The sequence below is a fragment of the Streptomyces sp. NPDC033165 genome (genome assembly GCF_055577965.1).
Genome location: NZ_JBVIPK010000001.1, coordinates 490,738 through 545,712, shown reverse-complemented (window position 1 = coordinate 545,712; position 54,975 = coordinate 490,738). Strand labels below are relative to the sequence as shown.

Here is a 54,975-nt window from a genome sequence, read left to right as displayed (position 1 = left end):
GGTGCGCTTCGGCGGGTGGGTGCTCGACGAGCACGTAGCGGCGGGGTGCGATGACGCCCGTCCCGCCGTGGGCGGGGAGCTTGTTCATCAGTGCCTCGTGGGCGCCGACCGGTGTCAGGGCCGTGTCGCCGCCGCGCGCTATGTACGCCGTGAGGCCCGGGGGCGAACCCGCGCGGGGGCGGTCCGCCTCGATGTGTACGGGCAGGCCCCCCACCGCCCCGCTCAGCGCGTCCCGTACGGCGGTCGGCGAGGCCCAACAGCCGTCCACCCGCGTCCATTCGGGTCCGCGCTCGGCAGGCCCGACGCTCGTCACCCTGGTGAGCGAGCCGAGGGGTACGTCACCCTCGGCGGCCGCCTCCAGCAGCCGCACCAAGCCGGTCAGGAAGCCCTCCGCCTCCTGCGGGGTGAACAGTGCGGGGTCGGCCCACAGGGAGATGTGGAGCTGGGGCGTCGTCTCGTACGTGAATGCCAGCATGCGCGTCGGCAGCACCTGCAACGGGCCCCAGGTCAGCTCCAGTTCGGCCGCGCCGCTGTTCTGCGGCGCGGCGGAGAGAAGCGTGGCGGGAAGCGCGCTGACGTCGTTGAAGACCACGTCCCGCGCGAAGTGGCTGCCGCGCTCACCGGCGACTCGGCCGATCATCTCCCACAGGCGTACGGAGTCGAACTGGCTGTGCCGGTAGGCGTTGAGCGCCGCGCCCCAGGTCTTGCGGACCAGCGTGTCGAAGGACGGGACCCGGACGTCCAGGCAGAGCAGCGCGTCCTGGGACAGGGTGTTCACCGAGCGGGCGATCGTGGGGTGGAACCGGTTGGAGGTCGGGACGGCGGTGACGCAGGAGTCCTGGCCCGCCCGGTGGGCCACCAGCGCGCACCAGGCCGCCAGCAGCACCGTGGCCTCCGGGTTCCTGATGCGCCCCGCTGCTGCGGCGAGGGCCCGGGCGCCGCGCCGGGACCGGAGGGTGAGCTGCCGGGCCCGGCCGTCCGCGCCCGCCGCACGCGGCTCGGCGAACATCTCCTGCGGCTCGGTGCGGATGATCCGCTCCCAGTACCGCAGCGACGCCTGAGACTTCCGATTCCCGGCGGGGGATGCCTCCTCGGCCGCCAGGTCGAGCGGGGCGAAGGAGGCGGGCGCGGGCAGTTTCTCGCCTGCCAGCAGGGCGAGGAACTCCTCCCGCAGGACAGCCAGCGCGCTGCCGTCCGTCACCGCGTGACTGGAGGCCAGGGCAGCGTGGACGGGGACGCCGCCGAGGGTGAGCACCGTGATCCGCAGGGGAAACTCCCGGTCCAGCGCGAAGCGGCCGGCGCGGGCCGCCCGCGCCACCGTCTCGGCGTACCGGGCGGGCTCCTCGGGGAACTCCGTGTGGTCGACGACGGTCACCGTGAACGTGCCCTCGCCCGCCACCACCTGCTCCACGGGCGTGGCCCCCGGCACGTGCGGAAACGTGGTGCGCAGCCCTTCGTGGCGCAGGGCCAGCGTGCGCAGGGCGTCGATCGCGGCGTCCAGGCCGGTGCCCGGGGGGATCGCCCACACATCGTGGTTGTTGATGTGCTCGGGATCGTCCCGCAGGATGCAGCGGATCATGTTGGCCTGGCCCATAGTGAGGGGGCCGCGGCGCTCGTCACCGCCCGCATAGGCGACGGTGAAGGTACGGGGAGCATGCGGGGTGCGCGGGGTGTGCGCGGGATTCCGGTGCATGGTGTCCTTGCCGACAGCGGAGTTCATCGGGTCACGGTCGGGGGTGTCCGGCCGTGACCGGCGAGACGTCCCCCCGGCCCGCTGCGGCGCTCGCACGGGTCAGCGCCTCCCAGTGGTCCATCAGGAGCGCGAAGTCGGCCATGTCGTCCCGGGCCTCGTCCAGGAGCCGGGAGCGGCGGCCGGCGAGCGTGTCCGTGACCGTCGCGTAGCGGCCGCCGCGGTCGAGGCCGATGCTGTCCCGGACGAAACCGGCGACCACACGGGCCCGGATGCGCCTCTCGGCGTCGAGCGGCGCGTCACCGGCCGCCGCCGTCCTCGCGTACACGGCGTTGAGGTACGTCATCGACAGCAGGAACTTCGCGAAGCGCAGCTGGTACGCGAGGAACCCGGAGTCCGTACGCCGTTCCTCCGTATGGAAGTTGGCGATGTGCCGGTTGTGCTGGACGCCGGGCAGCCGGGCGTCGTGGACGAGATGGGTCAGGAAGCACTCGCTGCCGATGGTGTTGGTGGTGGGCGGCAGCGGGACCTTGCCGTAGACCTCGTGGCCGAGCCCGATGTTGCACATGCCCGCGTGCATCGGGCTGATGGTGGTGAGAGTGATGCGGTCGCCACCGAACGCCGTGTCCCCGGCGCCCCGGAAGGACGCGTCGATCAGATGTCCGCGCCAGATCTCCGGGTAGTCCTCGGGTGTCGACAGTCCGACCAGCTCGCGGTATGTGTCCTGGTCGAGGCGCTGGTAGCGGCTGTCGGAGTCCCGGCGGTGGACGGACGTACAGCCGAGGGCCTGGGCGATGAGGAACGCCCGGTTAGCGCAGGCCCCGTAGGAGACGCGGGACGGGGGCAGCGCGGCCACCGCCTTCCGGTGCTCGGCGAGCGCCGACGCGGGGGCGCGATCCAGGACCAGGAGGTGCACCTCGATGCCGAACCGCCGTGCACCGTAAGCCGCTTCCTCGCCGACCGCCGCGATGGCCCCGGCGCGCGCCCGGTTGGTGGGTAGGGCCAGACAGACGCGCCGCACTAAGGCTCCCCGCTCTGCGCGGCGGAATCCGTGCCCTGGACGCCCTGTGCGGCGGGTGCGATGTCCTCGACCGGGTCCTGCCACGAGGCGAGCCCCAGCAGCCGACTGCCCAGCGGGTTCAGTTCGGCCGTTGGGCAGCGCTGGGAATCGGGCCGCACCGGGTCGCCGATCAGGGTGCGGTTCCAGCTGGGGGTGCGCAGATGGCGCATGGACTCCACCCGGGACTCGCGCAGCCGCTCGTGCTCCTCCAGCACGGGCATCATCGACAGGTACTGCACGGCCCTTACCCCGTTCTCGGAGAGGTTGCGCGCCACTCCGTGGGCCAGCAGACCGTTCCGGATGAGTAGGTCGGCGGGGCTCAGATCCGGTCGCACGACGGGGAGTTCGTCCCGGTCGATGTCCGGTCGCAGGGGGTCCCGATCCGCCGGCCGGCTGGTCTTCCAGGTGTCGAACTGCCGGAACAGCTCCGGGCAGCACTGGAAGCCGCCCGTCTCCGGCCGGGTGTCGTTGAGCGCGATGATGCCCTGCACCCGCTGTGGGGGGGACGGCGAGGGTGGTGTCGATGTTCCAGTGGAGCTCGATGTCGAAGCCCCGGTCCCTCGGCTCGATCAGGGCGCGGTCGCGGTTGCCCCGGTTGGCCGGGTTGAGGTTGAGCCGGTCCAGGGTGACCCACAGCTCCTCGCAGTCCCATACGTCGACGAAGGCGTCGTACACCCGCTGCGGCTGCCGGTTGTCCCAGAGCAGCTGGTGGTGGTACGCCTCCACGAAGCCGTAGATGTGCAGCTGCTGGCCCAGCTCGGAGTGCAGCGGCCGGTCCTCGTACCAGGTCTCCGGCCGCTCGGGATCGAGGTCTGGGAAGTCCCAGGTGAAGTGCAGCAGTTGACGTGCCACCGAGGCCGGTACGGCTTCCCGGACGATGACGTAACCGTACGTCTGCCAGTGGGTGAAGTCCTCCTCGGACGGCACCCGCACCGGACGCGACTTGTCGAGCTCCCGCAGGGCGGTCTGCGCGAGGCGGGTCTCGCCGTCCGCGCTGAAGTACGGGATGTCCGACGCCGCGCGGTGCAGGCGGGGCCGGCGGCGAGGGGCGGGTGTCGTCATGAGGTTCATGGCAGGTCCTTGTCCTCGGCCGGCCGTGCGGCGACCCCGGGGGGCGGGGTCGCCGTGGACGGCGGGACGGTTGGCAGCGGCGTGGCGGGAGGAGCCGTGGCCACGTCGATCAGCAGGATTGGTCCAGACCGCATGGGCTGTCAAGTGCCCGGCAAATATGGCGACATGGGTAGCGGTCATGTACCTGGCGGTCACGGAGCCGATACCTGCCGTTCGGTATTTTTGGTCTAGACAACAGGTGAGCGACGGGCCTAATGTCCAAGGGTGCGGCCGGGTTCGTGACGGTCTGTCAACCGTTTCCCTTCCTGTGCTCCGGCCGGTGACGGCCCTGTTCGGGGCCACCGACGCCACGGCGATGTGGTCGGTGCGTCCGGTGGGTGTCCCGCATTGCCGACCCGCACCGAGAAGGACGCGATTTCATGAACACATCCAGCATCACGGCCCTGCCGGGTATCGAGCTGAAGAGTCCTGGTGCCGGGCTGATCACGCTGAACCCGGTCCGCACCGCACTGCTGCGGGGCGGCTCTCCGCCCCCGAGGTCGTGGGGCCGCCCCTGCTGTCCGTCGACGGACTGGCACGGCTGGACTTCTTCCGTAACTTTCCCCATCTCGGGGTCTCCGTCAGGCGGTTCGGCGCGGAAGCGCTCGACCAACTGGCCTCCGGCGGCTCACCGTAGGACCTCCCGCTGCACCCGACCGGCCATGTGCTGCCGTCCGCGACCTGCTGCGGGCTGCTGCTCTCCCTGGAGGGCTAGGACGTCGGCGAGGAAGGGCTGCGGCTCTCGGCGGTCGGCCGCTGCTTCCGCAGCGAGACCCATTACGACGGCCTGCGCCGGCTGCGGGGGTTCCATACGCGGGTGCGGTCTACCTCGGCACCAAGGGCGGTGCCGCCGAACACCAGGAGAGCGTAGGGGAGTTCGTCCAGGAAGTGGCCGGGCGACGGGGGCTGACCCTGACCCGGGCGGCGGCCGACGACCCGTTCTTGACAACGGCGGATCGCGGGCCCGTCTGATGGCGCTGGACCCGGTGAAGTAGGAATACAGCGCTCCCGACGGCACAGCCATCGCCTTCGTCAACCGGCACCGCGACTTCTTCGGCGAGCGGCTCGGCATCCGCGCCGACTCCCATGGGCCCGCGTACAGCTCCTGCTCGCCTTCGGCGTCGAGCGCTGGGTGCACGCGATGACCCTCGCCCACGGCTCCGCCGAGCAGGCCCTGGGGCGGCTCCGCGCCGCCGGTTCCTGACCTTCACCCCGGCAGACAGCCGGAACAGAACAAGAGGAGCGATCTCCCCCCCCCATGGAACGTGTCGTAGCGTGGCTCAACGAGAAGAATCCCGGCCTTGACGGCCCGATCGGCGTCGAGGAGGACCTCGTGGAGGCCCGCCTCATCGACTCGATGGACTTCCTGGAGTTCATCGATCTCCTGGAGGAGATCTCGGGCAGCGGTATCGATCTGCAGGAGGTCACCATCGACGACTTCCGCACCCTCGCCCGTGTCAGGGAACGCTTCATGGGCTCCGTCGCTCGCGGAGGTGCCGACCGGGTGAGTACGGGCCGATGACCCGTCTCCCGCCGCCGCCCCTCCCGCGGCCGCGTCTCCTCCCGTCGCGCCTGCCGCCCCCGTACCTCCCGTACCACCCGTCGCCGTACGAGAAGTGCGACGCGAAGCACGACTGCGACAAGGCCACGGCCGCCGTCGCGCTGGTGGCTGCCACCGCCGAGGTGCTGGCGCACCCGGAGCTGGACGAGGACATGCTCGCCCCGTGGGAGCGGCGTCGGCTCGCGGGGATTCGGGTGCCCGGCCGGCGCGACGATGTCGTGGCGGCCCGACTGCTGCTGCGGCTGTGCGCCTCCCGGGTCACCGGGCGGCCGCCGCGGGAGGTGGGGCCCGCTCAGCGCTGCCCCGGCTGCGGGCAGGACGGGCATGGGCGGCCGTATCTCCCGGACCGCCCCGGGCTGGGCGCCGCCTTCAGTCACGCCGACGGGCTGGCCGCGGCGGCGGTCGGACCCGGCCCGGTCGGTATCGACGTGGAGCCCCTGACGCGTCGGCCGGGGCCCGTGAGGGTACTGCGGCGGCTGCTGTCGGAGGCCGAGGTGGACGCCGCCCGCGCCGCGCCGGACCCCGGTCCGGCGCTGCTGCGGTTGTGGGTCCGCCGGGAGGCGTTGTTCAAGGCCGGGCGGGACGACGTCCGGCTGGCCGAGTGGACGGACCACCACCGCGCGGCCGTGGTGGCACTCGCGGGCGCGGGCCCCTGGCGGGATGCCGGTCCGGCGCAGCCCCTCAGCCCCGGCCCGGTTCCGCCGTCAGGTCGATCAGGCGGCAGACCGTCTCGATGTCGATCTTCACCTGAGCGATCGAGGCCCGGCCGGACAGCCAGGTGATCAGCGCCGAGTGCCAGGTGTGCTCGATCACGCGGACCGCGGAGAGCTGTTCCGGCGTCGGGCGCTCCAGGCCCATCGCGTCCAGGATGATCGCCGTGGTGAGGCGGGAGACCGTGTCCACCTCGGGGCTCACGCTGCGGTCCGCGAAGGTGAGCGCGCGGACCATCGCGTCCGCGAGGTGCGGTTCGCGCTGGAGGGCGCGGAAGGCCCGCATCAGGGTCTCCGCGACCCGCTGGGCCGCGTCGTCGCCGGCCGGGGGGCGCTTGCGGAGCGTGGTGTGCATGTGCTGGAGCTGGTCCTGCATGGTGGCGACCAGCAGATGGATCTTGGAGGGGAAGTAGCGGTAGAGCGTGCCGAGCGCCACCCCGGCCGCCTCCGCCACCTCGCGCATCTGCACTGCCTCGAACCCGCCCCGGCTGGCGAGCTGGGCGCTGGCGTGCAGGATGCGGCGGCGACGGGCCTCCTGCCGTTCGGTCAACGGAGGCGCCGTGCGGTCGGTCGACGCCGACAGGGATGCCCCGCGCTCGGCCGATGCGGGCGTCGCGCGTTCGGTCGGCGTGGGCGCTGCCGGTCTGGCGTCCGCGGTCATGCTGTCACCATCCATGATCCATGATCCATGGCCTTGTTCCTCGGCATCCGGGCGGACGGGCGGGCGCCCCGGGCGCGCACAGCATGCCAGGACGTCCGTCGTGGCGCGAATCACCTGATCCGGCCGTCACACCGACGCTACCTGCCGGTAGATTCGATGCACGTTGAACGATCAAGTCTGAAACTTGTTCTAGATTAGCGCGACCGGTTACGCTCCGGCGAACACGCAGTCAGAAGGGGGCCGAGTGTGACCGCTGAGGCCATAGAAACGGGCCCCCGCACGGGCGGAGGCGGCCCCGCCGGGGCCGGCGACCGGCCGTTGCGCATCGCACTCCTCACGTACAAGGGCAATCCGTTCTGCGGCGGCCAGGGCGTGTACGTCCGCCACCTCGGGCGGGAGCTCGCGCGGCTCGGCCACAGCGTCGAAGTGATCGGCGCGCAGCCCTACCCGGTGCTCGACGAGGGCGTCCCGCTCACCGAGCTGCCGAGCCTCGACCTCTACCGGCAGCCCGACCCCTTCCGTACGCCGAAGCGCGGCGAGTACCGGGACTGGATCGACTTCGCCGAGGTCGCCACCATGTGGACCGGCGGCTTCCCCGAACCGCTCACCTTCAGCCTGCGCGCCCGCCGCCACCTCCTCTCCCGGCGCGGCGAGTTCGACGTCGTCCACGACAACCAGACCCTCGGCTACGGGCTCCTCGGCGACCTCGGGGCCCCGCTCGTGACGACCATCCACCACCCCATCACCGTGGACCGCAGGCTCGACCTGGCCGCCGCCACCAGCCGCCGCCGACGCGCCTCCGTACGCCGCTGGTACGCCTTCACCCGGATGCAGAAGCGGGTCGCCCGCAAGCTGGACTCCGTCCTCACCGTCTCCGGCTCCTCCCGCGACGAGATCGTCGAGGACCTCGGCGTACGCGCGGACCGGATCAGCGTGGTCCACATCGGCGCCGACACCGACCTGTGGTCGCCCGACCCCTCCGTCGCCGAGGTACCGGGACGCATCGTCACCACCTCCAGCGCCGACGTCCCCCTCAAGGGCCTGGTCCACCTCGTGGACGCGCTCGCCAAGCTCCGTACGGAGAATCCCGACGCCCACCTCGTCGTCGTCGGCAAGCGCGCCGAGAACGGGCCGGTCGCACGGGCCATCGAGCGGCACGGGCTGGCGGACGCGGTCGAGTTCGTCAAGGGCATCAGCGATCCCGAGCTGGTCGACCTCGTGCGCAGCGCCCAGGTCTCCTGCGTGCCCTCGCTGTACGAGGGGTTCTCGCTGCCCGCCGCCGAGGCGATGGCCACCGGCACCCCGCTCGTCGCCACCACCGGCGGTGCGATCCCGGAGGTCTCCGGCCGCGACGGGGAGACCTGCCTCGCCGTGCCGCCCGGTGACGCGGACGCGCTGGCCGGGGCGCTGGCCCGGCTGCTGGCCGATCCGGAGCTGCGTGCCCGGCTCGGTGCGGCGGGCCGGGCGCGGGTGCTGGAGAAGTTCACCTGGGCCAGGGCCGCCGCCGGAACGGCCGAGCTGTACCGTCAGGCGATCGCCGCCCGCGGAGTCCGCAGGTGACGCACGCCCCGCAGGCGGACGCAGGCCCGCAGACCGTGGACCCGTCGACCGGAACCCGTACCCCGCTCATCTGAACCCGTACCTCCGACCTCGAAGGCAGGCCCTCGTGCTGACCGTCGACTTCACCCGCTTCCCGCTCGCCGCAGGCGACCGAGTGCTCGACCTGGGCTGCGGTGCCGGCCGGCATGCCTTCGAGTGTTACCGGCGCGGTGCGCAGGTCGTCGCCCTCGACCAGAACGGCGAGGAGATCCGCGAGGTCGCCAAGTGGTTCGCCGCGATGAAGGAGGCGGGGGAGGCCCCCGAGGGGGCCACCGCCACCGCCATGGAGGGCGACGCCCTCAACCTGCCGTTCCCCGACGACTCCTTCGACGTCGTGATCATCTCCGAGGTCATGGAGCACATCCCGGACGACAAGGGCGTCCTCGCCGAGATGGTCCGGGTCCTCAAGCCCGGCGGCCGGATCGCCGTCACCGTCCCGCGCTACGGCCCCGAGAAGGTCTGCTGGGCACTCTCCGACGCGTACCACGAGGTCGAGGGCGGCCACATCCGTATCTACAAGGCCGACCAGCTTCTCGCCCGCATCCGCGAGGCCGGACTCAAGCCGTACGGCACCCACCACGCCCATGCGCTGCACTCACCGTACTGGTGGCTGAAGTGCGCCTTCGGGGTCGACAACGACAAGGCCCTGCCGGTGCGCGCGTACCACAAGCTGTTGGTCTGGGACATCATGAAGAAGCCGCTCGCCACCCGGGTCGCCGAGCAGCTCCTCAACCCGGTCGTCGGCAAGAGCTTCGTCGCGTACGCCACCAAGCCGCACCTTCCGAAGGCCGAGGCGTGAGCACTCCCGAACAGACCGAACACCTTGTCCTCCCCGGTGTCCTGACGGCAGGTCAGGCGGCCGAGACGGTCGCCGCGCTCCTCGCCGTGCAGCGTGCGGACGGGGCGCTGCCCTGGTTCCGGGGCCACCACCTCGACCCGTGGGACCACACCGAGGCCGCGATGGCCCTGGACGCGGCCGGTGAGCACGCGGCGGCGGCGCGCGCCTACGACTGGCTCGCCCGCAACCAGAACGCCGACGGCTCCTGGTACGCCGCCTACCACGACGGCGACCCGCAGCAGCCGACCGACCGGGGCCTCGAAAGCAACTTCTGCGCGTACGTGGCCGTCGGCGTCTGGCACCACTATCTGGCCACCGGCGACGACGCGTTCGTCGACCGGATGTGGCCCACGGTCTTCTCGGCGGTCGAGTTCGTGCTCGGGCTCCAGCAGCCCGGCGGGCAGATCGGCTGGAAGCGGGAGGCCGACGGCACGCCGGTGAACGACGCGCTGCTGACCGGCTCCTCCTCGATCCACCAGGCGCTGCGCTGCGCGCTGGCCATCGCCGAGCGCCGCGAGGAGCCGCAGCCCGACTGGGAGTTGGCGACCGGCGCGCTGGCCCATGCCATCCGCAGCCACCCCGAGCGCTTCCTCGACAAGAACCGCTACTCGATGGACTGGTACTACCCGGTCCTCGGCGGCGCGGTCACCGGGGCCGAGGCCACCGCCCGTATCCAGGAGGGCTGGGACCGCTTCGTCGTGCCCGGGCTCGGGGTGCGCTGTGTGCTCCCCAATCCGTGGGTCACCGGCGGCGAGAGCTGCGAACTCGCCCTGGCCCTCTGGGTGACGGGGGAGTCGGACCGGGCGCTGGAGATCCTCCAGTCCGTCCAGCACCTGCGCGCCGAGGGCGGCTTGTACTGGACGGGTTACGTCTTCGAGGGCAACAAGGCCTTCTGGCCCGAGGAGCTCACCACCTGGACGGCTGGCTCCCTGCTGCTGGCGGTCGCCGCACTCGGGGGGGACGAGGCGACCACCGCGGTCTTCGGGGGCGAGCGGCTGCCGGTCGGCCTGGAGCCGGACTGCTGCCGCTGAACACCGCCGATGGACGGCCCGCACCGGGGGGCGACCGGTGCGGGGAGGGGGCAACCCGGTTCGTCTCGCTCAAGGGGCTGGGGGCCAGGCTCCGCGAGGACGCGGACGCCGAGGCCGCGGACAAGGGTGCCGTCCGCCTCTCAGCTGACCGGGCAGGGCCGGTGGGCAGGGGATATTCAGGTGATCCACTCGGGTGCCGCCGACTAGGGTGCCCGCCATGACGCTGCTCCCGTACGACCGTTACTGCGACGAGATCCTGGCCCAGACCGACGCCCTGCGCGCGACGCTGGCCGGTGCCGATCTCACCGTGACCGTGCCCACCTGCCCCGACTGGACGCTGCGCGAACTCGCCGTGCATGTCGGCGGGGCGCACCGCTGGGTCGGTGAGATCGTGCGCACCCGGGCCGCCGAGGACGTTCCCGAGGACAAGGTGCCGGGTATCGAAGGGCCCGGCGGTGACGACCCCGGGGCGCTGGACGCCTGGCTCGCCGAGGGGGCGGCGGACGCGGTGGCCGCCTTGCGGGAGGCGGGGCCGGACGCCGAGGTGTGGACGTGGGCGTGGGAGCGGCGGACCGACTTCTGGGCGCGGCGCATGACGCACGAGACGGTGGTGCACCGCGCGGACGCGGCGCTCGCCGCGCGGGTCCCGTACACCGTCGGCCCCGAGGTGGCCGCCGACACCATCGAGGAGTGGCTGCGCATCGTCTCCTTCGCCCAGGAGGGCGGTGACCCGGAGGCGGCCGAACTGCGGGGCGGCGGGCGCTCGTTGCACCTGCACGCCACCGACGTACCGGGTGCGGAGTGGCTGATCGGGTTCGGCGAGGACCGGTTCACCTGGCGGCGGGCCCATGATAAAGCGACGGTCGCGCTGCGGGGCCCGCTCACCGAGCTGATGCTCGTCTTCAACCGCCGCCTCGATCCGACCGACGACCGGGTGGAGGTGCTCGGCGACGGGGAGCTGCTGGACTTCTGGCTGGACCGGTCGTCGTTCGGCTGAACCGGCGCCTCTAGCTGTTGAGTTCCGCCAGGACCCGCAGTGTGTGCGGGTCCGGGGCGGTGACCAGCAGGTCCGTCACCGGGCCCCTGCGCCACAGCTCCAGCCGCTCCTTGATGCGGGCGCGCGGGCCCACCAGTGAGATCTCGTCGGCGAACGCGTCGGGCACCGCCCGCACCGCCTCCTCCTTGCGGCCCTGGAGGAACAGCTCCTGAATCCGGCGGGCCTCCTCCTCGAACCCCATCCGGGCCATCAGGTCCGCGTGGAAGTTGCGGGCCGCGTGGCCCATCCCGCCGATGTAGAAGCCGAGCATCGCCTTCACCGGCCACAGCCCCTCGGCCACGTCGTCGCAGACCTGCGCGCGGGCCATCGGCGCGATCATGAACCCGTCCCGGAGTCCGGTGAGCGAAGCCTCGTAGACGTCCGTGCGCAGCGGCGACCAGTACAGCGGCAGCCAGCCGTCCGCGATCGCCACCGTCTGCGCGATGTTCTTCGGGCCCTCCGCACCCAGCAGGACGGGGAGGGACGCCCGCAGGGGGTGGGTGATCGGCTTCAGCGGCTTGCCGAGACCCGTCGCGTCGGGGCCGGTGTACGGGTGGGAGTGGAAGCGGCCCGCCAGCTCGACCGGGGCCCGCCGTGCCAGCACCTGCCGGATCACCTCGACGTACTCGCGGGTCGCGGTCAGCGGGCTCCTCGGGAACGGCCGCCCGTACCACCCCTCCACCACCTGCGGCCCGGACAGGCCTAGGCCCAGTAGCATCCGGCCACCGGAGAGATGGTCCAGGGTCAGCGCGTGCATGGCCGTCGCGGTGGGCGTGCGGGCCGCCATCTGCGCGATCCCGGTGCCCAGCCGGAGCCGTGAGGTGCGGGCGGCGATCCAGGTCAGCGCGGTGAAGGCGTCCGACCCCCAGGCCTCCGCCGTCCACACCGAGTCATAGCCGAGCCGCTCGGCCTCCTGGGCCAGGGGGAGATGGCCGGGGTCCGGGCCGCGGCCCCAGTATCCGAGCGCGAGTCCTAGCCGCATTCCGCTCCCTCCGCCCGTTACTGACGATGCGTCAGCTGCTGTCAGGGGTGGACTGTACGACAGTGGCCCCCCGCCCGGAAGGGCGAGGGGCCACTGTGAGCCGCGAGCGGATCAGCCGCGCTGGATACCCGTGGTGTCCTGGAGGACGCCGCGACGGCCGTCCTGCGTCTGGGCGATGAGGCCCTGGCCGCGCTGCTCCACCGCGAGGTACCAGGTGCCCGGCGCCAGCTCGGCGATCGGGTTCGGCGAACCGTCCTCGCCGTACAGCGGGCGCGCCACCGGAACGGCGAACCAGAACGGGGTGAAGTCGCCCGCCGGGGCCGCGCCGCCCTGCGAGGGCTGCTGCTCCGAGGCCGGTGCCTGCTGCGCCTGCTGTGCCGGGTCGGCCGGGGCGGGCTGGCCCTGCGGGCCGCCGGGCTGCGCACCCGGGTAGCCGTAACCCTGGCTCGGCTGAGCGCCGTAAGGCTGCTGCTGGGCGCCCGGGTAGCCGTAGCCCTGGCCGGGCTGCGCGCCGTACGGCGGCTGGATGCCCTGAGCCGGCCTCGGGGCGCCGACGAGCGGGGCCTTGAGCGCGGGGATCAGCGGAGCGGCGACCGCCGCCGCGGCGAGCACGATGGAGGCCAGCAGGCCGAGGATCAGACCGGCCCCGGCGTCGTTGATGTCGAGGATCGTCCAGAACGCGGTCCACAGCGCGAAGACCGTGAGCGCCACACCGAACTGGCCGATGTCGAGCCCGGCGACCTTGCGGCCCGGCATGGTCCGGCCGACGATCACCAGCGCCGCGCCGATGACACCGGCGAGGAAGACGCTCATCAGGAGCCCGAGCGAGTCCCAGGCGTTCGGGCTGTCGAAGCGGGAGCAGTCGATGCCGGAGGGGCAGTCATAGCTGGAGTAGTCGAGGAAAGAGGCGATGAACAGCACGACCGCTGCTCCGATCACCACGCCATCGCCTCGAGTGAGGGAGCGGATATTCACGTGAAGGTCCTTAGTCGGTCGTCTCGTCGGGGCGGTCGTCGCTGCCGCCGGTGCGGCGGTACGGCACGAAGCTCGGGAGCGGCTCCCCATCGTACGGATGAATCTATCGTCTGCTCGGGCGGGTTGCGTCCCAGCCCGGATTCTGAACGGGTATCCCCCCAATATCACCGCAGAACTACCCCTCCAGGTAGCTCGCAATCCCGTCGGCCAGGCCCTGGGCCGCCTTCTGCCGCCAACTGGCGCTGGTAAGCAGGGCGGCGTCCTTCGGGTCACGCATATTGCCGCATTCGATGAACACTTTGGGCACAGTCGACAGATTCAGTCCGCCGAGATCGCTGCGCGTGTCCAGACCGGAATTCCCGCCGATGTAATTGGAGGGCGCGCTTCCGGTCGTGCGGGCGAAGTGCCCGGCGATCCTGGCCCCGAGGTCGGCCGAACTCTCCACGATCTTCGTGGTGTCGGCCCCGCCGCCCTTCACCCGGGCGGGCAGGATCACGTGGAAGCCCCGGTTGCCCACGCCCGACCCGTCGGCGTGCACCGAGACCACCGCGTCGGCCTCGGCCTCGTTGCCGATCCGCGCCCGCTCGTCGATGCACGGCCCGAACGGCCGGTCGTCGTCGTGCGTCAGCCGGACCCGTGCCCCCTGCGCCTCCAGCAGGGCGCGCAGCCGGTGTGACACGTCGAGGGTGAACCGGGCCTCCGCGTAACCGTCGTTGGTGGCTGTACCGGTCGTGTCGCACTCCTTGCGCCCGGTGCCGATGTCGACTTTCGCGTTGATCTCCCGGGTGTGCTCGCGGTTACGCGGGTTGTGTCCCGGGTCGATCACCACCGTCCGGCCGGTCAGCGGGCCGCGCGGCAGCGGCTCGGCGGGGGACGCGGAGGGTTCCGGTCGGTCCCCGGTCGGTGCGGGCGGCGGAGTCGGGGCCGTCGCGGAGGCTCCGCTCCCGCCCGGCCCGGGCGAGGCCGCACCGGCCTGGTCCGCTTCGGGTCCGCCCCCGCATCCGGCGGCGGTCAGACAGAGCGCGGCGAGCGCGGCGGCCGCGAACAGGGGCCGGGCACGGCGGGTGGGGGGAGGGCTGTCGTCGTACGGCACGCGGCGATGCTACCCACCCGGCCGCCGGACGCCGGCCCGGACGCCCGTGTCCGGCTGCCGGGGTGGCGGCCCGGATGTCAGATGCCCGTACCCGTACGCCGCAGCACGCGCAGCGAGTCCGTCGCCGACACCTCGGTGAACGCACCGGAGGCCAGCGCCCGCAGATACACCCGGTACGGGGCCTGCCCGCCGTCGGCCGGGTCGGGGAACACGTCGTGGATGACCAGCAGCCCGCCCTCCGCGACATGCGGGGCCCAGCCCTCGTAGTCCCCGTTCGCGTGCTCGTCGGTGTGTCCGCCGTCGATGAAGACGAGCCCGAGCGGACCTGCCCAGACGGCGGCGACCTGCGGGGAGCGCCCGACGAGCGCCACCACGTGGTCCTCCAGACCGGCCCGGTGCAGGGTGCGGCGGAACGTCGGCAGGGTGTCCATCAGTCCGACCTCGGGGTCCACCACGCTCGGGTCGTGGTACTCCCAGCCCGGCTGCTGCTCCTCGCTGCCCCGGTGGTGGTCGACGGTGAGCGCGCTCACCCCGGCCGCCCGCGCCGCGTCCGCCAGCAGGATCGTGGAGCGGCCGCAGTACGTTCCCACCTCCAGCAGGGGCAGCCCGAGCGCGCCGGCCCCGGTGGCGGCGGTGTACAGGGCGAGGCCCTCGTGGAGGGGCATGAAGCCCTTGGCGGCCTCGAACGCGGCGAGGATCTCCGGGCCGGGTCCGGCGGCGGGCGCGGACGCAGGAGTGGCTGCGGACTCGGCGGTCACGGGGTTCCTCCAGGTGGGGCGGGGCGGCCCGGAGCTGTTCCAGGGCGGCGACCATCGTGCCGTACCGGTCGGCCGCCCCGGTCGGCGGGGCTACCCGTCGCCCAGGAGGCGGTCGACGAGCAGGATCGCGATGCCCACCGGCACCGACAGCACGGCGATGTGCAGCAGCTCCCGGCGGACGGCCGCCATGGTCGGCTTCCTCTTCATCGGTGGTCCCCCTGGGTTTCCGTCCGCATCTGCGCAATCTCCGTACGGGCCGCCGCGAGTCCCTCGACGCTGCGGCCGTCCTCCATAGTGCCGTACGCCGAGACGGGCGGAGATCCGGGCGTACAGGGGGGGCGAGCAACATCGTCAGGACCAGCGAGGCCACGCAGAGCCCGGCGAGGACCATGATCGAGGCGAGATCGGTGAGCAGCACCTCGCGGCGGGCGGTCGTGCGCGGATTCGCCGGCGGGGCCGGGGTGCGCGGTTCTCCATCCGGGCTCCCCCAAGGGCGTGCATGCTGAACGCTTCCTCCGGGCCTCCGTATTCCGTATGTCGCCGTGGACGCTCCCCGTGGGCCGATCGCTCTCCTGACCTTCCGTCAGATTGGAACGTGTTCTACTCTTGCGCCGTTCCAGTGGCTGCGACCGGCGAGGACTCGCATGGGCATCGGCACGGGTATCGGCATCACCGAAGAACACCGCGCGCTGGCGCACTCCGTACGCGGATGGCTGGCGCGCGCCGCACCGCCCGGCGAGATGCGCGAACTCCTCGACGCGGAGGGCCTGGCCGCCCCTGGCGCGCGCCCCGCGCACTGGGAGGCGCTCGCCGCGCAGGGGCTGGCCGGGATACATCTGCCCGAGGTGTACGGCGGTGGCGGCGGGGATCTCCTCGACCTCGCCGTCGTCCTGGAGGAGGCCGCCTACGCCTCGTTGCCGGGCCCGTACCTTGCGAACACGCTGACCTCCGCCGTGCTCCACCGGGCCGCCGGGCCGGCGGCCGACGCGCTGGGCGGGGTGCTCCGCGACCTGGCGGGCGGGAGCCTCGCCGCCGCGCCCGCCCTCGCCCCCGGCAGCCTCGCCGCCACCCCCGTCGCGGGAGGCCACCGGCTCGACGGCACCGCGCCGCCCGTCCTCTCCGCCGACGCCGCAGACCTGCTGCTCCTGCCCGCCGCCACGGCCGACGGCGAGCGCTGGTTCCTCGTGGACGCCGGGGCCGACGGGCTCACCGTGCGCCCGCACCGCAGCGTCGACCCGACCCGCCCCACCGCCGAGGTGAGCGCCGACGCCGTCCACGTACCGGCGCACCGGACCCTGCCCCTGGACCCCGCGCTCGTCCGCGACCTCGCCGCCGTCCTCCTGGCCGCCGACGCCTGCGGGACCGCCGCCCGGAGTCTGGACACGGCCGTCGAACACGCCACCGTACGGCGGCAGTTCGGGCGGCCCGTCGGTGCGTTCCAGGCCGTCAAACACCTCTGCGCCGACATGCTCGTCCGCCTCGAACAGGCTCGCGCGCTGACCTGGGACGCGGCCCGGGCGGCGGACGGCGAACCTGAGGTGCGCGCGCTCACCGCCGCCCTCGCCGCCGCCACCGCACCCGAAGCCGCGTACAGCTGCGCCAAGGACGCCATCCAGATCCTCGGCGGGATCGGCTTCACCTGGGAGCACGATGCCCACCTCCATCTGCGCCGAGCCGTCCTCGCCCGGCAGCTCCTCGGCACCGCCGACGCCCACCGGCTGCGCGCCGCCCGCCTCGCCGAGGCCGGGGCCCGCCGCGAACTCGCCCTGGAACTGCCCGCCGAGGCCGCCCGCCACCGCACCGAAGCCCGCCGTCACCTCACAGCCGCCCAGGGCCTCCCGCCCCGCGAGGCCCGCCGGGCGCTGGCCGCCACCGGCTACGCCGCCCCGCACCTGCCCGCCCCGTACGGACTGGGCGCAGGCCCCGTACAGCAGCTGGCGATCGAGCAGGAATCCAGGGAGCAGGGCATCCGCCTCAGCGATCTCTCCATCGCCACCTGGGTCGTGCCGTCCCTCATCGCGTACGGGACCGAGGAGCAGCGGGAGCGCTACCTCCCGGCCACCCTGCGCGGCGACCTCCAGTGGTGCCAGCTCTTCTCCGAGCCCGACGCCGGGTCCGACCTCGCCGCGCTGCGCACCCGCGCCGTACGGACCGACGAGGGCTGGCGGATCACCGGGCAGAAGGTCTGGACGAGCGCCGCCCGCACCGCCGACCACGGCATCCTGCTGGCCCGCACCGACCCGGACGCGCCCAAGCACCGGGGCCTCACCTACTTCCTGGTCGACATGAAGAAGGCCCGGGGCATCGACATCCGCCCGCTGAAGGAGATCACCGGCGAATCCCTCTTCAACGAGGTCTACTTCGACGACGTGCTCCTCCCCTCCGACGCCGTCGTCGGCGAAGTCGGCGGCGGCTGGCGCGTCGCCCGCAACACCCTGGGCAACGAACGCGTCCACATGGCCGACCAGATGACCTTCGGCAGCGGCCTCGAAGCGCTGATCGCCCGCTCCGCCGCACTCGACGACACGACCCGGACGCGTATCGGCACGCTCGCCGCCGAGGCCCACGCCCTCGCCTGCATCGGGCTGCGCACCACGCTCCGGCAGGTCTCCGGCCTCGAACCGGGTGCCGGGGCCTCCGTACGCAAACTCGTCCAGACCGTCCACCAGCAGAAGGCCGCCGAACTCACCCTCGAACTCCTCGGCCCGGACGGCGCGGTGGACGAGCCGGGAGCGGGGGAACGGGCCCTCCGCGGCTTCCTGATGTCCCGCTGCCTGACCATCGCGGGCGGCACGACCCAGATCCAGCTGAACGTCATCGCCGAACGCATCCTCGGCCTCCCCCGGGACTGACCGCAAAGACAAGAGGAGTCGGAAGATGAAGGCCTACATCGTCGGCGTCGGTATGACGAAGTTCGAGAAGCCGGAGACCCGCGACTGGCAGTACTGGGACATGGTCCGAGAAGCGGGCACCGCCGCCCTGGCCGACGCGGGCGTCCGCTACGACCAGGTCGAACAGGTCCCCGTCGGCTACTGCTTCCAGGCCTCCACCGCCGGACAGCGTGCCGTCTACGAGCTGGGGCTGACCGGAGTCCCCGTCTACAACGTCAACAACAACTGCGCCACCGGCTCCACCGCCCTGATGCTCGCCCGGCAGTTCGTGGCGGGCGGCGGCAGCGACTGCGTGCTCGCGGTCGGCTTCGAGAAGATGGCGCGGGGGTCGCTGGGCGGCGGTTCGGGCGGTGGATCAGGCTCCGGCGGTGACTTCGCGACCTCGCCGGTCGCCCGGCACTACGGAATCATGGCCGCCGCCCACGGCTTCGAGACGTCCCCGCCCACCGCGCAGATCTTCGGCAACGCGGCCCGTGAGCACATGGAGCGGTACGGGACCACGCCCGCGCAGCTCGCGGCGGTCGGCGCCAAGAACCACCGGCACTCGGTGAACAACCCGTACGCCCAGTTCCAGGACCCGTACACGGTCGACGAGATCCTCGCCGCCCGTACCGTCCACCGCCCCCTCACCAAGCTCCAGTGCTCGCCCACCTCCGACGGGGCCGCGGCGGCCGTCGTCGTCTCCGAGCGGTTCGTCGAGCGGCACGGACTGGGGGAGCGGGCCGTGGAGATCGCCGCCCAGGCCATGACCACCGACACCGACGCCTCCTTCGCCTCCGGCAGCTGCATCGACGCGGTCGGCGCCCCGATGTCCGAGGCCGCCGCCCAGCAGGTGTACGCGGCCTCCGGCCTCGGCCCGGACGACCTCGACGTCATCGAGCTGCACGACTGCTTCTCCATCAACGAACTCCTCACCTACGAGGCGCTCGGCCTGTGCGGCGAGGGGGAATCCGGCAAACTCGTCGAGTCCGGGGCGACCACCTACGGCGGGCGCTGGGTGGTGAACCCGTCGGGCGGGCTGATCTCCAAGGGCCACCCCCTGGGCGCCACCGGCATCGCCCAGGCCGCCGAGCTGACCTGGCACCTGCGCGGCGAGGCCGGAGCCCGCCAGGTCCCCGGCGCACGGACCGCCCTCGCCCACAACATCGGGCTGGGCGGCGCGGCGGTGGTCACGCTGCTGCGGCGCGCCTGAGCCTTGCGGCCGTGCGGTGCGTACGGCCCCCGCGAATCGGCCCCTGGGCCGTGTGGCCGTGCGGTGCGTTCGGTCCTGCGAACCGGCTCCTGGGCCGGGGGCGCGTGCGGTGCGTGCGGCCCCTTGAATCCGCCTCCGGGCCCGGGGCGAACGGTGCCTGCGACCCGGGACCCGGGGCCTGCGTCCCCTGCTCGATGTACGGGCCGCTCGCCGCCTGCGACCATGACCTGCATGCCTGACGTCTCCACGCCCGTATCCGCCCCATCGGCCACCCCGCGAGTACCGCCCAGCACCTGGGCCGTCGTCCTCGCAGCCTGCACCGGCCAGTTCCTCGTCGTCCTCGATGTCGCCGTCGTCAATGTGGCGCTGCCCTCGATGCGGGCCGACCTGGGGCTGAGCGCCGCCGCGCTCCAGTGGGTCGTCAACGCCTACTCGATCGCGTTCGCCGGGTTCATGCTGCTGGGCGGGCGGGCTGCCGACATCTACGGGCGCAAGCTGATGTTCCTCGTCGGGCTCGGCCTCTTCACCGCCGCCTCCCTCGCGGGGGGACTCGCCCAGGAGGGCTGGCAGCTCCTCGCCGCGCGCGGCGTGCAGGGCCTCGGGGCGGCCGTGCTCGCCCCGGCCACGCTCACCATCCTCACGGCCGCCGTGCCCGAGGGCCCCGCCCGGACCAAGGCCATCGGGACCTGGATGGCGGTCGGCGCGGGCGGCGGCGCGGCGGGCGGGCTCGTCGGCGGGGTGCTCACCGACGCCCTGTCCTGGCGCTGGGTCCTCCTGATCAACGTGCCGATCGGGGCCCTCGTCCTGGTCGCCGCCGCCCTGCGGATCACCGAGGGCCGGGCGGGCGACCGGCGCCGGATCGACCTGCTGGGCGCGGTCCTCGTCACCGCGGGCCTCGCCGCCGTCGCGTACGGGATCGTCCAGACCGAGGCCGAGGGCTGGGCGGCCGCCGCCACGCTCGTACCGCTGCTGGCCGGGGTGGCGCTGCTCGCCGCGTTCGTGGCGGTCGAGGCGCGGGCGGCGGTGCCGCTGATCCCGTTGCGCGTGTTCTCCGTACGGGCGGTGTCGTCGGCCAACGTATCGATGCTGCTCATGGGGTCGGCGACCTTCTCCATGTGGTACTTCATGACCGTGTACGCCCAGAACGTCCTGGGCTACACGCCGTTGCAGGCCGGGCTCGCCCTGATGCCGACCTCGGCGGCCGTCGTCATCGGCGCCAAGATCGGGCCCCGGCTGATGGCGCGTACGGGGGCCAAGAGCCTCGCCGTCGCCGGGGTCCTGATCACCGCCGCGGGCTTCGGCTGGCAGTCCACCATGGGTGTGGACGGCTCCTACCTCACCGCGATCATGTTCCCCGGCATCCTGATGATGGCCGGGGCGGGCCTCGCCTCCACCCCGCTCGCCGCCCTCGCCACCTCCGGCGCGGCCCCCGGGGACGCCGGACTCGTCTCCGGGCTGGTCAACACCTCCCGCACGATGGGCGGGGCGCTCGGCCTCGCGGTGCTCTCGACCGTCGCCGCCGCCCGCACCGGGGGGTCCGGCGGCGCGGCCGAGATCACCGCCGGATACGCCCTGGCCTTCCGCACGGCGAGCGGGGTGCTGCTCGCCGGGGCGGTCGTGATGCTGCTCTGGCTGCCGAACCACCGCAGCCCCCGCCCTCCGGCCGAGGTCCCGGCCAAGGTGTGACGGGCAGGGGTCAGGTGGCCGTCGGGGCTTCGGGGGCCGCGCCCGCGAACGCCGGGTCGATCACCGTCTCCCCGGTCAGGGCCGCACGGATCGCCCGGACCAGATCCTCCACCGGGCCGTCCTTGACCAGGAACCCGACCGCCCCGGCCGCCAGCGCCTGCCGCAGCCGGTCAGGACCGCCGAACGTCGCCAGGACCAGCACCCGGCACTCCGGCACCTCCGCCAGCAGCCCGGCGGCGGCCGCCGGGCCGCCCCCGCCCGGCAGTTCGAAGTCCAGCAGCGCCACATCGGGGCGTGACGTCAGGGCCGCCGCCACGGCCTCGCCCCCGGTGCCGGCCCGGGCGACCACCGCGAAGTCCGGCACCATGCCGAGCCGTATCGCCAGAGCGCCACGGGCCGCCGCCCCGCCCTCCGCGAGCAGGACACGGACGGACCTCGTGGGCCGGTGCTCCCGGGGCATCTCGTTCACCCGCCCAGGGTAGGCAGCCGTCGGCCGGGCGCTTCGATCTGACACGACGTCAGCAGTCTTCCCAACTTCGGGGGGCTGCGTTATACATGGGCCATCGGCTAGAACGCGTTCTAGAAGAGGCGTGCCCTGCCGGTCACCGCGCGACCTCGGTGCGGGCGACGGTGCGGACGGTCGCGCCGAGGTCTTCCCATCATCAAGGAGCGGCTTCGCCATGCCCATTGATGCCCGAGCGGCCATCGCCGCCGAACCCCGCCGAGCCGAGATCGGCTGGGGCCACAAGGACGTCCAGCTCTATCACCTGGGCCTCGGCGCGGGCAGCCCCGCCACCGACCCCGACGAGCTGCGCTACACCCTGGAATCCCGGCTCCAGGTGCTGCCGAGCTTCGCCACCGTCGCGGGCGCGGGGACGGCCGCGTTCGGCGGCATGGGGGCGCCCGGGATCGACGTGGACCTGGCGGGCGTCCTGCACGGCGGGCAGTCGGTACGGGTCCACCGGCCGCTCCCGGTCACCGGCCGCGCCGTGCAGACCTCCAGAGTCGCGGCGGTGTACGACAAGGGCAAGGCCGCCGTCATCGTGCTGCGTACCGAGGCGAGCGACAGCGACGGGGCGCTGTGGACGAACGACGCCGAGCTCTTCGTACGGGGAGAGGGCGGGTTCGGCGGTGAGCGCGGTCCCTCCGACCGGCTCGCCCCGCCGGAGCGGGACCCCGACCGCACGGTCGAGCGCCCCATCCGTGACGAACAGGCGCTGCTCTACCGGCTGTCGGGGGACTGGAACCCGCTCCACGCCGACCCCGCCTTCGCCAAGCTCGCCGGGTTCGACCGGCCGATCCTGCACGGGCTGTGCACCTACGGCATGACCCTGAAGGCCGTCACCGACACCCTGCTGGACGGCGATGTGTCCCGCATCTGCGCCTACCGCACCCGCTTCGCCGGAGTGGTGTTCCCCGGCGAGACCCTCCGTATCCGGATGTGGGCCGACGCGGGCCGCGTCCAGGTCACCGTCACCGCCGTCGAGCGGGACGACGCACCGGTCCTCGCCGACACGCTCGTCGAGCACTCCTGAACACACCAGCACCAGCGCCGGTGCCAGCACCAGCAGCCTTGCCGAAGATGACGATGTGAGGGGAGCCGTACCCATGCGCGCAGCCGTACTGCACGAGACAGGCCAGGAGAAGCTGGAAGTCGTCGACGACGTCGAGGCGGTGGGATTCGGCCCCGGAAAGGTCAAGCTCCGCATCCGGGCCACCGGGCTCTGCCACTCCGACGTCTCCGCCATGAGCGGCGTCCTTCCGCAGCCCGCCCCCTTCGTCCCCGGGCACGAGGGCGCGGGCGAGGTCGTCGACGTCGGCGACGGGGTGACCGGGCTGAGCGCCGGGGACCGGGTCCTCGTCTGCTGGCTGCCCGCCTGCGGTGCCTGTCCGTCCTGCAAACGCGGCCAGACCCAGCTGTGCCTGGCGGGCTTCATGAACGCGGGCACCCCGAACTTCAAGCGCCCCGGCGGCGATGTCTTCGGCTTCGCGGGCACCGGCACCTTCACCGAGGAGGTCGTCGTCGGCGCGGGCTGCGCGGTGCCGATTCCCGACGACGTACCGTTCGAGATCGCCGCCCTGATCGGCTGCGGGGTCACCACCGGCCTCGGAGCGGCCATCAACACCGCCGAGGTGGAGGCCGGTTCATCGGTCGCCGTCATCGGCTGCGGCGGGGTCGGCATCTCCACGATCCAGGGCGCCCGGGTCCAGGGCGCCGCCCAGATCGTCGCCGTCGACCCGGTCGCCTCCCGCCGTGAGGCCGCCCTCCGCTTCGGCGCCACCGAGGCCCTCGACCCGGGCGGGCTGGCCGACGCCAAGCAGCGCATCACCGGCGGCGAGGGCTTCGACTACGTCTTCGAGGTCGTCGGCAAGTCCGCCACCACCCGCACCGCCTACGAGCACACCCGCCGCGGCGGGACCCTGTGCGTCGTCGGGGCCGGGGCCATGGACGACAACTTCCAGCTCAACATGTTCGAGCTGTTCTTCGACGAGAAGCGCATCCTGCCCTCCATGTACGGCGGCGGGGACGTCCTGCGCTCCTACGAACGGGCCGTCGCGCTCTGGCGGGCGGGCCGGATCGACCTGGAATCGATGATCACCCACCGGGTCCGGCTGGACGGCGTCAACGACGCCCTGGACCAGATGCGCACGGGCGAGTCGCTGCGTACCTGCATCGAGCTCTGAGCCCGGCACCCGACCGACCACGTTGAGGAATCCGATGTCACTTCCCCTCCCGCTGGACGGGCTGTCCGCGATCGTCACCGGCGCCGGCCGCGGCCTCGGCCGCGCCGAAGCCCTCGAACTGGCCCGGCTCGGCGCGGCCGTCGTCGTCAACGACTACGGACAGCCGGGCCGCGACGGCTCCGGCGAGGCGTCCGCCGCGCCCGCCGAGGAGGTCGCCGCCGAGATCCGGGCAGCCGGCGGCCGGGCCGTCGCCCACCTCGGCGACGTCTCCGACCACGAACAGGCCCGGGCGCTCGTGGAGTCGGCGGTCTCCGCCTACGGCCGGCTCGACATCCTCGTCAACAACGCGGGCATCCTGCGCGACCGGATGATCTTCTCGATGACCGAGGACGAGTGGGACGCGGTGATCCGCGTCCACCTCAAGGGCCACTTCAACACCACGCACTTCGCCGCCGCCCACTGGCGCGCCCGCTCCAAGGAGACGGGCGGCCCGGTCTACGGGCGCATCGTCAACACCTCGTCGGAGGCGTTCCTCGCGGGCTCGGCGGGCCAGCCCAACTACGCGGCGGCCAAGGGCGGCATCGTCGGTCTCACCACCTCCACCGCACTGGCTCTCGCCAGGTACGGCGTCACCGCCAACGCCATCTGCCCGCGCGCCCGGACCCGGATGACCGAGGACGTGTTCGCGGGCTTCCAGGAACCGGCCGACGGGACCCTGGACCCGCTGGCACCCGAGCATGTCTCCCCGCTCGTCGGCTACCTCGCCTCACCGGCGGCGGCCGGGGTCAACGGGCAGCTGCTGGTCGTTCACGGGGGCCTGGTCGCCGTCGTCGAACGGCCGCGGGTGGCCGCCCGGTTCGACGCGGCGAAGGAGGCGTTCACCTTCGCCGAACTGGACGAGCTGCTCACCCCGTACTACGCGGAGCGCCCGCCGAACGAGACCTTCGCGGCGGCCGAAGTGCTGGGGCTGAAGCGGCAGTAGAGAAACGGAAAAGGGGAGGGCCCGGACCGGCTGTTCGCCGGTCCGGGCCCTCCCGCGGTGCATTCGCCCGGTGGTTCAGGCCGCCCTGGATTCGTCCTCGGCGGGCCGCCGGTGGCGCCCGTGCGGCTGCACCGACGTGTTCTCCATCGACGCACCCCCTCGGTGCTTGCCGGAACCGCCGGTTCCTGCCCCCTCGTCCGCCCCCTGCGGGCGCGTCTGGGTCGTGTCGGTTCGCGCTTCGGACATGTGGGAAGTCACCCCGTTGTGATCGCTTGCTTGTGTCGCACGTGCGGCTGTCAGCCCAGGGGCCCGAGTCTAGGACCTGTCGCAGGTCGGTCGCACGGCTCGGTGCAGAGGCGCCTGCCCCAACGGAACGGGCTTACACACAGCAGGAGTGGCGACGGCGGCGGACGGTTCCGTTCCGCTGCCCGAGCCCTGCGCCCGGTCCGTGCCGGAGGATGACTCCGTGTCCTCCGGAGCCTCCAGCCGCGCCACACCGCAGGGCGTCGCGCCGTTCGCGTACGGGAGGTGCAGCACTCCCTCCCGGCTCCAGTAACCGGCCCCCGCCGACCAGCCCTCCGGTGCCGCGAAGTGGTGCAGCCTGCGCCCCGCCGGACGCCAGACCCCCACCCAGCTGCCCGCCGCCCCGTCGATGCGCAGCGCCACCGCACAGCTCTCCGGCATCAGCGTCTGCCCGGGCTGCACCGCGAACGGCGTCACCGCCACATCCGCCGGACGCAGGCACTCCGGAAACCTGACCGGCAGGCAGCTGCCCACCACACCCCAGCCGAGCCGGTCGTGGCCCGGGGCGTCGGATCGGAGCAGCAGCAGCCCGCTGTCGGCGTCCGCGAGCAGCAGCCGGTCGTTGCTCTCCGGTGCGATCTGGAGCAGCGGCGTCACCTCGCCCTGCCGCCCGAGATCGACGGCGACCGTCTTGACCGGACCACCGCCCGGCGCCTGCCGGTCCAGCGCCAGCATCCGGCCCGCCCGGTCCAGCCACACCCCGCCCGAGCAGCGTCCGGGGATCTGCGCGACCCGTTCGGGACCGAAGGTGCCGCCCGCCACCCGCCACAGATACGAGGCGTGCCCGCCGACCGCCAGGGCGTACACGCTACGGCCGTCCGGCGACGGCGGCAGCAGGGTCATCTGCGGGGACTCGACGGCACCCAGCGGGAGTTCGCCGGTGCCGGGTCCGGTCGGGTAGAGCAGCGAGAACATCTGCCGGTCCGCCACCCGGCGCTGGATCAGCACCCGCCCGTCGGCGAGCGGGACCACCCGGGAGTCCGGCTCCTCGGGCTGGCCGAGAGGGAGGGGCACCGCGTACGGCTCGGGCCCGTCCAGGGTCCAGCGCTCCGGATACCAGGCACGCTCGCCCGGCGCCCCGGGGGCCGCGGTGAGCCGTGCCGCGTACGCCCCGTCCGCGGTGAGCGTGAGGCCCCCGGGGAGTGTGCGTGGGGTCGAGACTTCGGGTGCGCCCCGGTCCGGAAACGCGGGCGGGGGGACCACGGGCGGGGGGAACGCGGGCGGGCCGGGGATGTGCGCCGCGACAGGCGCTTCGGGCGCGGCGGACCCTTTCTCCTCCGGTCCGGGTTCCTCTTCCGGTCCGGGTTCCGCCGTCGCGGCGGCCCCGGCGGTTCCGCCCTCGATGGCACAGGCAGTCATGGACTCGTCACCTCCGGCTACGAAAGCTAGTTTTCGCACTTCCAGCCGAACAACGCGAGCCACCTCACTTCACACATAAGGGTGGCGATGCCCGGATTCTCCTGAGGTGGAGGGGGTGAGTGTGCTGGCGGAGGCGGCCGCGCCTATGGTTAGGCAGCCCTAACCAAACAGGCGTGCCCCGGCACGTACGCGCATCAGCAGGAGCAAGCGATGTCCCTTCGGCCCCGCGGTACCGCCGCAGTCGCCCTGGCGGTTGCCGCCGCCCTTTCCCTCTCGGCCTGCGGGGGCGGCGACGGCGGGAACGGTGGCGCGGCCGGCTCCGACGCGGGCGGCGACAAGAAGGCCGCTGTCGCCACCGGTGGCAAGGACTTCGCGGACGCGGCGAAGAAGACGGCGGCGTACGGCACCGACGCCGAGGCCGGTGAGTTCCCCCGCACCCTCACCCACGCCATGGGCAGGACCGAGATCAAGGCGGCGCCGAAGCGCGTGGTCGTGCTGGACGTCGGCGAGTTCGACAACGTTGTTTCGCTGGGCCTGAAGCCGGTCGGCTACGCGCCCAGCGAGGGCGACGCGGCCATCCCCTCGTACCTGGAGAAGGACGCGGGCGACCCCAAGAGCGTCGGCACGATCAACAGCCTCAACCTCGAAGCCATCGCGGGCCTCCAGCCGGACCTGATCCTCGGCAGCCAGCTGCGCGCCGCGGACAAGTACGACGAGCTGTCCAAGATCGCCCCGACCGTGTTCTCCATCCGCCCGGGCTTCACCTGGAAGGAGAACTACCTCCTCAACGCGGCAGCCCTGGACCGCACGGAGCAGGCCGAATCGGCGCTGGCCGCGTACCGGGCGAAGGCGAAGAAGCTCGGCGACGACATCGGCGCCGACAAGCCGACCGTCTCCATGGTCCGCTACCTGCCCGACCGCCTCCGGCTGTACGCCAAGGCCTCGTTCATCGGCACCATCCTGGAAGACGTCGGCCTGCCCCGCCCGAAGAACCAGCAGATCGAGGACCTGGCCACCGAGATCAGCCCGGAGCGGATCGACGAGGCGGACGCCGACTGGATCTTCACCGGCGTCTACGGCGACCCGAAGGCCACCCAGCGCGACACCGCCCGGTCCAACCCGCTGTGGAAGAACCTGAAGGCCGTCAAGGAGGGCCGGGCCAAGGACGTCTCCGACGAGACCTGGTACCTGGGCCTCGGCGTCACCTCGGCGGGCCTGGTCCTGGACGACCTCCGCGCGGACCTGGTGAAGTAGTCCTTTCGGCCGCGCGGTCCCGACCTGGTGAAGTAACGATTCGTGCCCGGCCGCCGGTCCCGGCGTACAGGTCCGGCGGTCAGGGGCGGCGGACCACGCCGGACAGGTAGCCTTTCCCCCGTGCCCCGTCTGTCTGAAGTCATCGCCGCCCTCGACGCCCTCTGGCCCCCCGAGCGGGCCGAGGGATGGGACGCGGTCGGTACGGTCTGCGGCGACCCGGACGCGGAGATCGGCCGGGTGCTGTTCGCCGTCGACCCCGTCCACGAGATCGCCGACGAGGCCCTGGAGCTCGGCGCCCAGCTGATCGTCACCCACCACCCGCTCTATCTCCGCGGGACGACGACGGTCGCCGCCGGCACCTTCAAGGGCAAGGTCGTCCACACCCTCATCCAGCACGGCGTCGCGCTGCACGTCGCGCACACCAACGCGGACTCCGCCGATCCCGGCGTCTCCGACGCCCTCGCCGGCGCCCTGGACCTGCGGATCACCGGACCCCTCGTACCGGACCCCACCGACCCCGCCGGGCGGCGCGGACTCGGCCGGATCTGCGAGCTGGACCACCCCGAGACCCTGGCTGCCTTCGCCGCCAGGGCCGCCGCCCGGCTCCCCGCCACCGCGCAGGGCATCCGGCTGGCGGGCGACCCGGAGGCGCTCGTGCGTACCGTCGCCGTCAGCGGCGGCTCCGGCGACAGCCTCTTCGACGCCGTGCGCGCCGCGGGCGTCGACGCCTTCCTCACCGCCGACCTGCGCCACCACCCGGCGTCCGAGGCCGTGCAGCACTCGCCGCTCGGCCTGGTCGACGCCGCGCACTGGGCCACCGAGTGGCCCTGGTGCGAGCAGGCGGCCGCGCAGCTCGACGCGCTTTCCGACCGCCACGGATGGGACCTGCGGGTCCATGTCTCGAAGCAGGTCACCGACCCCTGGACCACCCACCATTCCTCTGGAGCCCCCAACTGAACGCCGCGCCCGCCGACCAGATCCGACTCCTCGAAGTCCAGGCCCTCGACGTACGTCTCGCCCAGCTCTCCCACAAGCGCACCTCGCTGCCGGAGCACGCCGAGATCGAGCAGCTCGGCAACGACCTCACCCAGCTGCGTGACCTGCTGGTCGCCTCCACCACCGAGGAGAGCGACACCAGCCGCGAGCAGACCAAGGCCGAGCAGGACGTCGACCAGGTGCGCCAGCGCGCCGTCCGCGACCAGCAGCGCCTGGACTCCGGCGCGGTCTCCTCGCCCAAGGACCTGGAGAGCCTCCAGCGCGAGATCGCCTCGCTGGCCAAGCGCCAGGCAGACCTGGAGGACGTCGTCCTGGAGATCATGGAGCGCCGCGAGGCCGCCCAGGAGCGGGTCGCCGAGCTGACCGAGCGGGTCTCCGCCGTCCAGGCCAAGGTCGACGCCGCCACCGCCCGCCGCGACGCCGCGACCGCCGAGCTGGACGCCGAGGTCGCCACGGTGACCAAGGACCGCCAGGTCGTCGCCGAGGTCATCCCCGCCGACCTGATGAAGCTGTACGACAAGCTCCGCGCCCAGCAGGGCGGGGTCGGCGCCGCCCGGCTCTACCAGCGCCGCTGCGAGGGCTGCCGCCTGGAGCTGAACATGGCCGAGGTGGGCGATGTGAGGGCCGCTTCGCCCGACACGGTCCTGCGCTGCGAGAACTGCCACCGCATCCTGGTCCGCACCTCGGAGTCGGGCCTGTAATGAGCGCCGCCCCCGCCGTCCGCCGACTGGTGGTCGAGGCCGACGGCGGCTCCCGGGGCAACCCGGGGCCCGCCGGTTACGGCGCCGTCGTCATCGACGCGGCCACCGGCGAGACCCTCGCCGAGGTCGCCGAGTACATCGGCGTCGCGACCAACAACGTCGCCGAGTACCGGGGCCTGATCGCCGGTCTGACGGCCGCGAAGGCGCTGTTCCCGGACGCGGGCGGCGAGGGCGACGGGCTGCGGGTCCACGTCCGGATGGACTCCAAGCTGGTCGTCGAGCAGATGTCGGGACGCTGGAAGATCAAGCACCCCGACATGAAGCCGCTGGCGGCCCGCGCCGCCGCGATCCTGCCGCCGTCCTCCGTGACGTACGAATGGATTCCGCGCGCGCAGAACAAGCACGCCGACCGGCTCGCCAACGAGGCGATGGACGCGGGCCGTGACGGCAGGCAGTGGGAGGCGTCCGCCTCGACGGCCGAGCTGGACGCCCCGTCGCGCCACCGCACCGCGAGCACGGCCCCGCCCGCCCAGGGCCCGCCCGGCGACGCGGCCGCAGGCGCGGCGAAGGCCCGCGCGGCCCTGGCTGCCGCGCGTGGCGGTACGGCGGCCCCGGAGGCGGACGGGCTTTTCCCGGTGCCGGGGGCCGAAGCGGCCGAGGGGGCGCCGGGGGCTTCGGAGAGTTCGCGGACCGCGGCCCCGGAGCCGACGGACCTCGCCGCAATCCCGTCCGCCGCGACTCCGGGCAGGACCTCGCCCGAGACCGCCGGATCGCCGCAGGTCGGCTGGGGTTCGGCCCCCGACCTGGGCGCGCCCGCCACCCTTGTTCTGCTCCGGCACGGCGAGACCGCGCTCACGCCCCAGAAGCGGTTCTCCGGGAGCGGCGGCACCGACCCCGAACTCTCCGCCACCGGCCGCGGCCAGGCCGACCGCGCGGCCGAGTACTTCGCCGCCCTGGGCACGATTCAGGAGATCGTCAGCTCGCCGCTGCGCCGCTGCCGCGAGACCGCGGCCGCCGTCGCCGCCCGTCTCGGCCTGGACGTCCGCATCGACGAAGGTCTGCGCGAGACGGACTTCGGCGCGTGGGAGGGCCTGACGTTCGGGGAGGTGCGGGACCGGTACGGCGACGACCTCACCGCGTGGCTGGCCTCCCCGGACACCGCCCCGACCGGAGGTGGCGAGAGCTTCACGGAGGTCGCCGGCCGGGTCGCGGCCGCGCGGGACCGGATCGTCGCCCGGTACGCGGGCCGCACGGTCCTGCTCGTCACCCATGTGACCCCGATCAAGACGCTGGTCCGGCTCGCGCTGGAGGCCCCGCCCGAGGCGCTGTTCCGGATGGAGCTGTCGGCGGCCTCGATCTCAACGGTCGCGTACTACGGGGACGGCAACGCCTCCGTACGGCTGCTCAACGACACCTCCCACCTGCGCTAGCGGGGCGGCGCGCCGGAGCCCGACGATCCGGCCCACGACCGGGCCGGGTCGGCACGGCTACCGGGCGAGCGCCGCCGCCCCGGCCGCCAGGCGGGCCACCCGGTCCCAGTCCTTCGCCGCCAGCGCGTCGCCCGGAACCATCCAACTGCCGCCTACGCAGCCCACGTTGGGCAGGGCGAGGTAGGCGGGCGCGGAGGCGGGCGAGATGCCGCCCGTCGGACAGAACCGGGCCTGGGGGAGCGGCGCGGACAAGGCCTTGAGGTAGGCCGTGCCGCCCGCCGCCTCGGCCGGGAAGAACTTCATCTCGCTCACTCCGCGCTCCAGCAGGGCCACTACCTCGGAGGTCGTCGAGACGCCGGGCAGGAACGGCACACCGGACGCCTTCATCGCGTCGAGCAGCGTGTCCGTCCAGCCCGGGCTGACCAGGAAGCGGGCCCCGGCGCCGACGGTGTCGCGCACGTGCTGCGGGGAGATGACCGTGCCCGCACCGACCACCGCGCCCGGCACCTCGGCGGCCATGGCCCGGATGGACTCCAGTGCGGCGGGCGTCCGCAGCGTCACCTCGATCGCCGGGAGCCCGCCCGCCACCAGTGCCCGCGCCAGTGGCACCGCGTCGGCCACGTCGTGCAGGACGACGACGGGGACGACGGGGGCGAGATCCAGCACGGAGGGCGGCGCGGAGGGGTTCATGGGGTCATAGTGCCGCGCGGGCGTCAGTATCTGCAACGCGCGTTGCGCACGCTGCAACGTGCGGCTGTCCCGGGCTCAGCGGATCTCGACGGCGATCCCGGAATCGGCGGGGCTGCCGGGCGTCGGTCGCCCCGAGACCGCACTGGTCAGCGGCTGTCGAGGCGGCGCCGGGAGCTGACCGTGGCGAGACGCGGTCCACCGGAGGCGCCGGGAGTCAGAGGCCGCACGGGCCGGTCGAATTGCGGGCTACCAGGCTGGGTTGCAGGACCTCGTGGCGGTCGGTCGTGCGCCCGCCCGCGCGCTGGAGCAGGAGCCGTACCGCGGTCCGGCCGAGTTCCGGGCGGGGCTGATCGATGCTGGTGAGGCGGGGCCTGACCAGAGCCGCGAAGGTGCTGTTGTCGTAGCCGACGACGGACAGCCGCTCGGGGACCGGCAGGCCGAGGTCGTGCGCGCAGTCCAGCATCGCGACGGCCGTGAGGTCGTTGTTCGCGATCAGGGCGGTGACGCCGGAGCGCAGGAGCGGGGCGACGCCGACGGTGATGTCGTCGATGTCCTCGGCCACCACGGTGTGCGGGGTCATACCGGCACGGCGGACTGCCAGCTCGTAGCCTCGCCGCCTTCCTTCCGCGGCCGGACGGCGGGAGGTGCTGACGAACGCGATCTCGCGGTGTCCCAGTTCGAGCAGGTGGGTCACCGCCAGAGCGGCGCCGGCCGCGTCGTCGTTGGCGACGGTGTCGACGCCTTCGACGGTGTCCTCGGGGCGGCCGATGACGACCACCGGGGTGCGGCGCATCGCGGCCTGGAGGGCAGCTCGGTCCACCCAGCTGCTGACCGCGATCACGCCGTCGACATTGAGTCCGACCAGGGTGTCGAGCTGTGTGGTGAGCTGCTTCGCGTCGCGCCGCCCGTGGGCCAGCAGGACGCCGAACCCGACTTCGCCCGCCGCCTCTTCGATTCCGGCGACCACATCGGTGTGATACGGATTCGCCAGGTCTGTGAGCAGGACTCCGAGCAACATGGTGCGCCCTTGGACCAGGCCGCGGGCCAGGGCGTTGGAACGGTAGCCCAGCTGGTCGGCGGCGGCGCTGATGCGCGCCCGGGTGCTCTCACTGACCCCGGCGTCGCCGCGAAGCGCCAGGGACACCAAGGACTTGGACACGCCGGCGACCCGGGCGACGTCGAGGATCGTGGGGCGGCGCGAAGGGGCTTGCGGCATGGGTCCAGTATGCAGGCGGCCCCGGCGCGTGGAAGGGGCGACCACCCCTTTTCCCTCCTGACCTGGAGCGTTCCAGCCGTAGCGTTCCAGGCGCGTCTGGAACGTTCCAGAGTGCATCCTCACATGTTGGCCTCCCCGGCGTCGAGAGTTCACCCGTCGCCCATACGTTCGCTGCCACGACACCAGCAAGGGGAGCCGATGAACCAGCCGCAAGCACCCGTACCACCCGCCCTCGCTCACCGGCCCGAGGCGCTGCTGCTCGACTTCGGCGGCGTGGTCTTCCACACCGAGAAGCGCCCCGAGGGCCGCCGGGAGGCGGCCGCCCTGCTCCACCGCCATCTGGCACGCGCGGGGCACGTGGTGCCCGAGGAGACGCTGCGGGTCTCCCTCGACGCAGGTCTGGCAGCGCTCAAGGACTGGAAGAACGCCGCCGGCCGGCGGCGCGAGCCCGTCGAACTGACCCACCGTGAGATCTGGGAGGACTTCCTGGCCTCCGACCTGCCGGACCCGGTCCGGGCCGTCCTGGCGGGCAGCGCGGGCTGGCTGCTCGGCGAACTCACGCCCCTGCTCTCGGAGCACACCGTACGTCCCGGAGTCCGCGAACTGCTGCACACCGCCCGGCGGCTCGGCATCCGCGTCGGCATCGTGAGCAACGCCCACGCCGGCCGCTCGCACCGGGCACTGATGCGCGAGCACGGACTGGAAGAACTGGTGGACGTGCAGCTCTACTCCGACGAGGTCGGCATCCGCAAGCCGCACCCCGGTATCGTCGAGCAGGCCGCGCGGGCACTGGCGACCCGGCCCGAGCGCTGCTGGTTCGTCGGCGACACCATCGACCGCGACGTGGCCGCCGGTCACCGGGCCGGGGCGGCGGCCGTCATCGTCACCCGTGACAAGCACACCGACAACCCGCCCTACCCGGTCTCCGCCCAGCCCGACGCCGTATACGACACCCCCGAGGGTCTGGTCCCGGTCCTGGCCGCCGCCCGGGACACCCCGCCCCCGCCCCCGCCGGCCGCCGCCCGTCCACCGCGTGCCGGCGACGGCCCGGCGGCGCTGCTGCTCGACCACGGCGGAGTCATCGCCAACGCGGTCAAGGACCCCGCGGCACAGCGGGAGTTCGGGCTGCGTCTCGCCGCCCGGCTGCGACGGGCGGGCCACGGCGTGTCCGACGAGGACTCCGTCGCCGCGCTGTTCGACGCGCGCCGCGCGCACCAGCGGTGGAAGAGCGAAGCCGAAGCCGGGCCCCTCGTACCCGAGATCACGCCGCGTCAGTACTGGCAGGACTTCTTCGGCACGGCCTTCGGCCCCGAGGTGCGGAACTGGCTCGCCGCCGAGGCCGTCGCGCTGAGCCACGAGTGGGCCCACATCAAGAGCCGTCCCACGCTGCGCGAGGGCGCGGCCGAACTCCTCGGCCGTTGCCGCGAACTCGGCATCCCGGTCGCGGTGGTCTCCAACACCGTGTGCGGTCGCAGCGTGCGCGAGCGAATGGCCTCCTTCGGAATCGCCGACCTCGTGGGCGTCCACGTGTACTCCGACGAACTCGGCCGCCGCAAGCCCGATCCGCTCACCGTGCGTGAGGCGCTGCGCGGACTCTCCGTGGACGCCGGGGCCTGCTGGTTCGCCGGGGACAAGCCGGGCCGGGACATGGCCGCCGCACGCGGCGCGGGGATCGGCACCACCGTTCTCGTACGCGGAGGCTCACTCGACGACGAGGCACTGACCTGCCATCTGTCGACGCCCGGCCCCACCCGGCCCGACCGCGTGGTCGTCTCCCTCGCCGAACTGATCCCGCTCGTCTCCGCCCGCTCCTGAAACACCGGTTCCCGACCGAACTCAGCACCGCTCGTCTCGTCCGCCCCCGACGAAAGGCCAAGGCCACAGCGATGTCCTCACCGACCGACTCCGCAAGAGTCAGATCCGCGTTCTCCACCGATCCCACCGACCTCGGCTCCGCGCAGAAGCTGATGGTCTTCGTGCTGTCGATGACCCTCTTCGGGCTTGCCAACATCCTCACCGAGGTACTGCCCGAGGTGAGGCTCGGTCCTGTCGAACTCTCCGTCTCCTACCTGGCGTTCGTGCCCGTGGTGATGGTGTGCCTCTTCCATCCGCTGTACGCCGCGCTCGGCGCGCCGCTCGGCGAGATCGTCTTCGTCGACCTCCTGATGGGTGACTTCTCCGGCTTCGCCGAGCTGGAGGGTTACATCCAGCTGTCACTCGGTCTCTACATAGCCGGCTCGATGGTGCGCGACCCTCGCCGACGGGGGCAGGTCGCGCTCGCGGCCGTCGTGGCGGTCGGCGTCGACAAGATGCTCGGCGGAATCGTCGACATCGGCAAGGTGTACGTCGGTGTGGCCGACGCGGAGTACGTGGACGGACTGGCGGAGAGCGTGCTGCTGCTGGAGGGCATCGGATTCTCCACCGACCTCGTCATCAGCGGTGTGCTGTTCGGCGCCGTCCCGGCGGCGTACCTGGCGCTGCGGCTGCACGGGCGGATCGAGCCGCTGCTGGGCCTCGCGCCGCGCGACCCCGCCCAGCAGCTGCGGCTGCGGGCCCGGGTCAGCGCCCGCTTCCTGCTGGTGGGCGTCTTTCTGGCCTTCGTCGCCATGATCGCCGCCTTCATGTCGGAGATCGACGCCAACTTCGGTGTGTGGGAGCCGGAGTTCATCGACCAGTACGGTCAGAAGTTCCTGTGGATAGGCGTCTCGGCCGCGTTGATCGTGCTGATCGCACTCGTCTTCGCGGCCCGTGCCCTGAACCGCTCCCGTACCGCACGTGCCGGGGACCGGACATGACGGCCCGCCCGGCCCGCACCGGGGCGGCCGGACTCGCGCGAGCAGCGGCGACGGGTGACGGCGGGCCCGCACCCGCCGGCCCCGCGGTCGAGGTCCGAGACCTCACCTTCCGCTACCCGGGAGCCCAGCGCGACAGCCTCACCGGAGTCGGACTCACCATCGAACGCGGTGACTTCACTGCCGTCGTCGGGGGGAACGGCTCGGGCAAGACGACTCTGTGCAAAACCTTCAACGGCCTCATCCCGCACTTCTGGTCCGGTACGTACAGTGGCGAAGTCCGGGTGTTCGGTCAGGACACCACCACCACGGGGGTCGCCGCCCTGAGCCACCGGGTCGGGTACGTCTACCAGGACTTCGGCAACCAGCTCGTGAGGCCGACCGTCCATGACGAGGTCTCCTTCGGACCCGTCAACTTCGGCCTGGCCGACTGGCGCGAACGCTCCGACGAGGCACTCGACCTGCTGGGGATCGACGCCCTCCGCGACCGCTACACCTGGCAGCTCTCCGGCGGCCAGCAGCACCTGGTGGCGCTGGCCGGCGTCCTGGCGATGCGGCCGGACCTCGTGGTGGTCGACGAGCCGGTGGCGGAGCTGGATCCGGCGCGCGCCGAGGAGATCTACCGCCGGCTCACCGACATCAACCGGCGGCTGGGTACGACGGTGGTCGTGATCGAGCACCACGCCGAATTCATCGCCCGGTACTGCAAGAGCGTGCTGCTCATGGCCGATGGCGCTCCCGTGTGGCATCTGCCGGTCGAGGAGGCCATGACCCGCTCCGGCGAGCTGGCCGCCCACGGCATCCCGGCCCCTCAGGTGGTGCGTCTCGCCCGCGCCGTCGAACCCGAGGGCAGGGTGCCGCTGACCGTGGAACAGACCGTCCGCTGGCTGGACGGGCGCGGCCTGCGCCCCGCCCCCGGGCCCCACCCCCTCGAACCCGCCGCAGGTGAACCGGCCACCGGGCCGAACGCACCGGCTCCGCAACCCGGGCCCGTCGTGGCTTCGCTGCGCGGAGTACGGCACGGTTACCGCGATGTGCACGGCGGGCTCACCCCCGTGCTACGGGATGTGGACCTGGAACTGCGAGAGGGTGAGCGCATCGCCCTCGTCGGCGGCAACGGCGCCGGCAAGTCCACCTTGCTGCGCCTGCTCACCGGGCTCAAGGTGCCCCGGTCCGGCACCGTCGAGGTCACCGGCACCGACACCCGCACGGCCAGGCCCGCCAAGCTCGCCGAGCGGGTCTCGTACCTCTACCAGCGTCCGGAGCAGATGTTCCTCGCCGACAGCGTGCGGTCGGACATCGCGATGTTCCCGAAGGGCCGCGGCCGGCCGGACACCGACGAACTGGTGGACCACATCCTGGAACGGGTCCGGCTCACCCCGCTCGCCGACCGGGACGGACGAACGCTCTCCGGAGGCCAGCAGCGCCGCGCCACCCTCGGCATCGGCCTGGCCATGGCCCCCGCGCTGCTGCTCCTGGACGAGCCGACCTCCAGCCTCGACGTGGCAACCCGGGACGATGTGATCGCGATGCTGGAGGAACTGGCGGACCGTATCCGCTGCGTGGTCGTCGCCACCCACGACATGCATCTGGTGGCCGAGTGGGCGACACGGGTGGTCGCCCTCGGCGACGGCCGGGTACTCAGCGACTCGGGCCCGGCGGATTTCTTCGCCGACGTGGAGCTGCTGGAGCGCGTACACGTCGTACCACCGCAGATCACCGTGCTGGGCACCGCGCTGGGACTGGTGCCACCACCGCTGACGGTGGACGAGTGCGTCGGGCGGCTGCCCGTCGCCGCGAAGGAGGCCGGAGCATGAAGAGGACCGAACGCGACACCCTGAGCGTCGAATGGGTCAAGCTGGAACTGCTGCGCACCGCGTACGCCACCCGCGGCGGCCCGCTCACCCGGCTGGACCCGCGGATCGTGCTCTTCTGGTACGTACTGGTGGCCCTGAGCCCGTGGTTCACCCACAACCTGACCATTCTGGCCATCCTGTTCACGCTGGCCGCGGCAGCCGTGGTGACCTGCCGGGTGGGCCCCCTCGTCGTCGGCCTGTTCGTCTTCGGCCTGGTCACCGAGACGGGCTATCTGGTCGCCGCTGCCTGGCTCTTCGACGGCGACCTCACCACCGTGCTGTCCCTGGGCGAACTCACCCTGAAACTTGGCACCGTGAGCATGGCCAGCATGGCGGCGTTCGTGTCACTGGATCCGGAGAAGCTCTCCGACGCCCTGCTGAGCCTGCGGGCACCGGCTCTGGTCAGTTTCGGCGTGTCCTATGGATACCGGATGCTGCCGATCCTGGTGGACGAGTTCCAGACGGTGATCGACGGCTACCGCCTGCGGTCCGCTCCGCCGTCCTCCCGCGGGCTGTTGGGGTGGCGGGTCCTGATGCGCGGGGCGAAGATCACCGTGTACGCGTTCTATCCCATGATGCTCAACACCGCCAAACGCACCCGTACGACGGTGGAGGCGCTGGAGACCCGTGGTTTCACCTACGCCATGGTCCACGCCGATGGACGTCGCATCCGGCTTGCCCACCTGAGGATCCGCCCGCGCGACATCACCGCACTGGCGGTCACCGCGGCACTGATCGTCGCCGCCTATGCCGTCGGGGCGCAGTTCCCCCACTTCGCGATGAGCTGATCCAGACGAGAGAGGCATCCGGCGTCTTGTTTCCGCTCCGTGAGCGAGGGGTGCGCGATGGCGTCGGTGCTGGGAGTACTGGGAGTGCTGGGAGTGCTGGAGGAGCGGGAGACAGCGGCCCGCGTGCGGGTGGAGGGGTTACGGGAGGAAGCCGCGCGGTTGGCCGAGGTGTCGGAGGTCGCCGCGATCGCGGTGGAGCCGGGCCTTGACGCGACACCGGCGAAGGTCGAGGGGCTGCGGTCGAAAGCCCGGCGCCCGGCGGAGCGCGGCCGGCTCCTCCTGGAGGCGTCAGGGGCGTTCAGCGCCGTCCGGCGGACCGTGACCGTCCCGGACGCCGGCACATCCGCGTGACCATCGACCACCGGCCCTAGTGGATCTCCGTCACCACCACATCCAGCGACCACGGCCGCCCGGCCCGGGCCGGCTCCTCGGCCTCCACCACGTAACCGAGGTCCCGCAGCGCCTCCACCAGCTGCGCCGGACCCTTCGGCCGGGCCCCCGCCAGCAGCAGATCCCGTACCAGCCGCCCCTTCGTCGCCTTGTTGAAGTGGCTCACCACGGACCGCTTCTCGACCCCGTCCACCACCTGGGACTGGAGCACCCGCACACTCGCCGTGCGCGCGGCCACCTCACCCTTCGGCTTCCAGGCGGAGGCGTACGCCGAGGACCGCAGGTCCAGGACGAGCCCGTCACCGGCGGCCTCGGGCATGACCGCTGCCATGGGCGTACGCCAGTACGCGCCGAGCGCCCCGAGGCCGGGCAGCTTCACGCCCCCCGAGCAGCGGTACGGCGGAATCCGGTCGCCGATCCGGACCGCGCCCCACAGCCCGGAGAAGACCAGCAGCGACGTCGACGCGAGCCGCCGGGCGCCCGCGTCCAGAGACGCCAGATCCAACGCGTCGTACAGCACACCGGTGTACAGCTCCCCGGCCGGACGGGTCCCGGCAGTCCGCAACTCGGCGTTCTTCGCGACCTCGCCCCGCAGCCCCACACTGAGCCCGAGCACCTCGCGCGCCTTCTCCTCGTCCGCCTGGCACAGCTCGACCAGCTCGTCCAGCACCGCCGCCCGGGCCGGGGCGAGCCCCGGAAGCGACAGCGACTCCGGCTTCAGGGACGCCCCCCGCCCCGAGGCGGCCTTTCCTTCGGAGGGCGGCAACAGCACGAGCACGGCGGTTCTCCTTCGTACGTACGGCGCAAGCGCGGGCCTGGTTCGCGTGCGGGCGCTCCGGGTCCCCGGCAAGGGTACGGGGACGGACCGGCCCTGCCCGTACGCGCGGGACGGCTGGGCACAGCCGGGCCGCCGCGTCCGGCTCGCGGCGGCGCTGCCCGCGCGCGGGGAGCGGCGCGCCGCCCGGATGCCGCCCGCCACCTCCCGGCCTACGCTCGGTCCATGCCCCGCCGCCACCTGCGTATGACCGGCGCAGCCGACTGCTCGCTCGGGGCCGCCCTGCGGGCGCTGCGCACCGAGCCCGATCTGCCCGGCGCCTTCCCGCCCGAGGTGCTCGCGGAGGCGGAGGCGGCGGCGAGAGCCCCGGACCTGGGCGTCCGCGAGGACGCCACGGACCTGCCGTTCCTCACCATCGACCCGCCCGCCTCCACGGACCTCGACCAGGCGATGCACCTGGAGCGCCGCCGGGACGGCTACCGCGTGCACTACGCCATCGCGGACGTCGCCGCCTTTGTGCGGCCGGGCGGCGCGCTCGACGCCGAGGCCCACCGCAGGGTCACCACGCTCTACTTTCCCGACGACCGGCTTCCGCTCCATCCCGCCGTCCTCTCCGAGGGAGCCGCCAGCCTGCTCCCCGGCGAGGTGCGCCCGGCCGCCCTGTGGCGGATCGACCTCGACAGCGACGGGCGCACCGTCGCCACCGACGTACGCCGGGCCCTGGTCCGCAGCCGGGCGAAGCTCGACTACGCGGGCGTGCAGCGACAGGTCGACGCGGGCACCGCCGAGGAGCCCCTGGCCCTGCTCCGCGACATCGGCCGACTGCGCGAGGAACAGGAGCTGGCGCGCGGCGGCATCTCGCTCAACGTCCCCGAACAGGAGATCGTCGAGCACGAGGGCTCCTACGGCCTCGCCTACCGCGCCACGCTCCCCGCCGAGGCCTGGAACGCGCAGATCTCGCTCCTCACCGGCATGGCCGCCGCCCGGCTGATGGCCGACGCGGGCACCGGCATCCTGCGCACCCTCCCGGTCGCCCCCGACGGGGCCGTCGCCCGGCTGCGGCGCTCCGCCCGCGCCCTGCGCATCGACTGGCCGCACCACGTCCCGTACGCCGAGGTCGTCCGCTCCCTCGACCCGAGCAAGGGCAACGACGCGGCGTTCCTCCAGGAGTGCACCACCCTGCTGCGCGGGGCCGGGTACACGGCCTTCGACCACGGCGACCTCCCCGACCCCGCCGTGCACGCCGCCGTAGCCGACCTCTACACGCACTGCACCGCGCCGCTGCGCCGCCTGGTCGACCGGTACTCCTCCGAGCTCTGCCTCGCCGCGGCCGCCGGGAAGGAGGCCCCGGACTGGGTACGGGAGGCGCTCCCCGTCCTCCCGAAGGAGATGGCCGAGGGCACGCGCCGCGCCAACACCGTGGAGCGCGCCAGCGTGGACCTGGTCGAGTCGGCGCTGCTGGAGCGGCACGTGGGCGAGGTGTTCGACGCGTATGTCGTCGACGTCCAGGACCGCGACCCGTCCGTCGGCACCGTGCACCTCCGGGATCCGGCGGTCGTCGGCCGGGTCGAGGGCGGCGCGGCCCCGCTCCCGCTGGGGGAACGGCTGCGGGTCCGGCTCACGCAGGCAGGCCCGGGGACGGGTTCGGTGCTGTTCGCTCCGGCGTGAGCGAGGGCGTCACGAGAGCCGCGACGGCTGCCCGGGGATCGTCCGCGTTGAACCGGAGCGTACGGGCGCTCCCGCGCCGGCCGAGCGGCCGCACGAACTCCACCGGCTCCGTCAGCTCCACGGTCACCGTCGTCTGGCTCCCCACCGCCAGATCGAGCGTCCCGTCCTCGTCCACCCGGACCAGCCCCCCGCCCGGGAAGCGCCGGTCCACCCGGGCGGCGGCGATGACGGCGGCGGGCACCCGGAGCTCGAACAGGACGCCGTAGCGCAGCCGCAGCGAACCGTCCGCCTCGACCACGTGCGGCCGGGTCACGCACGCCGCGTGCATCGCGAGGATCACGAGGACGCCGTACACATCCACGACGAGCAGGATCGCGTGGACCAGCGGCCAGGGGATCACCAGGGCCAGCACCACCGTCTCCAGGACGGAGACGAGCGCGAAGGTGTACATCATCGCGGTCTGCGGCCCGGTGTACGGGACGGGCAGCGCCTCCTCCGGAATCCGGTGCCGACGACGTACGACCCACAGCCCGAGGCTGTGCAGGGCCCGGAACTCGTGCGTCACGAGCCGCCGCAACGCCACCGGCACCAGAGTGCCCACCGCCGCCCGCAGGGCCTCCCGCCGCCCGGTGCCGTCCCGTCGGCGGGACGCCGCGTACAGCCGCCACAGCACCCGGGCGTCCAGGACGAGCACGGCCACCACCAGGGCCTCGGCCCCCAGCAGGACCGGGGCGGGTATCCGCACCCCGGCCACCACACAGACGACCAGCACCAGTTCACCGGGCAGCACCGACCACGCGGCGGCCCTGGCCACCCGCAGCCCCGCCGCCCTCCCGGCGCTCACGTCTTCCTCCCCCGTACCCGCTCGGCCAGCGCCACCATCACCCGGCGCACCACCTCGCGCTGCGCGGGCGGGTAGTCGTCGAGCAGCACCCGCCCGAACCCGGCCGGCGCGGGCTCCCCGTCCGGGATCACCGCCAGCACCTCGTCCGGCACGGCCGCGACCAGCTCGTCCGCCAGGGGCGCGATACGCGGATCGTCCACCCCGGCCCCGGCCAGCTCGTCGAGCCGCGTGTACAGGGCGAGTACGCCCGGGTCCTCGGCCAGCGGCCGCAGCGCCGCGAACACCTCGGCCCCGGCCCCACCGCCCGCCGCGTCCAGCAACGCCAGATGCTCGCGGTCCTTCGCGGCGGCCGGGGACGCGGTGGCGGGCGCGTTCTCCAGGAGCGTGGCGAGGGCGGGGGAGAACGGCCCGTCCGAGGCGAGCGGCGCCTCCAGGAGCGCGGCCAGGACCTGCCGCCGCTCATGGATCTCCCGCTCCTGCCGCGCCAGATCGGCTTCCAGCTCCCCGAGCACCTCGGCCAGCTCCCGCCCCGCGTCGTCCGCGAGCACGTCCCGCACCTCGTCCAGGGAGAGCCCGATCTCCGACAGCCGCCTGATCCTGGCCAGCAGCACGGCATCGCGGACGCTGTACGCGCGATAGCCGTTGGCCTGCCGGGCGGGCTCGGGCAGGAGGCCGATGTGGTGGTAGTGCCGGACGGCCCGGGAGGTGACTCCGACGAGCGTGGCGATCTCTCCGATACGCATGCGGCCAGTAGAAACGTTGACGTTGCGACAAGGTCAAGCGACAGCCCCGCCGGCCCCGCCACGGCTGCTTCCGTACTTCCGCCCTCCCCGGTCCCGCGCCAGGACCGTGAGGACGGGGAGGCCCGGGGGCCGCGACCGGGGGACGCGGGCAGGGCCGCCCGTACCGGCCCGGTAGGATGGCGGTCACGGCAGACGAGTCGTGCGGACGGCCGCGTGAGGATCCCCGGATCCTCCCGAGGAACGTCCGGGCTCCACAGAGCAGGGTGGTGGCTAACGGCCACCCGGGGTGACCCGCGGGACAGTGCCACAGAAAACAGACCGCCCGGGACTTCGGTCGCGGGTAAGGGTGAAACGGTGGTGTAAGAGACCACCAGCGCCTGAGGTGACTCAGGCGGCTAGGTAAACCCCACCCGGAGCAAGGTCAAGATGGGGTCGTGCCGGAAACGGGACGGCCCTGCGTGAACGTCCGAGGGCTGCTCGCCCGAGTTCACGGGTAGACCGCAGGAGGCCGACAGCAATGCCGGTCCTAGATGGATGGCCGTCTCCCCGGCCGCCGCGAGGCGACCGGGAGACAGAACCCGGCGTACAGCACGGCTCGTCTGCTGCCCCCCGGGCCACTTCTATGCTTCTGCGGACGAGTGATCACTACTCACTCTTTGTGACTATTTCTCGGGTGTTTCTCGGTGCTGTGTGGCGATCCTGTGGCGGCGGGTAGGCGACCGAGGAAGCCTTCAGCGCGGCGTGGCGGTGCGCTGGGCAAGTCGGGGTTCGGGCGCGAGCCTCAGGTCAGGTGCTGGCCGGACAGATCCGTAACGGGCTGGCCCGTGAGGGACTGGGCGATCTGCCAGAGCTGACCGCCCCGTGACGCCTTGACGAGCACTGTGTCTCCCGGCTGGAGAATGGTGTGTAGGAAGGCCGCAGCAGTCTTGTTGTCACCCACCATCGCCACATCGGGGACACCCGTGTCGCCAGCGGCGAGGGCGAGCTGCTTTGCGAGGTCTCCGCCGATCGCGAGAACGAGGTCGACACCGACTTCGGCGGCGAACCGGCCGATCTCGCGGTGTGCCTCGACTGCCTGGTCTCCCAGCTCAAGCATTTCCCCTAGCACGGCGATCATCCGGCCGCCTTCGGCCCGGACCGTACAGGCGCCTGCCTCGGTCATCAAGATTCTCCGTCGCTCAGGGTGTGAAGGTGATCGCGCGGCCGGTATACGAGTGGGCTAGGCGGCTCAGCGGGGCTCGGTCATGTTTCTGGCCCCAGGCCGACGGGTCACGGAAGTGAACAATCGGGTCCGGGCCGTCTTCGTAGCCGCGAAGGATGATCAGGTGGCCACCCTTGCGGCCGTCGTCGGGAAGCTGCTCGGTCACGGAGACCATCAGCGGCGCGGTGTCGAGTCGACTCGCCAGCTCCTCGACGAGTACCGGCTCGGCGGTCGACGGAACTCCCAGGTCGGTCGCCAGCCTTGCGATACCTGCGTGGAGTGCTCCGCGAGGTGTCAGAACCTCGTGCTTGACCGCGAGCTTCAGGAGTTCCGTGACCGTGGGCGGCTCTTGCCCGTAGGCGAGCAGGATCATCCGGAGGGATGCCAGGCCGCACGCCCGGTTGGACCATTCGATCCTGTCCCCGAGTGCCCAGCCTCCGTGTTGATCCCACTCGGTAGAGGCGATGAGCTGACGGCACAGGGGGACATCGTGGACGCGCGGCACAGCGGCAGGGCTCCTACAGCGAGACGGCGGTCTCCCGGGCCGCCGTGGAGCCGGAGAACACGGGAGAGGGCAGGGGGACATCGTACGGCTGGCGGGTGAGCGCCTCGTGGAGCATCGCCAGTACCACATCGCTGTGGTTGAGGCCGCTCAGCACTGCACCGACGATGTAGTTGCTGCCCCACGACATGCCCGGCGTCGTGTTCACCTCCAGGGCGTACAACTCACCGGCCCCCGTGACCATGAAGTCGACCCTCGCCTGACCGCGCAGGCCGAGCCCCTTCCACAGGGTCTTCGCGTGGCTGATCAGCCGCATCAGGACATCGGGGGTCAGGTCGGCACGTTCGACAGACACGCTTCCCTTCGCATCCGCGTCGAGCTTCGTCTCGGCGTCGTAGTATTCGGCCTCGTGAACCCGGGTCTCCAGCGGGGGAAAGACCAGCACTTCACCTGTGGGCAGCTCCAGCATCCCCACCGTGACCGGCGTGCCGGGCGTATACATCTCGACGAGCACCTGACGGTTGCCGGCGCCGGATGCAGCCCTGAGCGCTTCCGTGAGATGCACCTCCTCGTGCACCAGGGTCATGCCGACGCTGGACCCTCCGAACGGGTCCTTCACCATGACGCTGCCGCCATCCCACTCGGCCGGGCCGCCGGACCAGACGCACCAGTCAGGGGTCGGGACTCCGAGGGTCTCCATGACTCGCTTGCAGAGAATCTTGTCGGCGGCCACTGCCGATGCGGGGACGTCACTCCCGCAATAGGGCACGCGCAGGTACTCCATGAGGCCCTGGAGCTTGCCGTCTTCTCCGAACGGGCCGTGGAGGTTGGACAGGGCCACGTCGTAGCGACTCACCTCCTCGATGAAGTCCGGGCTGGTCGGGTCGAGGATCTTGAACCACACCCCCAGGCTCGCGAGCGACTCGGCCAGCGCCGTGCTCGACCTCTGTTCGACCGGACACTTCGTCGAGTAGAGCTGGTCCTCGGCCGACAGGGGGCCGTACACCACTGCGACCTTGAGGCCCTGATGTTCGCGCCTCCAGCCCCTCAGGCAGCTGGTAGCGCGCTGCACGGCCTCTGCGTCAGTGGAGTCGAGGAACTTCGTCACGAGAGGACCCCTTCGAAAACCTGGGTGACGGCTCCGCCGACCCATCGGGTCTGCGGACGGTTGCCGTGTGGACGTACGGTCAGCGGCTCTCCAGCCCGGTTGTGCACGGTCACGTCGCCGTCAGCGACAAGTCCGCGCATGGTGGCGACGATGGCCGCTGCAACCGCACCACTGCCGCAGGAGAGGGTCTCGGCCTCGACTCCGCGCTCGTACGTGCGGATTTTCAACGACTGGTGGCCGACGGGCTGCACGAAGTTCACGTTCGTGCCGAGCGGGACCAGCACTTCGTGATGCCGAATCAGACGCCCTACGGTCACTGCGTCGATGGCGTCCACGTCAGGCACGAGGGCGACCACGTGTTCCGTGCCGGTGTGAAGCCCGTCGAACCAGATGACACGTTCGTTGATCACCACGTTCACGAGCCGCGGCTGAAGGGTGCCAACTTCGGTGGTGACCCACGTGGCGTCCTGCTGGACAACGGCCTCGTGAGCGACGCCGGCCATGATGAGCTTGAGCTCCGTGACCCCGTAGAGCTGATGCGCGCTCCAGGCGGTGCATCGGAGAGCATTGCCGCACATGGTGGCGGTCGAGCCGTCGGCGTTGAAGCACTCGACTTCGAGTAGCCGTCCGTCGTCGCTGAGACGCTTGGTCACGACGAGGCCGTCAGCGCCGACACCGATGCCACGGGCGCAGAGCCGCTCGGCTTCCTTCCCCCAGTTCCTACTCAGGGCGGGGTCGGGGTCGGGGTCGGGTAACAGGATGAAGTCGTTGCCTGCCCCGTGGATCTTTCGGAAATGCATGGCAGAGCTCCTTGGTCTCCTTGCGGGACGATGATGTTGGAGCCCGCCCGCTGCCGCGGATTATGACCAGCCGGGGGAGCCAGGTCGGGCATCCAGGGCGGCAGCGGGCGGAGGTCTGCGCTCGCCTCGGTTGGCACCGCCGGGTCGGCTCGGAGGCCGGGCGATGCGACTGGGGCGAGAGGCCGGTTACTGGCTTCCGGGTTGCAGCCGTCCTGTGACGGCCAGCACCAGGAAGGCGCAGATGGACCCCCAGACGAGGAAGGCAAGGAGGCCGCCCCAGAACCAGCCGTCCGAGGTGACCTTCCACTGGCCGATGGACCGTGTGGTCCTCTGCCGGTGCGAAGGTCGTCCCTTGACGGATGGCCTATGAGGGGAGGCAAGCTGGTTCCGGTCACGCATGAGGAGGTCCTTCCTCCCTCGGTTGGTGATCGCGTTGAGACCTGCCTCGCCTACGACGCTCTTTGGCCGGATCGCGTAGGCGGGGCAGGGGCTTCTCGGGGATTGCCGTGAGAACCCGGCTGGGGACGCTTGCGCTGGGCAGCGTCCCTTTCACCGCTCCGAAGAGGACGGTGCAGCACTTGGGACCCACGTCAGGCGGTATCGCCCTTGGTCTGGTTCGGGACCGGGCTGTCGGGTGTGTCGAGCCACGCGGTGAAGTCGGGGCCGCCGGTCGTTGTGAGGCCGAAGCGCTCGAACCCGGGACGGCCTCGACTGTCCCACCAGCGCCAGGCTGCCTCCAGCTCATCCCACAGCCGACGGGGGCCCGCCTGGGCGACCACGTAGCCGTCCAGGCCGGGGGCGTAGTCGGCCGTGGCCCAACTGGAGGAGTCACGGGTGCTGCCGAGCCACAGCCGGTACGAGCCGTCCTGCCTCGCTTCGTCCGGGTCCCCGTCCTCCACCGGCTCGCCGTACGTGACGCGGCAGAACAGGTCCGGGACCTGGACACCGATGGCGAACATGTGAATCCAGTCGCCCACGTTGTCCGGGGACAGCTCGGTGACAGTCAGGTCGGCGTCGGCCGGCCAGTCCTGCCCGCCCAGGCGTTCGGGAATCTGGGGGAGCTGTTTGCGCTGCTGCGAGATGCGCATGAACGCCGACGAGCGGGTGAAGTGCCCCTGCGCGACTCCAGACTCATCGACCGTCAGCCGGACGATTCCTTCTCCACCGTACGTGGGCCCCCAGGGCGCGACGATAATGGAGCCGGGCCTAGCCTGCCCGACCCACTGGGTCGGGATCTCGCCAACCGAGCAGGTCGCGATGATGCGGTCGTACGGAGCCTTCTTGCCGTAGCCGCTGGTCCCGTCGTCGATGGTGATGTGCGGAGCGAAGTCGCAGGAGTGGAGGCGTCCCCGCGCGGCCTGCGCCAACTCGGAGTCGACCTCGACGGTGAAAACGTTCTGGTCACCAAGGCGGTGACACAGAAGCGCCGCGTTCCACCCGGTACCCGTGCCGATCTCCAGTACGCGCTGCCCCGGCTTCACGTCGAGATCGTGAAGCATGGAGAAGACCATCGTGGGCATAGAGGAGGAGGACGTGGGAGTGCGCCCGCGTCCAGGTCCGTCGTAGCTTCCTCGGTCCCACTGCGTCGTGATCGGCGCGTCCGTCCACGCGGCCTGACGCCACAGGTCCGGGGTCTCGGAGCGTAGAACCCGGTCGTCCTGGCGGTTCATGCCGGCCCGGCCGGGCCAGATGGCGTCCGGGAGGAACTTGTCCCTCGGGCAGGCAGTGAAGGAGGGAAGCCAGTCAGAGGTGAGGGACCCCTTGCTGACCAGCTCCGCCGCGAGTGACTCCGATGTCGGTGGTGTCCTGGTCTCTTCGGTCATCTACTTGCCGTCCGCCGGGCCCTGGCCGTCGTTGGTGTTCCCACCCTCGTCGCTGCCCCCGCCTCCGTGCTTGTTCCCGCTGTTCGAGTCGTCCTGCGGGTTGCCGCCTTCAGTGGCCTTGAGGGTCCACCAGATGCTCATGTGTGCCTCCGTGTTGAGGTCGACTTGCTGTCTGTAACCAGACAACCGTGGAGGACCAAGATCAGTTGACACAGCGCTTGCACAACTGCAATGAGCCAAGCTCTAGTTGGTGTTGCCGAGCTTCTTGACATGGAAGAGTAGCTACATGGAGAGCACCCCCACCGCCGGTGAGAACATCGCCGTATTGCGCAAGGCTCGCGAAATGGGCCAAACGAAGCTGGCTCGGGAAGCGAAGATTTCCGTCTCGTATCTAACGAAGATCGAGACGGGGCTCCGGCCGGCCACGCCGCCCGTGGTGGCGGCTATCGCGAAGGCTCTCCATGTCCCCACCGCCCGCATCTACGGTCAGCCGTTTCTCGGGCCATCGGAGCAAGCCGATCTCCTCAATGAACTGCGTGGCGCCGTTCGTCGGCACACTCTGCCCAAGGAGGACACGCCCCCGCTTGACCAGCTCGCGGCCAGCCTCAAAGACGCGGCCGAACTGCGGGCGGAAACCCGCTACCTCCAGTTGCTGCGAGTCCTGCCCAAGCTGCTGGGACAGGCAACGGCGACCGCGATCGATGCAAGCGGCGATGCTCAAGCCTGGGGGCAGGTAGCTGATCTGTACGGCTGCGCCTATGCGGTGGCTCATCGTCTGGCACAGCCCGACCTCGCCGACATGATCGTCTCCCGCCAGCAGTGGGCTGCCCAGCAGACCTGGAACCCAACGGCCGAGGCCGCTGCTGCATGGAACGAGGCCGGCACTTTCCAATCTGCGGGGCAGTACGACGATGGGCTTGCGATCGTCGAGCGCGCGATCTCGAAGTACGAGTCTGCTGGGGGAAATGGGCCCGAGCGCGTCATAGCGCTTGGTTCCCTCCACCTGCGAGGGGTGGTACTCGCCTCCCGACACAAGGACAAGAGCGCCACCGCGGACCATCTCCAGAAGGCGAAGACGCTGTCTGGGCAGCTCGACGGTGACCTGCTGCGGCATAATCTCACCTTCGGCGCCGGGAACACAGCGCTCTACGAACTTGCGGCCCACATCGAACTTGACCAGCCGGGCAAGGCGACAGCAATGTCCGACCCGTTGATGCTGACCCCGCCATCCGGCCTCAAGCCAAATCGTCTTGGACGCCTCTACATCGACGTGGCCAGGGCCAGGCTCGCGACAAAGGATCTTCAGGGTGCCGAGGAGGCGCTGAAGAAGGCGTTCGAGGTCTCCCCGCAGATGGCCGAGATCCACCCGATGAGTCGCGAGGTGCTGCGAGTTCTCTCCGTCATGCATCAACGGAGCCGCCCCGACCTGATGACGATGGCCAAGCGGACAGGGCTCGCGCCGTAAGCGGTTTTTGAAGCGAAGGAGGACTCCTCTCTAACCGAAGCCCTCCTTGCGCCGTCCGCCCCACGGCATGGCAGGCTGCTCCTCCAGCGCGTCATAGCCATCGACGTAGGCGGTTCCATTGAGCTGTGCGGCGATCTTTCCGACGCCTCGCTCGATCCGGTAGCGCACGGCGCGGCCGGTGATACCGTCGCGGGCGGCGATCAGCTCGTCTGGCCAGTCCAAGGCGTATCGGAGAAACAGAGCCCGCCGCTCCTTCAGGGAGAGGTCGCATGTTGCCCATCCCCGACTGATGTCGGCCAGGTGGGCGAGCAGTGTGCTGACTGTCTCTGGATCGACGGTCCCTTTCGGCATGTCCGCGTCCGGGGCGGTCGGGCTGCGGCCGCCGTACGCGGCCCCGATATCCCAGACGGCCGGGAGGAGGTGCTCGACGAGCGTGCGCTCATACCTGCTCACGCACGCTCCCTTCGTCCCGCCTCGCAGGCGGCCTCGTACGAGGTGTGGCGGACGCGATGCTTGGCCTCGGTCAGCCAGCGGTCACGAAGCCGTTGGGAGAGCCATCGGTGCAGCAGGCCGGTGCCGTGCTGGGCGAGGATCTGCCGCACGGTCGAGGCGCGCTCGGCGGCCACCAACAACGCCTCCTGGACAGCGTCGTCGTACTCCAGCGTGAGGCCGTAGTCGCGGGCGAAGTATCGGGCGACCGCCTCCGCCACGCTCTCGACCTGCGGCTCGGCGAGGACGGACCAGTCGACGGCCGGGGCGGCTTCGGCTGATTCGAGGTCGGCGAGATGCAGGCTCATCGGACCACTTCCTTCACGGGCACCTGGCCGTCGCGCGTCACGGCGACAATCAGACCCGGCGCCCCCGTGGTGCCCTTGGCGTGCCGCCACCACGTGGACTCGCTCTCCATGGCCGGTGGCTGGAGGAACGTCCGCGGGCCGTCGGCATCCACGTATTCGTTGTGGGGGTGGCCGACGAGCAGGACATCCGCCTGGTGCATGGCCGACTCCTTGTTGAATGCCTGGCCGCGCCACCAGTCCCAATGCTTCCCCGGCCGCCACTGGTGCCCGTGTGCATGCGCCACCGTGGTCCCGGAGCAGTCCACGATGACGGTGAGCTCGTCGGTGTCCGGGACGTAGCACTCGACGTGCCCGTACAGCTCTGGGTTCAGCTCCAGGGCGTCGCGGACGGAGATCAGGGCCTCGGTGTCGTGAGAGTCGTCGTAGCGGGTCACGCCGCGTCCGGCGAAGCGCACGGCCTCGCTGTGGTTGCCTGGTACGGCCGCCATGGTCACCCGCTCGGCGAGGGGGCATCGTCATTGCGGCGTGCAGCATCACGAGACGAGTGAGGCGGATCTGCTCGGTGAGGGTGAGCTGCGTTCGCCAGGCGTTCGCTCCGCCCTGGGGCTGGAACCCTTCGATGTGATCGCCGAGCCAGCCGAGGTGGACGTGACTCCGAGCACCCGTGGCTGAGTCCCTTCGACGCCGCCGCCCTGGCGAGCGAGTCGGCGCTGATCCTGCGCGACCTGGAGCGATTCGACGAGGCCCTGGCCCACGCCAAGGACGCCGTACGCCTGCGCGAGTCGGGCCGGGCCCGCTCCTTGGCCCTCAGCCGCATTACCCTCGCCACTATCCACGTGCAGCGCCTCGACCTCGACGCGGCGGTAGCCGTTGGCCACGACCTGCTCACCACCAGCCCCACCCTCGGCTCTGTCCGCGTCATCCACCAACTCGACGACCTCCGGCGCCTGCTGGAGCCCCAAAAGGGTTACGGGCCCGTGCGGGAGTACCTGATGCGCTTCGACGACGCACGCAGGGCGAGAGTGCTCCTCCTGGCCGACATCATCCCGCCGTCCCCGGGAGGCGCCACCTCATGAAGCCGTCGCCCGACGACCCCGACGCCTGGAACGCCTACCTCGCCGAGGGCAACGCCACCCAGCCCCGGAAGCGGGTCGCGGCCGACGTGCTCCTCCGGGACGCAGACAGCCGCGTGCTGCTGGTGAACCCGACCTATAAGCCGGGCTGGGATTTGCCGGGCGGGATGGCCGAGGCGAACGAGCCACCGGAGGAGACGGTCGCACGGGAGCTCAGCGAGGAACTCGGCCTGGACGTCGCCCTGCGCGGGCTCCTGGTCGTCGACTGGGTGGCCCCACACGGGCCGTGGGACGATCAGATCGCCTTCATCTTCGACGGCGTCACCCTCGATGTGCCGGGGGAGCTGCGCCCCCACGACGAGGAGCTGTCCGAGGCGGCGTACGTGACGCTGGACAAAGCGCGTGAACTGGTAGGTCATCGGATGAGGGTCAGGCTGGACGCGGCGGTCCGAGCCCTCGACGAGGGACGGCTGGTGTAGCTGCACGACGGGACGCCTGTCTGGCACTGACCATCCAGGGCATCGATCGCAGCATTGCTCTGGGTGTTCAGGCGTGGCCGCCATGGCTGGCAAGAGCCGCTCCGCGCCCACAAAGCGATCAAGTGCACCGTACAGCTGCCGGACCCGTACGCAGCTCTCCGTGTGCCATGCAGTTGCACGGGCTCGCCGCGGGTCTGCCCCTAGGCGAGGTTGCAGCGGCGATCCGGATCACCGAATCACGGCGCTTCCGCGTACCGCATGACGAGAGGGACACGTGCATGAGTGGCGGTCGGATCCGCGAGGCGTGGATCGAGTCGGAGGACGGCGAAGCCCCGTCCGGACCGCTCCCGGGCGGGGGCGTCCGCATACGTAGCCATCCAGGTAGTCACGAGAGCGCTTTCCCTGTGCGTTTGTGCAGGTCGTAGCGCTGCGGTGATTCTCCCCGGCGTACAGCACGGCTCGTCTGCCGACGTGCTGACAAGGGCCTTCGGCAAGGTGTCCTACCTGGTCGGAGGCTCCTCCGCCGTCGTCGGCCCGGTCGGCCAGCGGTCCGTCAGTTCCTCCGCGTACACCTGTGAGAGCGGCTGCGGGCCCACGTACTGCTGGCAGTTGCACTGCCCGGCCTCGTAGTGAAGCGGCTTCTTCTTCTCGTCCCAGGCCGTCGGCACCTCGACCCGCTCATGGCACCGGCCCTGCTTGTCGTGCTTGGCGAGGTGGTGGGCGCAGCCGCACACCGGCTCCGGAGGCTTGTGCGCGGCCTCGATCGCGAGTTGCCTCTGCGTCGTCGCCTTCAGCAGTTCCAGCTTCCGCTTGTGCCGCTTGCGCAGGGCCTTGCGGATGGTGTCGTCGGTCCAGGCGAAGCCGCCTATCCAGAAAAAGATGAGAAGCCACCAGAACCAGCTCATCGCGATCTCCCCCCCCCGTACTCCCCGGCGTGTTCCCCGGCCCTCTCGCCGCACCGGTATTTCACCTGCGGGCCGGCGCCTTCGTGTGGTCTGCTGCCCGCGGCCATTGTTCCCCACCCGTCCGGGCGGAGACTCAAGGGGCCCGGGACAGGGAGTGATGCGGATGACGGAGAACGTGTACGCGGGCGGACGTACGGCATCGGGCGCGGTACGGATACGACGGGCGACGGCCCGGGACGCGGAGGCCGTCACCCGGGTCTTCCTCGCCTCCCGGGCCGCCGCCATGCCGTATCTGCCCCGGGTCCACAGCGACGAGGACACCCGGGCGTGGATCACCCACGTCGTCCTGCCCACCAGTACCGCGGTGTGGGTGGCGGAGGACGAGGCGGGCGGTGAGGTCCTCGGGTTCGCCGTGCTCGCCGGGGACGACGAGCTCGATCACCTCTACCTGCGGCCCGACGCGCAGCGGCGCGGGATCGGGAGCCGGTTGCTGAGCGAGGTGCGCGGGGCCGTGGACGGGGCGCTCGGTCTGTACGTGTTCCAGCGCAACGCGGCCGCCCGCGCCTTCTACGAACGGCACGGGTTCACCGCTGTCGCGTTCGACGACGGCAGCCGGAACGAGGAGGGCGAGCCGGACGTGCGGTATCGCCGGACCCTGTAGATCCGGCCCCTGAGGGCCGGGTCAGATGACCGGCGGGCGGCCCAGCCGTGTCATCCGCCACACCGTCGACCAGCGCATCGGGCGCCGCTCCCCGCACGGCGTGCGGACGCCCTCCACGAAGCCGCCCGCCCAGGCGCGCAGGCCCTTCGGGTCGCGGGTGCGGGCCAGGGTGAGCAGGGTCCAGGTGCCGAGGTAGGCGGGGACCAGGGGGAGAGGGAGGTTGCGGCGGGCCAGCCAGACGCGGTTGCGGGCCGTCATCCGGTAGTACACCGCGTGCCGGGCCGGGGAGGTCTTCGGGTGCTGGAGCAGCAGCTCCGGCTCGTAGATCACCTTCCAGCCGGCGTTCAGCGCGCGCCAGGCGAGGTCCGTCTCCTCGTGGGTGAAGAAGAACTCCGCGGGCCACAGGCCCGTCTGCTCCAGCATCTTCATCGAGAACGCGTGGCCGCCGCCGAGGAAGGCCGTCACCGGGCCGCCCCGCATCGGGTCGCCCGCCCGCAGCCGGGGCACGTGCCGGCGCTGGGTCTCGCCGTGCTCGTCGGCGATCCGGAAGCCGACGATGCCGAGCCGGTCGTCGGCGGCGAAGTGGTCCCGGACCCGGCGGAAGACGTCCTTGTCGACCAGGAGCCCGTCGTCGTCCAGCTCGATCACCACGTCCACGTCACCGATCTCGGCCAGCCTGCGCAGCCCCTCGTTCCGGCCGCCGGGGCAGCCCAGGTTCTCGGGCAGCTCGATGGTGGTCACCCCGCCGTCGAGGTCCTCCAGGCCGGGGAACGCGGTGAAGTCCGGGAGCGCCGCACCGTTGCCGATGATCACGAGCCGGGTGGGCCTGACGTCCTGCATCGCGACCGACGCGAGCAGCGCCTCGACCGCCTGCGGGCGGTCCCCCATGGTCACGATGGATACGCCGATGCGTGGTGCGGACAAGATCGGTACTCCTGGGGCTCGGCTGCCGGTCGTCGGTTGCTGGTCGGCAGCGGTGCCCGCGATCGTAACGTCTCGCTGTTCAGTTCGTGGTCGCCGCCCGGCCATCTGCGGGCCCGTCGGTGTTCAGCAACGCGTACACGGCCATGTCGCGGCGCCGGTCGCCCACCCGCTGCCAGCCGTGCAGTACCCCTTCGCGCCGGTAGCCGACGTCCTCGGCGATCCGGGCGGAGGCGGTGTTCCACGGTTCGATGAAGAGCTGGAGGCGGGGGACGCCGAGATCGTGCAGGGCCCAGCCCGTCACCGTACGCAGCGCCGCGCGGGCGACCCCCTGCCCGCGGGCGGGGGCGGTCAGCCAGTAGCCGAGCGAGGCGCGGCCCTCGGGCAGGTCCCGCAGCCAGAGCCCGATCGCGCCGACCGGGCGCCGGTCCCGCGAGCGGACGATGGCGAACGGGTACCCGGCACCGGTGGCCGCCCGCTCCCACTGCCCGCGGACGAACGCCTCGGCCGCCTGGACCGAGTAGCGGGCCGGGACGGTGGTGATGAGCGGGATGTACGGGTCCTGCGCGGCCTCGCGGATCAGGGGGAGGTCGCTCATCTCCCAGGGGCGCAGAACGAAGTCGGGGCCCGCGGACATGCTCGGTACGGTCAGCGGCTCAGGACCGGGCGGGGAGCCGGCATCCACGCCGGGGCCGGGCCCTGCTTCGGCCCCGGGGCCGGCGTGGGTCTCCGGGGCGGCCCCGGGGCCAATGTCGTCCCCCGCCTCTGCCCCCGGTGCAGCCCCGCGCCCCGCGTCGGGCCCCACGCCGACCGCGGTGTCGGCCCCGGGCCCCACCCCGGCCGTCGCATCGGCGTTGGACCCCGCCCCGGCCCGCGCATCGGCCCCGGCGCCCGC

Annotated in this window: 52 protein-coding genes, 1 other RNA gene and 3 pseudogenes (1 of these 56 only partly in view); 28 read left to right on the top strand and 28 right to left on the bottom strand. The window is 72.0% G+C overall.

Annotation, left to right across the window (positions count from 1 at the left end):
- The 3 genes and pseudogenes from ACZ5WC_RS02505 to ACZ5WC_RS02495 form a co-directional block, all read right to left on the bottom strand.
- Positions 1 to 1,720, bottom strand: partial view of a condensation domain-containing protein gene (locus ACZ5WC_RS02505; protein ID WP_468539085.1) — the 5' portion only. Its footprint begins 77 nt before the window's first position; 1,720 of the gene's 1,797 nt are visible here — the first part of the coding sequence; its start codon is at positions 1,718 to 1,720; its stop codon lies beyond the left edge, outside the window.
- Between the two features lie 4 nt (positions 1,721 to 1,724).
- Entirely contained in the window at positions 1,725 to 2,711 is a 987-nt protein-coding gene (locus ACZ5WC_RS02500; protein ID WP_468539084.1) for a DUF6271 family protein, read from the bottom strand.
- Positions 2,711 to 3,821: pseudogene (locus ACZ5WC_RS02495) on the bottom strand (phytanoyl-CoA dioxygenase family protein). Before ACZ5WC_RS02495 ends, ACZ5WC_RS02500 begins: the two are co-directional and overlap by 1 nt.
- A 419-nt stretch (positions 3,822 to 4,240) precedes the next feature.
- Between ACZ5WC_RS02495 and ACZ5WC_RS02490 the strand changes: the two are divergent.
- From ACZ5WC_RS02490 to ACZ5WC_RS02480, 3 genes and pseudogenes are all read left to right on the top strand, one after another.
- Positions 4,241 to 5,064, top strand: a pseudogene (locus ACZ5WC_RS02490) (class-II aminoacyl-tRNA synthetase family protein).
- 54 nt (positions 5,065 to 5,118) lie between these two features.
- Positions 5,119 to 5,382, top strand: coding sequence for an acyl carrier protein (locus ACZ5WC_RS02485; protein WP_311119348.1), 264 nt, complete (start codon positions 5,119 to 5,121; stop codon positions 5,380 to 5,382).
- Entirely contained in the window at positions 5,379 to 6,203 is an 825-nt protein-coding gene (locus ACZ5WC_RS02480) for a 4'-phosphopantetheinyl transferase family protein (RefSeq protein WP_468539083.1), read from the top strand. Before ACZ5WC_RS02485 ends, ACZ5WC_RS02480 begins: the two co-directional genes overlap by 4 nt.
- Here ACZ5WC_RS02480 and ACZ5WC_RS02475 read toward each other — a convergent pair.
- Complete coding sequence (locus ACZ5WC_RS02475; protein ID WP_468539082.1) at positions 6,103 to 6,807, bottom strand: TetR family transcriptional regulator; 705 nt, start codon at positions 6,805 to 6,807, stop codon at positions 6,103 to 6,105. The genes ACZ5WC_RS02480 and ACZ5WC_RS02475 overlap by 101 nt on opposite strands.
- A gap of 231 nt (positions 6,808 to 7,038) precedes the next feature.
- Between ACZ5WC_RS02475 and ACZ5WC_RS02470 the strand changes: the two genes are divergently transcribed.
- From ACZ5WC_RS02470 to ACZ5WC_RS02455, 4 genes are all read left to right on the top strand, one after another.
- Positions 7,039 to 8,352 (top strand): glycosyltransferase family 4 protein, encoded by a 1,314-nt coding sequence (locus tag ACZ5WC_RS02470; RefSeq protein ID WP_468539081.1) that lies wholly within the window; start codon positions 7,039 to 7,041, stop codon positions 8,350 to 8,352.
- A gap of 106 nt (positions 8,353 to 8,458) precedes the next feature.
- Positions 8,459 to 9,190 (top strand): class I SAM-dependent methyltransferase, encoded by a 732-nt coding sequence (locus tag ACZ5WC_RS02465; RefSeq protein WP_096631601.1) that lies wholly within the window; start codon positions 8,459 to 8,461, stop codon positions 9,188 to 9,190.
- The gene (locus tag ACZ5WC_RS02460; RefSeq protein WP_468539080.1) at positions 9,187 to 10,260 is read left to right on the top strand and encodes a prenyltransferase/squalene oxidase repeat-containing protein; all 1,074 of its coding nucleotides are present in this window, start codon (positions 9,187 to 9,189) and stop codon (positions 10,258 to 10,260) included. The genes ACZ5WC_RS02465 and ACZ5WC_RS02460 overlap by 4 nt, the downstream gene beginning before the upstream one ends.
- 217 nt (positions 10,261 to 10,477) lie before the next feature.
- Complete coding sequence (locus tag ACZ5WC_RS02455) at positions 10,478 to 11,257, top strand: maleylpyruvate isomerase family mycothiol-dependent enzyme (protein WP_468539079.1); 780 nt, start codon at positions 10,478 to 10,480, stop codon at positions 11,255 to 11,257.
- 10 nt (positions 11,258 to 11,267) lie between these two features.
- On the opposite strand, the gene ACZ5WC_RS02450 is transcribed toward ACZ5WC_RS02455, so the two are convergent.
- From ACZ5WC_RS02450 to ACZ5WC_RS02435, 4 genes are all read right to left on the bottom strand, one after another.
- Entirely contained in the window at positions 11,268 to 12,278 is a 1,011-nt protein-coding gene (locus ACZ5WC_RS02450) for an LLM class F420-dependent oxidoreductase (protein WP_468539078.1), read from the bottom strand.
- Positions 12,279 to 12,389: 111 nt separating this feature from the next.
- Positions 12,390 to 13,253 carry a hypothetical protein gene (locus ACZ5WC_RS02445; RefSeq protein WP_468539077.1) on the bottom strand — a complete coding sequence of 288 codons (864 nt, stop codon included), beginning with the start codon at positions 13,251 to 13,253 and terminating at the stop codon, positions 12,390 to 12,392.
- 175 nt (positions 13,254 to 13,428) lie between these two features.
- A complete protein-coding gene (locus tag ACZ5WC_RS02440; protein WP_468539076.1) occupies positions 13,429 to 14,346 on the bottom strand; it encodes an N-acetylmuramoyl-L-alanine amidase in 918 nt (305 codons plus the stop codon).
- Positions 14,347 to 14,423: 77 nt separating this feature from the next.
- Positions 14,424 to 15,011: a class I SAM-dependent methyltransferase gene (locus ACZ5WC_RS02435; RefSeq protein WP_468539400.1), complete on the bottom strand. Its 588-nt coding sequence runs from the start codon at positions 15,009 to 15,011 to the stop codon at positions 14,424 to 14,426.
- A gap of 737 nt (positions 15,012 to 15,748) precedes the next feature.
- Here ACZ5WC_RS02435 and ACZ5WC_RS02430 point away from each other — a divergent pair.
- The 3 genes from ACZ5WC_RS02430 to ACZ5WC_RS02420 all read left to right on the top strand — a co-directional run bounded on the left by ACZ5WC_RS02430 (position 15,749) and on the right by ACZ5WC_RS02420 (position 20,873).
- The gene (locus ACZ5WC_RS02430) at positions 15,749 to 17,956 is read left to right on the top strand and encodes an acyl-CoA dehydrogenase (protein ID WP_468539075.1); all 2,208 of its coding nucleotides are present in this window, start codon (positions 15,749 to 15,751) and stop codon (positions 17,954 to 17,956) included.
- Positions 17,957 to 17,981: 25 nt separating this feature from the next.
- Complete coding sequence (locus ACZ5WC_RS02425) at positions 17,982 to 19,187, top strand: lipid-transfer protein (RefSeq protein WP_468539074.1); 1,206 nt, start codon at positions 17,982 to 17,984, stop codon at positions 19,185 to 19,187.
- A 222-nt stretch (positions 19,188 to 19,409) separates the two neighbouring features.
- Positions 19,410 to 20,873, top strand: coding sequence for an MFS transporter (locus tag ACZ5WC_RS02420; protein ID WP_468539073.1), 1,464 nt, complete (start codon positions 19,410 to 19,412; stop codon positions 20,871 to 20,873).
- Between the two features lie 34 nt (positions 20,874 to 20,907).
- Here the strand turns inward: ACZ5WC_RS02420 and ACZ5WC_RS02415 are convergent.
- A pseudogene (locus tag ACZ5WC_RS02415) lies at positions 20,908 to 21,333 on the bottom strand (response regulator); the annotation flags it as partial.
- A gap of 220 nt (positions 21,334 to 21,553) precedes the next feature.
- Here ACZ5WC_RS02415 and ACZ5WC_RS02410 point away from each other — a divergent pair.
- From ACZ5WC_RS02410 to ACZ5WC_RS02400, 3 genes are all read left to right on the top strand, one after another.
- Positions 21,554 to 22,408, top strand: a complete 855-nt coding sequence (locus ACZ5WC_RS02410; protein WP_468539072.1) for a MaoC/PaaZ C-terminal domain-containing protein — start codon at positions 21,554 to 21,556, stop codon at positions 22,406 to 22,408.
- A gap of 73 nt (positions 22,409 to 22,481) precedes the next feature.
- A complete protein-coding gene (locus ACZ5WC_RS02405) occupies positions 22,482 to 23,558 on the top strand; it encodes a Zn-dependent alcohol dehydrogenase (RefSeq protein ID WP_468539071.1) in 1,077 nt (358 codons plus the stop codon).
- Positions 23,559 to 23,592: 34 nt separating this feature from the next.
- Entirely contained in the window at positions 23,593 to 24,540 is a 948-nt protein-coding gene (locus ACZ5WC_RS02400; protein WP_468539070.1) for a 3-oxoacyl-ACP reductase, read from the top strand.
- 75 nt (positions 24,541 to 24,615) lie between these two features.
- Here the strand turns inward: ACZ5WC_RS02400 and ACZ5WC_RS02395 are convergent, their stop codons facing one another.
- On the bottom strand, positions 24,616 to 24,786 hold the full coding sequence (locus ACZ5WC_RS02395) for a hypothetical protein (RefSeq protein ID WP_468539069.1): 171 nt from the start codon (positions 24,784 to 24,786) through the stop codon (positions 24,616 to 24,618).
- A 69-nt stretch (positions 24,787 to 24,855) separates the two neighbouring features.
- Positions 24,856 to 26,202, bottom strand: a complete 1,347-nt coding sequence (locus ACZ5WC_RS02390) for a hypothetical protein (RefSeq protein ID WP_468539068.1) — start codon at positions 26,200 to 26,202, stop codon at positions 24,856 to 24,858.
- 210 nt (positions 26,203 to 26,412) lie between these two features.
- Between ACZ5WC_RS02390 and ACZ5WC_RS02385 the strand changes: the two genes are divergently transcribed.
- The 4 genes from ACZ5WC_RS02385 (at position 26,413) to ACZ5WC_RS02370 (ending at position 30,583) form a co-directional block, all read left to right on the top strand.
- On the top strand, positions 26,413 to 27,456 hold the full coding sequence (locus ACZ5WC_RS02385; RefSeq protein WP_468539067.1) for an ABC transporter substrate-binding protein: 1,044 nt from the start codon (positions 26,413 to 26,415) through the stop codon (positions 27,454 to 27,456).
- A gap of 120 nt (positions 27,457 to 27,576) precedes the next feature.
- A complete protein-coding gene (locus tag ACZ5WC_RS02380; protein WP_468539066.1) occupies positions 27,577 to 28,413 on the top strand; it encodes a Nif3-like dinuclear metal center hexameric protein in 837 nt (278 codons plus the stop codon).
- Entirely contained in the window at positions 28,410 to 29,153 is a 744-nt protein-coding gene (locus tag ACZ5WC_RS02375) for a zinc ribbon domain-containing protein (RefSeq protein ID WP_468539399.1), read from the top strand. Before ACZ5WC_RS02380 ends, ACZ5WC_RS02375 begins: the two co-directional genes overlap by 4 nt.
- Entirely contained in the window at positions 29,153 to 30,583 is a 1,431-nt protein-coding gene (locus ACZ5WC_RS02370; RefSeq protein WP_468539065.1) for a bifunctional RNase H/acid phosphatase, read from the top strand. The genes ACZ5WC_RS02375 and ACZ5WC_RS02370 overlap by 1 nt, the downstream gene beginning before the upstream one ends.
- Before the next feature lie 57 nt (positions 30,584 to 30,640).
- Here ACZ5WC_RS02370 and eda read toward each other — a convergent pair whose 3' ends face one another.
- Both eda and ACZ5WC_RS02360 read right to left on the bottom strand, forming a co-directional pair.
- Positions 30,641 to 31,273, bottom strand: a complete 633-nt coding sequence (gene eda / locus ACZ5WC_RS02365; protein WP_468539064.1) for a bifunctional 4-hydroxy-2-oxoglutarate aldolase/2-dehydro-3-deoxy-phosphogluconate aldolase — start codon at positions 31,271 to 31,273, stop codon at positions 30,641 to 30,643.
- Between the two features lie 214 nt (positions 31,274 to 31,487).
- The gene (locus tag ACZ5WC_RS02360; RefSeq protein WP_468539063.1) at positions 31,488 to 32,489 is read right to left on the bottom strand and encodes a LacI family DNA-binding transcriptional regulator; all 1,002 of its coding nucleotides are present in this window, start codon (positions 32,487 to 32,489) and stop codon (positions 31,488 to 31,490) included.
- 198 nt (positions 32,490 to 32,687) lie between these two features.
- On the opposite strand from ACZ5WC_RS02360, the gene ACZ5WC_RS02355 reads away from it, so the two are divergent.
- From ACZ5WC_RS02355 to ACZ5WC_RS02335, 5 genes are all read left to right on the top strand, one after another.
- Positions 32,688 to 34,304: an HAD family hydrolase gene (locus ACZ5WC_RS02355; protein ID WP_468539062.1), complete on the top strand. Its 1,617-nt coding sequence runs from the start codon at positions 32,688 to 32,690 to the stop codon at positions 34,302 to 34,304.
- 71 nt (positions 34,305 to 34,375) lie between these two features.
- Positions 34,376 to 35,284 carry a DUF8171 family membrane protein gene (locus ACZ5WC_RS02350; RefSeq protein ID WP_468539061.1) on the top strand — a complete coding sequence of 303 codons (909 nt, stop codon included), beginning with the start codon at positions 34,376 to 34,378 and terminating at the stop codon, positions 35,282 to 35,284.
- Positions 35,281 to 37,098, top strand: a complete 1,818-nt coding sequence (locus ACZ5WC_RS02345; protein WP_468539060.1) for an ABC transporter ATP-binding protein — start codon at positions 35,281 to 35,283, stop codon at positions 37,096 to 37,098. Before ACZ5WC_RS02350 ends, ACZ5WC_RS02345 begins: the two co-directional genes overlap by 4 nt.
- Positions 37,095 to 37,925: an energy-coupling factor transporter transmembrane component T family protein gene (locus ACZ5WC_RS02340; protein WP_468539059.1), complete on the top strand. Its 831-nt coding sequence runs from the start codon at positions 37,095 to 37,097 to the stop codon at positions 37,923 to 37,925. The genes ACZ5WC_RS02345 and ACZ5WC_RS02340 overlap by 4 nt, the downstream gene beginning before the upstream one ends.
- 57 nt (positions 37,926 to 37,982) lie before the next feature.
- On the top strand, positions 37,983 to 38,276 hold the full coding sequence (locus ACZ5WC_RS02335; RefSeq protein ID WP_468539058.1) for a hypothetical protein: 294 nt from the start codon (positions 37,983 to 37,985) through the stop codon (positions 38,274 to 38,276).
- Positions 38,277 to 38,292: 16 nt separating this feature from the next.
- Here the strand turns inward: ACZ5WC_RS02335 and yaaA are convergent, their stop codons facing one another.
- The gene (yaaA, locus tag ACZ5WC_RS02330; protein WP_468539057.1) at positions 38,293 to 39,093 is read right to left on the bottom strand and encodes a peroxide stress protein YaaA; all 801 of its coding nucleotides are present in this window, start codon (positions 39,091 to 39,093) and stop codon (positions 38,293 to 38,295) included.
- A 222-nt stretch (positions 39,094 to 39,315) separates the two neighbouring features.
- Here yaaA and ACZ5WC_RS02325 point away from each other — a divergent pair, with 222 nt between their 5' ends.
- Positions 39,316 to 40,758: an RNB domain-containing ribonuclease gene (locus tag ACZ5WC_RS02325; protein WP_468539056.1), complete on the top strand. Its 1,443-nt coding sequence runs from the start codon at positions 39,316 to 39,318 to the stop codon at positions 40,756 to 40,758.
- Here ACZ5WC_RS02325 and ACZ5WC_RS02320 read toward each other — a convergent pair.
- Together ACZ5WC_RS02320 and ACZ5WC_RS02315 are read right to left on the bottom strand one after the other, a co-directional pair.
- The gene (locus tag ACZ5WC_RS02320; protein ID WP_468539055.1) at positions 40,709 to 41,602 is read right to left on the bottom strand and encodes a hypothetical protein; all 894 of its coding nucleotides are present in this window, start codon (positions 41,600 to 41,602) and stop codon (positions 40,709 to 40,711) included. The two genes, ACZ5WC_RS02325 and ACZ5WC_RS02320, sit on opposite strands and share 50 nt — an antisense overlap.
- Positions 41,599 to 42,345, bottom strand: coding sequence for a MerR family transcriptional regulator (locus ACZ5WC_RS02315; protein WP_468539054.1), 747 nt, complete (start codon positions 42,343 to 42,345; stop codon positions 41,599 to 41,601). Before ACZ5WC_RS02315 ends, ACZ5WC_RS02320 begins: the two co-directional genes overlap by 4 nt.
- A gap of 193 nt (positions 42,346 to 42,538) precedes the next feature.
- Here ACZ5WC_RS02315 and rnpB point away from each other — a divergent pair.
- Positions 42,539 to 42,947, top strand: an RNA gene (gene rnpB, locus ACZ5WC_RS02310) — RNase P RNA component class A.
- Between the two features lie 179 nt (positions 42,948 to 43,126).
- On the opposite strand, the gene ACZ5WC_RS02305 is transcribed toward rnpB, so the two are convergent.
- From ACZ5WC_RS02305 to ACZ5WC_RS02280, 6 genes are all read right to left on the bottom strand, one after another.
- Entirely contained in the window at positions 43,127 to 43,507 is a 381-nt protein-coding gene (locus tag ACZ5WC_RS02305) for a glutamate ligase domain-containing protein (RefSeq protein ID WP_468539053.1), read from the bottom strand.
- Positions 43,508 to 43,523: 16 nt separating this feature from the next.
- Positions 43,524 to 44,132 (bottom strand): C39 family peptidase, encoded by a 609-nt coding sequence (locus ACZ5WC_RS02300; RefSeq protein ID WP_468539052.1) that lies wholly within the window; start codon positions 44,130 to 44,132, stop codon positions 43,524 to 43,526.
- Positions 44,065 to 45,156: a D-alanine--D-alanine ligase family protein gene (locus tag ACZ5WC_RS02295; protein WP_468539051.1), complete on the bottom strand. Its 1,092-nt coding sequence runs from the start codon at positions 45,154 to 45,156 to the stop codon at positions 44,065 to 44,067. Before ACZ5WC_RS02295 ends, ACZ5WC_RS02300 begins: the two co-directional genes overlap by 68 nt.
- Complete coding sequence (gene dapF, locus ACZ5WC_RS02290; RefSeq protein WP_468539050.1) at positions 45,153 to 45,956, bottom strand: diaminopimelate epimerase; 804 nt, start codon at positions 45,954 to 45,956, stop codon at positions 45,153 to 45,155. The genes ACZ5WC_RS02295 and dapF overlap by 4 nt, the downstream gene beginning before the upstream one ends.
- Positions 45,957 to 46,546: 590 nt before the next feature.
- Positions 46,547 to 47,626 (bottom strand): methyltransferase domain-containing protein, encoded by a 1,080-nt coding sequence (locus ACZ5WC_RS02285; RefSeq protein ID WP_468539398.1) that lies wholly within the window; start codon positions 47,624 to 47,626, stop codon positions 46,547 to 46,549.
- Between the two features lie 153 nt (positions 47,627 to 47,779).
- Positions 47,780 to 47,920: a hypothetical protein gene (locus tag ACZ5WC_RS02280; RefSeq protein ID WP_468539049.1), complete on the bottom strand. Its 141-nt coding sequence runs from the start codon at positions 47,918 to 47,920 to the stop codon at positions 47,780 to 47,782.
- 145 nt (positions 47,921 to 48,065) lie between these two features.
- Here ACZ5WC_RS02280 and ACZ5WC_RS02275 point away from each other — a divergent pair, with 145 nt between their 5' ends.
- Positions 48,066 to 49,244, top strand: coding sequence for a helix-turn-helix domain-containing protein (locus tag ACZ5WC_RS02275; protein ID WP_468539048.1), 1,179 nt, complete (start codon positions 48,066 to 48,068; stop codon positions 49,242 to 49,244).
- A gap of 30 nt (positions 49,245 to 49,274) precedes the next feature.
- Here the strand turns inward: ACZ5WC_RS02275 and ACZ5WC_RS02270 are convergent, their stop codons facing one another.
- From ACZ5WC_RS02270 to ACZ5WC_RS02260, 3 genes are read right to left on the bottom strand one after another with little or no spacing between them, the layout of a single operon-like run.
- Positions 49,275 to 49,697: an RNA polymerase sigma factor sigma-70 region 4 domain-containing protein gene (locus ACZ5WC_RS02270; RefSeq protein ID WP_468539047.1), complete on the bottom strand. Its 423-nt coding sequence runs from the start codon at positions 49,695 to 49,697 to the stop codon at positions 49,275 to 49,277.
- Positions 49,694 to 50,041, bottom strand: a complete 348-nt coding sequence (locus ACZ5WC_RS02265; protein ID WP_468539046.1) for a hypothetical protein — start codon at positions 50,039 to 50,041, stop codon at positions 49,694 to 49,696. The genes ACZ5WC_RS02270 and ACZ5WC_RS02265 overlap by 4 nt, the downstream gene beginning before the upstream one ends.
- Entirely contained in the window at positions 50,038 to 50,529 is a 492-nt protein-coding gene (locus ACZ5WC_RS02260; protein WP_468539045.1) for a hypothetical protein, read from the bottom strand. Before ACZ5WC_RS02260 ends, ACZ5WC_RS02265 begins: the two co-directional genes overlap by 4 nt.
- A 348-nt stretch (positions 50,530 to 50,877) precedes the next feature.
- Between ACZ5WC_RS02260 and ACZ5WC_RS02255 the strand changes: the two genes are divergently transcribed.
- Together ACZ5WC_RS02255 and ACZ5WC_RS02250 are read left to right on the top strand one after the other, a co-directional pair.
- Entirely contained in the window at positions 50,878 to 51,117 is a 240-nt protein-coding gene (locus ACZ5WC_RS02255; RefSeq protein ID WP_468539044.1) for a hypothetical protein, read from the top strand.
- Positions 51,114 to 51,593 (top strand): NUDIX domain-containing protein, encoded by a 480-nt coding sequence (locus tag ACZ5WC_RS02250; RefSeq protein WP_468539043.1) that lies wholly within the window; start codon positions 51,114 to 51,116, stop codon positions 51,591 to 51,593. The genes ACZ5WC_RS02255 and ACZ5WC_RS02250 overlap by 4 nt, the downstream gene beginning before the upstream one ends.
- Positions 51,594 to 52,093: 500 nt before the next feature.
- On the opposite strand, the gene ACZ5WC_RS02245 is transcribed toward ACZ5WC_RS02250, so the two are convergent.
- Positions 52,094 to 52,498, bottom strand: a complete 405-nt coding sequence (locus ACZ5WC_RS02245) for a hypothetical protein (protein WP_468539042.1) — start codon at positions 52,496 to 52,498, stop codon at positions 52,094 to 52,096.
- A 157-nt stretch (positions 52,499 to 52,655) separates the two neighbouring features.
- Here ACZ5WC_RS02245 and ACZ5WC_RS02240 point away from each other — a divergent pair, with 157 nt between their 5' ends.
- On the top strand, positions 52,656 to 53,159 hold the full coding sequence (locus ACZ5WC_RS02240; RefSeq protein WP_468539041.1) for a GNAT family N-acetyltransferase: 504 nt from the start codon (positions 52,656 to 52,658) through the stop codon (positions 53,157 to 53,159).
- Between the two features lie 21 nt (positions 53,160 to 53,180).
- Here ACZ5WC_RS02240 and ACZ5WC_RS02235 read toward each other — a convergent pair whose 3' ends face one another.
- Positions 53,181 to 54,083, bottom strand: a complete 903-nt coding sequence (locus ACZ5WC_RS02235) for a glycosyltransferase family 2 protein (RefSeq protein WP_468539040.1) — start codon at positions 54,081 to 54,083, stop codon at positions 53,181 to 53,183.
- Between the two features lie 79 nt (positions 54,084 to 54,162).
- On the bottom strand, positions 54,163 to 54,717 hold the full coding sequence (locus ACZ5WC_RS02230) for a GNAT family N-acetyltransferase (RefSeq protein ID WP_468539397.1): 555 nt from the start codon (positions 54,715 to 54,717) through the stop codon (positions 54,163 to 54,165).
- Positions 54,718 to 54,975: the final 258 nt, after the last annotated feature.

Coding starts and splice junctions, on each gene's coding strand:
- ACZ5WC_RS02485 (WP_311119348.1), top strand. CDS start 5,119: ATGGAACGTGTCGTAGCGTGGCTCAACGAGAAGAATCCCGGCCTTGAC.
- ACZ5WC_RS02480 (WP_468539083.1), top strand. CDS start 5,379: ATGACCCGTCTCCCGCCGCCGCCCCTCCCGCGGCCGCGTCTCCTCCCG.
- ACZ5WC_RS02475 (WP_468539082.1), bottom strand. CDS start 6,807: ATGGATGGTGACAGCATGACCGCGGACGCCAGACCGGCAGCGCCCACG.
- ACZ5WC_RS02455 (WP_468539079.1), top strand. CDS start 10,478: ATGACGCTGCTCCCGTACGACCGTTACTGCGACGAGATCCTGGCCCAG.
- ACZ5WC_RS02450 (WP_468539078.1), bottom strand. CDS start 12,278: ATGCGGCTAGGACTCGCGCTCGGATACTGGGGCCGCGGCCCGGACCCC.
- ACZ5WC_RS02435 (WP_468539400.1), bottom strand. CDS start 15,011: ATGCCCCTCCACGAGGGCCTCGCCCTGTACACCGCCGCCACCGGGGCC.
- ACZ5WC_RS02430 (WP_468539075.1), top strand. CDS start 15,749: ATGGGCATCGGCACGGGTATCGGCATCACCGAAGAACACCGCGCGCTG.
- ACZ5WC_RS02425 (WP_468539074.1), top strand. CDS start 17,982: ATGAAGGCCTACATCGTCGGCGTCGGTATGACGAAGTTCGAGAAGCCG.
- ACZ5WC_RS02420 (WP_468539073.1), top strand. CDS start 19,410: ATGACCTGCATGCCTGACGTCTCCACGCCCGTATCCGCCCCATCGGCC.
- ACZ5WC_RS02410 (WP_468539072.1), top strand. CDS start 21,554: ATGCCCATTGATGCCCGAGCGGCCATCGCCGCCGAACCCCGCCGAGCC.
- ACZ5WC_RS02405 (WP_468539071.1), top strand. CDS start 22,482: ATGCGCGCAGCCGTACTGCACGAGACAGGCCAGGAGAAGCTGGAAGTC.
- ACZ5WC_RS02400 (WP_468539070.1), top strand. CDS start 23,593: ATGTCACTTCCCCTCCCGCTGGACGGGCTGTCCGCGATCGTCACCGGC.
- ACZ5WC_RS02395 (WP_468539069.1), bottom strand. CDS start 24,786: ATGTCCGAAGCGCGAACCGACACGACCCAGACGCGCCCGCAGGGGGCG.
- ACZ5WC_RS02390 (WP_468539068.1), bottom strand. CDS start 26,202: ATGACTGCCTGTGCCATCGAGGGCGGAACCGCCGGGGCCGCCGCGACG.
- ACZ5WC_RS02385 (WP_468539067.1), top strand. CDS start 26,413: ATGTCCCTTCGGCCCCGCGGTACCGCCGCAGTCGCCCTGGCGGTTGCC.
- ACZ5WC_RS02370 (WP_468539065.1), top strand. CDS start 29,153: ATGAGCGCCGCCCCCGCCGTCCGCCGACTGGTGGTCGAGGCCGACGGC.
- eda (WP_468539064.1), bottom strand. CDS start 31,273: ATGAACCCCTCCGCGCCGCCCTCCGTGCTGGATCTCGCCCCCGTCGTC.
- ACZ5WC_RS02360 (WP_468539063.1), bottom strand. CDS start 32,489: ATGCCGCAAGCCCCTTCGCGCCGCCCCACGATCCTCGACGTCGCCCGG.
- ACZ5WC_RS02355 (WP_468539062.1), top strand. CDS start 32,688: ATGAACCAGCCGCAAGCACCCGTACCACCCGCCCTCGCTCACCGGCCC.
- ACZ5WC_RS02350 (WP_468539061.1), top strand. CDS start 34,376: ATGTCCTCACCGACCGACTCCGCAAGAGTCAGATCCGCGTTCTCCACC.
- ACZ5WC_RS02345 (WP_468539060.1), top strand. CDS start 35,281: ATGACGGCCCGCCCGGCCCGCACCGGGGCGGCCGGACTCGCGCGAGCA.
- ACZ5WC_RS02340 (WP_468539059.1), top strand. CDS start 37,095: ATGAAGAGGACCGAACGCGACACCCTGAGCGTCGAATGGGTCAAGCTG.
- ACZ5WC_RS02335 (WP_468539058.1), top strand. CDS start 37,983: ATGGCGTCGGTGCTGGGAGTACTGGGAGTGCTGGGAGTGCTGGAGGAG.
- ACZ5WC_RS02325 (WP_468539056.1), top strand. CDS start 39,316: ATGCCCCGCCGCCACCTGCGTATGACCGGCGCAGCCGACTGCTCGCTC.
- ACZ5WC_RS02315 (WP_468539054.1), bottom strand. CDS start 42,345: ATGCGTATCGGAGAGATCGCCACGCTCGTCGGAGTCACCTCCCGGGCC.
- ACZ5WC_RS02305 (WP_468539053.1), bottom strand. CDS start 43,507: ATGACCGAGGCAGGCGCCTGTACGGTCCGGGCCGAAGGCGGCCGGATG.
- ACZ5WC_RS02300 (WP_468539052.1), bottom strand. CDS start 44,132: ATGTCCCCCTGCCCTCTCCCGTGTTCTCCGGCTCCACGGCGGCCCGGG.
- dapF (WP_468539050.1), bottom strand. CDS start 45,956: ATGCATTTCCGAAAGATCCACGGGGCAGGCAACGACTTCATCCTGTTA.
- ACZ5WC_RS02285 (WP_468539398.1), bottom strand. CDS start 47,626: ATGAACCGCCAGGACGACCGGGTTCTACGCTCCGAGACCCCGGACCTG.
- ACZ5WC_RS02280 (WP_468539049.1), bottom strand. CDS start 47,920: ATGAGCATCTGGTGGACCCTCAAGGCCACTGAAGGCGGCAACCCGCAG.
- ACZ5WC_RS02275 (WP_468539048.1), top strand. CDS start 48,066: ATGGAGAGCACCCCCACCGCCGGTGAGAACATCGCCGTATTGCGCAAG.
- ACZ5WC_RS02265 (WP_468539046.1), bottom strand. CDS start 50,041: ATGAGCCTGCATCTCGCCGACCTCGAATCAGCCGAAGCCGCCCCGGCC.
- ACZ5WC_RS02260 (WP_468539045.1), bottom strand. CDS start 50,529: ATGGCGGCCGTACCAGGCAACCACAGCGAGGCCGTGCGCTTCGCCGGA.
- ACZ5WC_RS02250 (WP_468539043.1), top strand. CDS start 51,114: ATGAAGCCGTCGCCCGACGACCCCGACGCCTGGAACGCCTACCTCGCC.
- ACZ5WC_RS02245 (WP_468539042.1), bottom strand. CDS start 52,498: ATGAGCTGGTTCTGGTGGCTTCTCATCTTTTTCTGGATAGGCGGCTTC.
- ACZ5WC_RS02240 (WP_468539041.1), top strand. CDS start 52,656: ATGCGGATGACGGAGAACGTGTACGCGGGCGGACGTACGGCATCGGGC.
- ACZ5WC_RS02230 (WP_468539397.1), bottom strand. CDS start 54,717: ATGTCCGCGGGCCCCGACTTCGTTCTGCGCCCCTGGGAGATGAGCGAC.